General features: G+C 69.6%; 54 protein-coding genes, 1 tRNA gene, 1 pseudogene and 1 riboswitch (2 of these 57 running past the window's edge). Of the genes and pseudogenes, 23 read left to right on the top strand and 33 right to left on the bottom strand.

The window, feature by feature from the left end:
* From cyoE to coxB, 3 genes are all read right to left on the bottom strand, one after another.
* On the bottom strand, positions 1-681 hold the 5' portion of the coding sequence (gene cyoE, locus AC07NS_RS07205) for a heme o synthase (protein WP_494602458.1). 369 nt of this gene lie to the left of the window's left edge; only the first 681 of its 1,050 coding nucleotides appear in the window; it begins with the start codon at positions 679-681; the stop codon falls past the left edge of the window.
* A gap of 104 nt (positions 682-785) precedes the next feature.
* The gene (gene ctaD, locus AC07NS_RS07200; protein WP_494602456.1) at positions 786-2,447 is read right to left on the bottom strand and encodes a cytochrome c oxidase subunit I; all 1,662 of its coding nucleotides are present in this window, start codon (positions 2,445-2,447) and stop codon (positions 786-788) included.
* A gap of 23 nt (positions 2,448-2,470) precedes the next feature.
* Positions 2,471-3,433: a cytochrome c oxidase subunit II gene (gene coxB, locus AC07NS_RS07195; protein WP_494602454.1), complete on the bottom strand. Its 963-nt coding sequence runs from the start codon at positions 3,431-3,433 to the stop codon at positions 2,471-2,473.
* 374 nt (positions 3,434-3,807) lie between these two features.
* Here coxB and AC07NS_RS07190 point away from each other — a divergent pair, with 374 nt between their 5' ends.
* From AC07NS_RS07190 to tldD, 4 genes are all read left to right on the top strand, one after another.
* Positions 3,808-4,134 carry a PadR family transcriptional regulator gene (locus tag AC07NS_RS07190; RefSeq protein ID WP_110121359.1) on the top strand — a complete coding sequence of 109 codons (327 nt, stop codon included), beginning with the start codon at positions 3,808-3,810 and terminating at the stop codon, positions 4,132-4,134.
* Positions 4,131-4,697, top strand: coding sequence for a DUF1700 domain-containing protein (locus AC07NS_RS07185; protein WP_487290053.1), 567 nt, complete (start codon positions 4,131-4,133; stop codon positions 4,695-4,697). Before AC07NS_RS07190 ends, AC07NS_RS07185 begins: the two co-directional genes overlap by 4 nt.
* 9 nt (positions 4,698-4,706) lie before the next feature.
* The gene (locus AC07NS_RS07180; protein WP_494602452.1) at positions 4,707-5,510 is read left to right on the top strand and encodes a GIN domain-containing protein; all 804 of its coding nucleotides are present in this window, start codon (positions 4,707-4,709) and stop codon (positions 5,508-5,510) included.
* 79 nt (positions 5,511-5,589) lie between these two features.
* Entirely contained in the window at positions 5,590-7,020 is a 1,431-nt protein-coding gene (tldD, locus tag AC07NS_RS07175; protein WP_494602450.1) for a metalloprotease TldD, read from the top strand.
* Between the two features lie 378 nt (positions 7,021-7,398).
* On the opposite strand, the gene AC07NS_RS07170 is transcribed toward tldD, so the two are convergent.
* The 5 genes from AC07NS_RS07170 to AC07NS_RS07150 form a co-directional block, all read right to left on the bottom strand.
* Positions 7,399-8,499: a 3-deoxy-7-phosphoheptulonate synthase gene (locus AC07NS_RS07170; protein WP_494602448.1), complete on the bottom strand. Its 1,101-nt coding sequence runs from the start codon at positions 8,497-8,499 to the stop codon at positions 7,399-7,401.
* A gap of 110 nt (positions 8,500-8,609) precedes the next feature.
* Positions 8,610-8,693 (bottom strand): hypothetical protein, encoded by an 84-nt coding sequence (locus AC07NS_RS07165; RefSeq protein WP_101711352.1) that lies wholly within the window; start codon positions 8,691-8,693, stop codon positions 8,610-8,612.
* 62 nt (positions 8,694-8,755) lie between these two features.
* The gene (locus tag AC07NS_RS07160) at positions 8,756-9,520 is read right to left on the bottom strand and encodes a DUF4908 domain-containing protein (RefSeq protein WP_494602447.1); all 765 of its coding nucleotides are present in this window, start codon (positions 9,518-9,520) and stop codon (positions 8,756-8,758) included.
* A 230-nt stretch (positions 9,521-9,750) separates the two neighbouring features.
* Positions 9,751-10,473 carry a beta-ketoacyl-ACP reductase gene (locus tag AC07NS_RS07155; protein ID WP_101711310.1) on the bottom strand — a complete coding sequence of 241 codons (723 nt, stop codon included), beginning with the start codon at positions 10,471-10,473 and terminating at the stop codon, positions 9,751-9,753.
* Positions 10,474-10,569: 96 nt separating this feature from the next.
* Positions 10,570-11,745, bottom strand: a complete 1,176-nt coding sequence (locus AC07NS_RS07150) for an acetyl-CoA C-acetyltransferase (RefSeq protein ID WP_494602445.1) — start codon at positions 11,743-11,745, stop codon at positions 10,570-10,572.
* Positions 11,746-11,966: 221 nt separating this feature from the next.
* On the opposite strand from AC07NS_RS07150, the gene phaR reads away from it, so the two are divergent.
* Together phaR and AC07NS_RS07140 are read left to right on the top strand one after the other, a co-directional pair.
* Positions 11,967-12,641 (top strand): polyhydroxyalkanoate synthesis repressor PhaR, encoded by a 675-nt coding sequence (gene phaR / locus AC07NS_RS07145; protein WP_494602443.1) that lies wholly within the window; start codon positions 11,967-11,969, stop codon positions 12,639-12,641.
* A 68-nt stretch (positions 12,642-12,709) separates the two neighbouring features.
* Positions 12,710-13,039 carry a hypothetical protein gene (locus AC07NS_RS07140; RefSeq protein ID WP_494602441.1) on the top strand — a complete coding sequence of 110 codons (330 nt, stop codon included), beginning with the start codon at positions 12,710-12,712 and terminating at the stop codon, positions 13,037-13,039.
* On the opposite strand, the gene AC07NS_RS07135 is transcribed toward AC07NS_RS07140, so the two are convergent.
* The 5 genes from AC07NS_RS07135 to AC07NS_RS07115 all read right to left on the bottom strand — a co-directional run bounded on the left by AC07NS_RS07135 (position 13,036) and on the right by AC07NS_RS07115 (position 17,426).
* Complete coding sequence (locus AC07NS_RS07135; protein WP_494602440.1) at positions 13,036-13,347, bottom strand: DNA-binding protein; 312 nt, start codon at positions 13,345-13,347, stop codon at positions 13,036-13,038. The two genes, AC07NS_RS07140 and AC07NS_RS07135, sit on opposite strands and share 4 nt — an antisense overlap.
* A 548-nt stretch (positions 13,348-13,895) precedes the next feature.
* Complete coding sequence (locus tag AC07NS_RS07130) at positions 13,896-15,164, bottom strand: acetyl-CoA C-acyltransferase (RefSeq protein WP_494602439.1); 1,269 nt, start codon at positions 15,162-15,164, stop codon at positions 13,896-13,898.
* 77 nt (positions 15,165-15,241) lie between these two features.
* Positions 15,242-15,898: a sulfite oxidase-like oxidoreductase gene (locus AC07NS_RS07125; RefSeq protein ID WP_494602437.1), complete on the bottom strand. Its 657-nt coding sequence runs from the start codon at positions 15,896-15,898 to the stop codon at positions 15,242-15,244.
* 60 nt (positions 15,899-15,958) lie between these two features.
* Complete coding sequence (locus AC07NS_RS07120) at positions 15,959-16,381, bottom strand: hypothetical protein (protein WP_198576748.1); 423 nt, start codon at positions 16,379-16,381, stop codon at positions 15,959-15,961.
* A gap of 304 nt (positions 16,382-16,685) precedes the next feature.
* On the bottom strand, positions 16,686-17,426 hold the full coding sequence (locus AC07NS_RS07115; RefSeq protein WP_494602436.1) for a glycosyltransferase family 2 protein: 741 nt from the start codon (positions 17,424-17,426) through the stop codon (positions 16,686-16,688).
* Positions 17,427-17,517: 91 nt separating this feature from the next.
* On the opposite strand from AC07NS_RS07115, the gene AC07NS_RS07110 reads away from it, so the two are divergent.
* Complete coding sequence (locus AC07NS_RS07110; protein ID WP_494602435.1) at positions 17,518-19,245, top strand: ArnT family glycosyltransferase; 1,728 nt, start codon at positions 17,518-17,520, stop codon at positions 19,243-19,245.
* Positions 19,242-20,144, top strand: a complete 903-nt coding sequence (locus AC07NS_RS07105; protein WP_494602434.1) for a hydroxymethylglutaryl-CoA lyase — start codon at positions 19,242-19,244, stop codon at positions 20,142-20,144. Before AC07NS_RS07110 ends, AC07NS_RS07105 begins: the two co-directional genes overlap by 4 nt.
* Positions 20,145-20,312: 168 nt before the next feature.
* Here the strand turns inward: AC07NS_RS07105 and AC07NS_RS07100 are convergent, their stop codons facing one another.
* Together AC07NS_RS07100 and AC07NS_RS07095 are read right to left on the bottom strand one after the other, a co-directional pair.
* A complete protein-coding gene (locus AC07NS_RS07100) occupies positions 20,313-21,017 on the bottom strand; it encodes a glycosyltransferase family protein (protein WP_494602433.1) in 705 nt (234 codons plus the stop codon).
* A 70-nt stretch (positions 21,018-21,087) separates the two neighbouring features.
* The gene (locus AC07NS_RS07095) at positions 21,088-21,963 is read right to left on the bottom strand and encodes a bifunctional regulator KidO (protein ID WP_494602432.1); all 876 of its coding nucleotides are present in this window, start codon (positions 21,961-21,963) and stop codon (positions 21,088-21,090) included.
* Between the two features lie 99 nt (positions 21,964-22,062).
* Between AC07NS_RS07095 and AC07NS_RS07090 the strand changes: the two genes are divergently transcribed.
* Complete coding sequence (locus tag AC07NS_RS07090; RefSeq protein ID WP_494602431.1) at positions 22,063-23,067, top strand: XdhC family protein; 1,005 nt, start codon at positions 22,063-22,065, stop codon at positions 23,065-23,067.
* A 169-nt stretch (positions 23,068-23,236) separates the two neighbouring features.
* Here AC07NS_RS07090 and moaC read toward each other — a convergent pair whose 3' ends face one another.
* The 5 genes from moaC to moaA form a co-directional block, all read right to left on the bottom strand.
* Positions 23,237-23,704: a cyclic pyranopterin monophosphate synthase MoaC gene (moaC, locus tag AC07NS_RS07085; RefSeq protein WP_494602430.1), complete on the bottom strand. Its 468-nt coding sequence runs from the start codon at positions 23,702-23,704 to the stop codon at positions 23,237-23,239.
* Positions 23,705-23,717: 13 nt separating this feature from the next.
* Positions 23,718-24,266: a molybdenum cofactor biosynthesis protein B gene (gene moaB, locus AC07NS_RS07080; RefSeq protein WP_494602429.1), complete on the bottom strand. Its 549-nt coding sequence runs from the start codon at positions 24,264-24,266 to the stop codon at positions 23,718-23,720.
* A gap of 75 nt (positions 24,267-24,341) precedes the next feature.
* The gene (locus AC07NS_RS07075) at positions 24,342-24,782 is read right to left on the bottom strand and encodes a molybdenum cofactor biosynthesis protein MoaE (RefSeq protein WP_494602427.1); all 441 of its coding nucleotides are present in this window, start codon (positions 24,780-24,782) and stop codon (positions 24,342-24,344) included.
* Positions 24,779-25,018 carry a MoaD/ThiS family protein gene (locus AC07NS_RS07070; protein ID WP_494602425.1) on the bottom strand — a complete coding sequence of 80 codons (240 nt, stop codon included), beginning with the start codon at positions 25,016-25,018 and terminating at the stop codon, positions 24,779-24,781. The genes AC07NS_RS07075 and AC07NS_RS07070 overlap by 4 nt, the downstream gene beginning before the upstream one ends.
* A gap of 2 nt (positions 25,019-25,020) precedes the next feature.
* Positions 25,021-26,031: a GTP 3',8-cyclase MoaA gene (gene moaA, locus AC07NS_RS07065; protein ID WP_494602424.1), complete on the bottom strand. Its 1,011-nt coding sequence runs from the start codon at positions 26,029-26,031 to the stop codon at positions 25,021-25,023.
* A gap of 46 nt (positions 26,032-26,077) precedes the next feature.
* Here moaA and AC07NS_RS07060 point away from each other — a divergent pair, with 46 nt between their 5' ends.
* Positions 26,078-26,656 (top strand): nucleotidyltransferase family protein, encoded by a 579-nt coding sequence (locus AC07NS_RS07060; protein WP_494602423.1) that lies wholly within the window; start codon positions 26,078-26,080, stop codon positions 26,654-26,656.
* Positions 26,657-26,662: 6 nt separating this feature from the next.
* Here AC07NS_RS07060 and AC07NS_RS07055 read toward each other — a convergent pair whose 3' ends face one another.
* From AC07NS_RS07055 to AC07NS_RS07020, 8 genes and pseudogenes are all read right to left on the bottom strand, one after another.
* On the bottom strand, positions 26,663-27,082 hold the full coding sequence (locus AC07NS_RS07055; RefSeq protein WP_494602422.1) for a hypothetical protein: 420 nt from the start codon (positions 27,080-27,082) through the stop codon (positions 26,663-26,665).
* Positions 27,083-27,312: 230 nt separating this feature from the next.
* On the bottom strand, positions 27,313-27,528 hold the full coding sequence (locus AC07NS_RS07050; RefSeq protein ID WP_110120927.1) for a hypothetical protein: 216 nt from the start codon (positions 27,526-27,528) through the stop codon (positions 27,313-27,315).
* Between the two features lie 40 nt (positions 27,529-27,568).
* Entirely contained in the window at positions 27,569-27,922 is a 354-nt protein-coding gene (locus AC07NS_RS07045; protein ID WP_487290080.1) for a hypothetical protein, read from the bottom strand.
* A gap of 92 nt (positions 27,923-28,014) precedes the next feature.
* Positions 28,015-28,143: a hypothetical protein gene (locus AC07NS_RS07040; protein WP_255580246.1), complete on the bottom strand. Its 129-nt coding sequence runs from the start codon at positions 28,141-28,143 to the stop codon at positions 28,015-28,017.
* A gap of 14 nt (positions 28,144-28,157) precedes the next feature.
* Entirely contained in the window at positions 28,158-28,433 is a 276-nt protein-coding gene (locus AC07NS_RS07035) for a hypothetical protein (protein ID WP_110120925.1), read from the bottom strand.
* A 127-nt stretch (positions 28,434-28,560) separates the two neighbouring features.
* Positions 28,561-28,737 (bottom strand): annotated as a pseudogene (locus tag AC07NS_RS07030) (response regulator transcription factor); the annotation flags it as partial.
* Positions 28,738-28,829: 92 nt separating this feature from the next.
* Positions 28,830-31,013, bottom strand: coding sequence for a xanthine dehydrogenase family protein molybdopterin-binding subunit (locus AC07NS_RS07025; RefSeq protein ID WP_494602421.1), 2,184 nt, complete (start codon positions 31,011-31,013; stop codon positions 28,830-28,832).
* Positions 31,010-31,582 (bottom strand): (2Fe-2S)-binding protein, encoded by a 573-nt coding sequence (locus tag AC07NS_RS07020; RefSeq protein WP_494602420.1) that lies wholly within the window; start codon positions 31,580-31,582, stop codon positions 31,010-31,012. The genes AC07NS_RS07025 and AC07NS_RS07020 overlap by 4 nt, the downstream gene beginning before the upstream one ends.
* Before the next feature lie 180 nt (positions 31,583-31,762).
* Here AC07NS_RS07020 and AC07NS_RS07015 point away from each other — a divergent pair, with 180 nt between their 5' ends.
* The 4 genes from AC07NS_RS07015 (at position 31,763) to AC07NS_RS07000 (ending at position 35,510) form a co-directional block, all read left to right on the top strand.
* Positions 31,763-32,659 carry a precorrin-2 dehydrogenase/sirohydrochlorin ferrochelatase family protein gene (locus tag AC07NS_RS07015; RefSeq protein ID WP_494602419.1) on the top strand — a complete coding sequence of 299 codons (897 nt, stop codon included), beginning with the start codon at positions 31,763-31,765 and terminating at the stop codon, positions 32,657-32,659.
* Positions 32,660-32,675: 16 nt separating this feature from the next.
* Positions 32,676-32,936, top strand: a complete 261-nt coding sequence (locus AC07NS_RS07010) for a hypothetical protein (RefSeq protein ID WP_494602417.1) — start codon at positions 32,676-32,678, stop codon at positions 32,934-32,936.
* Between the two features lie 83 nt (positions 32,937-33,019).
* Positions 33,020-33,100, top strand: a riboswitch (ZMP/ZTP riboswitch).
* A 27-nt stretch (positions 33,101-33,127) separates the two neighbouring features.
* On the top strand, positions 33,128-34,720 hold the full coding sequence (gene purH, locus AC07NS_RS07005) for a bifunctional phosphoribosylaminoimidazolecarboxamide formyltransferase/IMP cyclohydrolase (RefSeq protein WP_494602416.1): 1,593 nt from the start codon (positions 33,128-33,130) through the stop codon (positions 34,718-34,720).
* A gap of 16 nt (positions 34,721-34,736) precedes the next feature.
* A complete protein-coding gene (locus AC07NS_RS07000) occupies positions 34,737-35,510 on the top strand; it encodes a dienelactone hydrolase family protein (RefSeq protein WP_494602414.1) in 774 nt (257 codons plus the stop codon).
* A gap of 869 nt (positions 35,511-36,379) precedes the next feature.
* Here AC07NS_RS07000 and AC07NS_RS06995 read toward each other — a convergent pair.
* Positions 36,380-38,701 (bottom strand): TonB-dependent receptor, encoded by a 2,322-nt coding sequence (locus AC07NS_RS06995; RefSeq protein WP_494602412.1) that lies wholly within the window; start codon positions 38,699-38,701, stop codon positions 36,380-36,382.
* Positions 38,702-38,796: 95 nt separating this feature from the next.
* On the opposite strand from AC07NS_RS06995, the gene AC07NS_RS06990 reads away from it, so the two are divergent.
* The 5 genes from AC07NS_RS06990 (at position 38,797) to AC07NS_RS06970 (ending at position 42,207) form a co-directional block, all read left to right on the top strand.
* Complete coding sequence (locus AC07NS_RS06990; RefSeq protein WP_494602411.1) at positions 38,797-39,813, top strand: RluA family pseudouridine synthase; 1,017 nt, start codon at positions 38,797-38,799, stop codon at positions 39,811-39,813.
* 89 nt (positions 39,814-39,902) lie between these two features.
* A complete protein-coding gene (locus AC07NS_RS06985; RefSeq protein ID WP_494602410.1) occupies positions 39,903-40,571 on the top strand; it encodes a hypothetical protein in 669 nt (222 codons plus the stop codon).
* A gap of 79 nt (positions 40,572-40,650) precedes the next feature.
* Complete coding sequence (locus AC07NS_RS06980; RefSeq protein WP_494602409.1) at positions 40,651-41,469, top strand: MBL fold metallo-hydrolase; 819 nt, start codon at positions 40,651-40,653, stop codon at positions 41,467-41,469.
* Positions 41,470-41,538: 69 nt separating this feature from the next.
* Positions 41,539-41,958: a PaaI family thioesterase gene (locus AC07NS_RS06975; RefSeq protein WP_494602408.1), complete on the top strand. Its 420-nt coding sequence runs from the start codon at positions 41,539-41,541 to the stop codon at positions 41,956-41,958.
* A 159-nt stretch (positions 41,959-42,117) separates the two neighbouring features.
* Positions 42,118-42,207: transfer RNA gene (locus AC07NS_RS06970), tRNA-Ser, on the top strand.
* Positions 42,208-42,604: 397 nt separating this feature from the next.
* On the opposite strand, the gene AC07NS_RS06965 is transcribed toward AC07NS_RS06970, so the two are convergent.
* On the bottom strand, positions 42,605-43,612 hold the full coding sequence (locus tag AC07NS_RS06965; RefSeq protein WP_494602407.1) for a LacI family DNA-binding transcriptional regulator: 1,008 nt from the start codon (positions 43,610-43,612) through the stop codon (positions 42,605-42,607).
* Positions 43,613-43,813: 201 nt separating this feature from the next.
* On the opposite strand from AC07NS_RS06965, the gene AC07NS_RS06960 reads away from it, so the two are divergent.
* Positions 43,814-45,022, top strand: a complete 1,209-nt coding sequence (locus tag AC07NS_RS06960) for an MFS transporter (protein ID WP_494602406.1) — start codon at positions 43,814-43,816, stop codon at positions 45,020-45,022.
* Between the two features lie 129 nt (positions 45,023-45,151).
* Here AC07NS_RS06960 and nagE read toward each other — a convergent pair whose 3' ends face one another.
* Both nagE and ptsP read right to left on the bottom strand, forming a co-directional pair.
* On the bottom strand, positions 45,152-46,888 hold the full coding sequence (gene nagE, locus AC07NS_RS06955) for an N-acetylglucosamine-specific PTS transporter subunit IIBC (protein WP_494602405.1): 1,737 nt from the start codon (positions 46,886-46,888) through the stop codon (positions 45,152-45,154).
* Positions 46,889-46,893: 5 nt separating this feature from the next.
* Complete coding sequence (gene ptsP, locus AC07NS_RS06950) at positions 46,894-49,410, bottom strand: phosphoenolpyruvate--protein phosphotransferase (RefSeq protein WP_494602403.1); 2,517 nt, start codon at positions 49,408-49,410, stop codon at positions 46,894-46,896.
* 271 nt (positions 49,411-49,681) lie between these two features.
* Here ptsP and AC07NS_RS06945 point away from each other — a divergent pair, with 271 nt between their 5' ends.
* The 3 genes from AC07NS_RS06945 to nagA all read left to right on the top strand — a co-directional run bounded on the left by AC07NS_RS06945 (position 49,682) and on the right by nagA (position 52,659).
* Positions 49,682-50,422, top strand: coding sequence for a GntR family transcriptional regulator (locus tag AC07NS_RS06945; RefSeq protein ID WP_110133439.1), 741 nt, complete (start codon positions 49,682-49,684; stop codon positions 50,420-50,422).
* A gap of 93 nt (positions 50,423-50,515) precedes the next feature.
* Complete coding sequence (locus tag AC07NS_RS06940) at positions 50,516-51,523, top strand: SIS domain-containing protein (protein WP_494602834.1); 1,008 nt, start codon at positions 50,516-50,518, stop codon at positions 51,521-51,523.
* The gene (gene nagA, locus AC07NS_RS06935) at positions 51,523-52,659 is read left to right on the top strand and encodes an N-acetylglucosamine-6-phosphate deacetylase (protein ID WP_494602401.1); all 1,137 of its coding nucleotides are present in this window, start codon (positions 51,523-51,525) and stop codon (positions 52,657-52,659) included. Before AC07NS_RS06940 ends, nagA begins: the two co-directional genes overlap by 1 nt.
* 78 nt (positions 52,660-52,737) lie before the next feature.
* On the opposite strand, the gene AC07NS_RS06930 is transcribed toward nagA, so the two are convergent.
* Positions 52,738-54,157, bottom strand: the 3' portion of a protein-coding gene (locus AC07NS_RS06930; protein ID WP_494602399.1) for a TonB-dependent receptor. It continues 1,430 nt past the right edge of the window; only the last 1,420 of its 2,850 coding nucleotides appear in the window; its start codon lies off the right edge, out of view; the stop codon is at positions 52,738-52,740.

The raw sequence follows: 54,157 nt of genomic DNA, 5'->3' as shown, positions 1-54,157 counted from the left end.
GATCTGCTGGCGGGTGGCCTTGGCGCCCTTGACCACCGGCAGCATCGGCACGCCGGCCTTGGCGTAGTCGGTGCTGATGTAGAGCGACAGCGCCCAGAAGTGCGGCGGGGTCCACAGGAAGATGATCAGCACCATCAGCCAGGCGTTCAGCGGGGCCGAACCGGTGGCCGCCGCCCAGCCGATCGCTGGCGGCAACGCGCCGGCCAGCCCGCCGATGACGATGTTCTGGGCCGTCCAGCGCTTCAGCCACATGGTGTAGACCACGGCGTAGAAGACGATGGTGAAGGCCAGCAGGCCCGCCGCCAGCCAGTTGATCGCCATGCCCAGCAGCATGACCGACAGCAGGCTCAGCACCACGCCCAGGGCGGCGGCTTCGGAGCCCTCGACCAGACCCGCCGGCACCGGGCGGCCGCGGGTGCGGCGCATCTTGGCGTCGATGTCGGCGTCGTACCACATGTTCAGCGCGCCCGAGGCGCCGGCCCCGACGGCGATGCACAGCACCGCCACCGCGCCCAGCAGCGGGTGGATGGGCGTGCGGGCGGCCACCAGGCCGGTCAGGCCCGTGAACACCACCAGCGACATCACGCGCGGCTTCATCAGCTGGAAATAGTCCTGCCAGCGCGCCGCGCGGACCGGCTCGGTCGCTGACGTGTCTGACGGGAGAACGGCGGGCTTGGCCATGGGATACGGTATCTTGGAAAGCTAGGTCTTGATGGGCGAAGGGCGCGGGCCCGGCTGTCGCCGGATCCGCGCCCCCCGCGCTTATACTGCTATCTTACCAGAGATCAGTGATGATCGTCGGCCTTGATGACCGGCGGCTCGCTGAACTGGTGGAACGGCGGCGGCGAGGACAGGGTCCATTCCAGCGTGGTGGCGCCTTCGCCCCACGGGTTGGCCTCGGCCTTGCGGCGGCGGATGGCGGCCTCGATGAGCACCAGCAGGAAGACGCCGACGCCCGCCACGGTGATCATGTAGCCGACCGACGAGACGTAGTTCCACTTCGCGAACGCGTCCGGATAGTCGACATAGCGGCGAGGCATGCCGTCCAGGCCCAGGAAGTGCTGCGGGAAGAACACCAGGTTCACGCCCACGAACATGATCCAGAAGTGCAGAGCGCCGAGGAACTCGTTGTACTTCACGCCCCACATCTTCTCGAACCAGTAGTAGAAGCCCGCGAAGATGGCGAAGACGGCGCCCAGCGACAGCACGTAGTGGAAGTGCGCCACCACGTAGTAGGTGTCGTGCAGGCTGTAGTCGATGCCGGCGTTCGACAGCACGACGCCGGTGACGCCGCCCACCGTGAACAGGAAGATGAAGCCGATCGCCCACAGCATGGGCGTCTTGAAGCTGATCGAACCGCCCCACATCGTGGCGATCCACGAGAAGATCTTCACGCCGGTCGGGACGGCGATGATCATCGTCGCGGCCACGAAGTAGGCGCGCAGGTTGATGCTCATGCCGACCGTGTACATGTGGTGGGCCCACACGATGAAGCCGACAAAGCCGATGGCGACCATGGCGTAGGCCATGGCCAGGTAGCCGAAGACCGGCTTCTTCGAGAAGGTCGAGACGATGTGGCTGATGATGCCGAACCCGGGCAGGATCAGGATGTACACTTCCGGGTGACCGAAGAACCAGAACAGGTGCTGGAACATCACCGGGTCACCGCCGGCGGCAGGGTCGAAGAAGTGGGTGCCGAAGTTGCGGTCGGTCAGCAGCATGGTGATGGCGCCGGCCAGGACGGGCAGCGACAGCAGCAGCAGGAAGGCGGTGATCAGCACCGACCAGGCGAACAGCGGCATGCGGTGCAGGGTCATGCCCGGCGCGCGCATGTTGAAGATCGTGGTGATGAAGTTGATAGCGCCGAGGATCGACGAGGCGCCGGCCAGGTGGAGCGACAGGATCGCCAGGTCCATGGCCGGGCCGGTGTGGCCGGTGGTCGACAGCGGCGGATAGATCGTCCAGCCGCCGCCGAAGCCGTGGCCCGGACCGCCGTCGACGAACATCGAGGTGCACAGCAGCACCCAGGCGGCGACCAGCAGCCAGAACGAGATGTTGTTCATCCGCGGGAAGGCCATGTCCGGCGCGCCGATCATGATCGGGACGAACCAGTTGCCGAAGCCGCCGATCATGGCGGGCATGACCATGAAGAAGATCATGATCAGGGCGTGGGCGGTGACCACGGCGTTGTAGCCGTGCTTGCCCTTGAACACGCCGAGCTGGGCCAGCAGGCCGTTGTCGGTGAAGACCTGGATGCCCGGGTGCATCAGCTCCCAGCGGATCAGGCCCGACAGGGCGCCGCCCACGATCCCGGCCATGATGGCGAACAGGATGTAGAGGGTGCCGATGTCCTTGTGGTTGGTGGAGAAGAACCAGCGAGCGAAGAAGGGCGGCTTTTCGTCGGCCCCGTGGTCGTCGTGATGATCGATGTCAGCGGCGTGAGCCATCGGACTGATATCCTAAAGCGTTCTTAGGCCGCCGGCGCGGCGGCGGGGGCCGCGGCCGGAGCGGAAGCGGGAGCGGCGGCCGGAGCGGCGGCGGCGGGCGTCGTGGTGGCCGGAGCGGCCGCGGGCGCGGCGGCTTCGGTCGCGGCCGGCGTGGCGGCGGGAGCCGCGGCCGGAGCCTTGGCCTTCACCCACGCGTCGAACTCGGCCTGGCTGACGACCTTGATCTCGATCGGCATGAAGGCGTGGTCGATGCCGCAAAGTTCCGAGCACTGGCCGTAATAGGTGCCCACCTTCTCGGCCTTGAACCAGGTCTCGTTCAGGCGGCCCGGGATGGCGTCGATCTTCAGGCCGAAGGCCGGCAGGGCGAAGGCGTGGATCACGTCGGCGCCGGTGACCTGCACGCGGACCACCTGGTTGACCGGCACCACCATCGCCTCGCTGGCGGCCAGGCGGTACAGGCTGTGCGGCAGGCCCTTGGCGGCCACCTGCTCTTCGGTGAGCACGTTGGAGATGATCTCGGGGATCTTCTGGTCGGGGTACTCGTAGCCCCAGTACCACTGATAGCCCGTGGCCTTCACGGTCATGTAGGGCTTGGGCATGTCGTTGTAGCGGAAGAGCAGCTTGAACGAGAAGATCGCGATGATCATCAGGATCAGCACGGGCACCAGCGTCCAGATGATCTCGATCGTGGTGTTGTGGCTGAACTTCGCGGGGACCGGATTGGCCTTGGCGTTGTAGCGCACGGCGATCCAGATGATCAGGCCCAGGACCAGCAGGGTGATGGCCGTGATGATCGGCAGCAGGATCCAGTTGTGGAACCAGATCGCGTCATGCTTCAGCACCGACGCGGCAGGCTGGAGGGCGATCCCCCCAGGCGTCGGCTGACCCAATAGATCGTCGGCGAAGGCTTGCCCTGCGAACGCCATCGTGGCGGCGGCGGCGCAAAGGCCAGCCCACTTCCGCCGCATCCCCTGGAATTGCTTCATTTCCCTCTCGGCCCGTTTCGGCGGCGTTCTAACGGGGTGACACTCCGTCTCCCGCCGCGCCGACTTGCACAATACGACCGGATACCGGGGTTCAAGCAATCGACTTTGCAACAAGTCGGAGCTCTCCCCATGGCGCCGATCGGTCGCAGGCGTGCATACGCGCATCAATCCCTGTTGCCAAGCACCCGAAACCACATGTGGAGCAGGGGAATCGCACCAGTTGCGAAGCATTCTCAATAACTTCGCCAAATCCATCCACACGACCGACAGGCGAATCACGCCGATCTCCGAACATTGATAACTTGTAATAACAGCTACCTTGCATCACACACTACCTGTCGGTACAAGGCTCCTACCAACAGGAAACGAGAGCCGTGCCTGAAGCCATCGAAACACAATTGAAGAAGGGCGTGCTGGCGCTGTGCGTGCTGGCCCTGCTGTCGAAGGCCGACAGCTACGCCTACGAGATCGCCAGCCAGCTGGCCCACGACATCGACATGGGAGAGGGGACCATCTACCCGCTGATGAGACGCCTGCAGTCCGACGGACTGGTCGAGACCTACCTGGTCGAGTCGACCAGCGGCCCGCCCCGCAAATACTACCGCCTGACCACCGCCGGCCGCGACAGCTTCGCCGCCCAGAAGGCCGAATGGGCCGCCTTCACCAAGGCCGTGGACGACATCCTGGGAGCCGCCGCATGACCCGCGCCGAATTCATCAGCCGCCTGAAGCGCGGCCTGGCCGGCCTGCCGGCCACCACCATCGCCGACGCGGTCGCCGACTACGACGCCCACTTCGACGACGCCGTCGCCGCCGGCCGCACCGAGGCCGAGACGGCCGCCGCCCTGGGCGACCCCGAACGCCTGGCCCGCGAACTGCGCGCCGAAGCCGGCCTCAAGCGCTGGGAAGAAACCAAGAACCCGTCGGCCGCCGCCGGCGCCGTGTTCGCGGTGCTGGGCCTGGGCGCGATCGACATCCTGATCCTGCTGCCCATCCTGATGGGCGTGATCGGGGCGCTGTTCGGCTTCTTCATGGCCGGGATCGGCGTCTTCATCGCCGGGGGCTTCGTGTTCTCGGCCGGTCCGTTCTTCAACCCGCCGGGCGGCCCCGCCGTCGCCATCCTGGGCGGCATCGGCCTGATGGCCGCGGCCACCGCCCTGACCGCCGTCACCGGCTTGGTCACGGTCGGCCTGGTCAACGTGCTGGTCTGGTACGGCCGCCTCCACTACCGGCTGCTGAAGCCGGCCATCGAACCGCAAGCCTGAGGTCGCGCCATGATCCGCAACCTGACCATCATCGCCGTCGCCAGCTTCGTCCTGGCCGTGGCGTGCCTTGGAACCGCCTTCGCCATCGGCGGCCGCCAGATGATCCAGCAAGGCGGCTGGACCATCCCCGCCAACATCCACTTCAACGTCGAGGACGACGACGGCCGCGTCTCCGTCCACCGCAACGGCGAAGTGACGATCGAGGACCACGGCCCCAACACCACCCGCCAGATCGCCTGGACCGGCGGCGAGGCCCTGCGCATCGACCTGCCCGCCCGGGTGATCTTCACCCAGAGCGACAAGGCCGGCGTCACCGTCGAAGGCCCGCAAGGCCTGGTCCGCCGCGTGGTGCTGTCGGGCGACCGCCTGCACCTCGACGGCGACGGCAACGGTCGCGGCTTCACGATCACCGGCGACGGGGTGCGGCTGCTGGCCCATTCCGACGACCTGATCATCCGCGTCTCGGCCCCGTCGGTGAAGAGCTTCGTGCTCAACGGCTCGGGCGACCTGGACATCCAGTCCTACGACCAGCCGAGCCTGGCCCTGGCGCTGAACGGCAGCGGCGAGGTCTACGCCTCGGGCAAGACCAAGGCCGTCGACCTGCACATCGCCGGCTCCGGCGAGGCCGAACTGAGCGCCCTGACCGTCTCCGACGCCAAGGTCGAGATCGCCGGCAGCGGCGAGGCCAAGCTTGGCCCGACGGGCGAGGCCGACGTCAGCATCGCCGGCAGCGGCGACGTCACCCTGACCGAGCGCCCGGCCCGCCTGTCCAAGTCGATCGCCGGCTCGGGCGAGGTCAACGAGGACTGGTGAGCCCCTGCCCTCCGCCCCGCGACAGGATCGCGGGGCGGAGGGAGATGACGCGGAGCCTTCGAGCGCCTAACTTGTAGGGATGACCGCTCCCCTCTCCGCCCCTTCCCTGCTGGACGCCGCCGGCGTCGACCCGCAACGCGCCCGCGCCATCCTGGGCGAGGCCCTGGCCGGGGCCGACGACGGCGAGCTCTTCCTCGAGCGGTCCGAGAGCGAGGCCTTCGTCTTCGACGACGGCCGGCTGAAGACCGCCTCCTATGACTCGGGCGAAGGCTTCGGCCTGCGCGTGGTGGCCGGCGAGACGGCCGGCTACGCCCACGCCTCGGAGATCTCCGAAGCCGCCATCGGCCGGGCCGCGGCCTCGGCCAGCCTCGCCAAGCGCGGCCATGCCGGGATCTCGGCCGAGGGCCCGCGCTCGACCAACGAAAAGCTCTATGGCGAGGAAGACCCGGTCTCCTCGCCCGCCTTCTCCGAGAAGGTGTCCCTGCTCCAGGAGATCGACGCCTTCGCCCGCCAGCGCGACCCGCGCGTGGTGCAGGTGATGGCCAGCCTGGCCGGCGAGCGCCGGGTGGTCGAGATCCTGCGCGCCGACGGCAAGCTGATCCGCGACGTGCGCCCGCTGGTGCGCCTCAACGTCCAGGTCACGGTCGAGAAGGACGGCAAGCGCGAAGCCGGCACGTCCGGCGCCGGCGGCCGCGCCGGCTTCTCGGCCTGGATCAGCCCCGACAAGTGGCAGGGCCAGGTCGACGAGGCCCTGCGCCAGGCGCTGGTGAACCTCGACGCCGTCGCCTGCCCGGCCGGCGAGATGGACGTGGTGCTCGGCCCCGGCTGGAACGGGGTGCTGCTGCACGAGGCCGTCGGCCACGGCCTGGAAGGCGACTTCAACCGCAAGGGCATCTCGGCCTTCTCCGGCCGCATCGGCGAGCGGGTGGCCGCCAAGGGCGTCACCGTCTTCGACGACGGCTCGATCCCCGGCCGCCGCGGCTCGCTGACCATCGACGACGAGGGCACGCCGACCGAGCGCACCATCCTGATCGAGGACGGGATTCTCGTGGGCTACATGCACGACCGCATGTCGGCCCGGCTGATGGGCATGCAGGCCACCGGCAACGGCCGCCGGCAGTCCTACGCCCACATGCCGATGCCGCGCATGACCAACACCGGCATGCTGGCGGGCGACCACGACCCGGCCGAGATGATCGCCTCGATGAAGAAGGGCCTCTACTGCGCCAATTTCGGCGGCGGCCAGGTCGACATCACCAACGGCAAGTTCGTCTTCCAGTGCACCGAGGCCTACCTCGTCGAGGACGGCAAGATCACCGCCCCGGTCAAGGGCGCGACCCTGATCGGCGACGGCCCCTCGGCCCTGACCCGCGTGACCATGATCGGCAACGACTTCGACTTCGATCCGGGCATCGGCGTCTGCGGCAAGGCCGGCCAGGGCGTGCCCGTGGGCGTGGGCCAGCCGTCCTTGAAGATCACTGGCCTGACGGTGGGCGGGACGAGCCTCTAAGACCTGATCCCTCTCCCCTTGCGGGAGAGGGCAGCCTCCCGGAGGGAGGTCGGGTGAGGGGTCGAAAATCCTGTCCGCCGCGACCAGTGGATCGACCAGCCCCAGCGTCGAAAGTTTGAGAGACCCCTCATCCGACGCCTTCGGCGCCACCTTCTCCCGCAAGGGGAGAAGGACGACCCTAGCCGACCCTGTCGGCGATTTAATCCACCTGTCGCGCTTGTAACTTCACCCGCGCCTCGTCCACGGCCCAGTCTGGGCGCGTCAACGAGGCCGCCGCCCGCGATTACCGGTCCCCAATCCCAAGCGGATCAGAAGCGGCCACTGCGAAGGACCCCGGCGGAGCATGCCGGGGTCCTTTTTCGTTGGCGGGTGAGCGTCTCAGCCCGCCTTGGCGGCGCGGCCGGCCCGCACGGCGGCGGCCAGGTCCTCGAGCACGCGCACCGACGTCTCCCAGTCGATGCAGGCGTCGGTGACCGACTGGCCGTAGGTCAGGGGCTTGCCCGGGACGATGTCCTGGCGGCCAGCGACGAGGTTGCTCTCGATCATCACGCCCATGATCGGCGAGGTCCCGGTCGCCACCTGGGCGGCGATGTCGGCGACGACGGCCGGCTGGTTCTCGTGGTTCTTGCCGCTGTTGGCGTGGCTGGCGTCGACCATGATCCTGGCCGGCAGGCCCGCCTTGACCAGGGCTTCTGCCACCGCTCCGACGCTGGCGGCGTCGTAGTTGGGCGTCTTGCCGCCGCGCAGCACCACGTGGCTGTCGGCGTTGCCGGTGGTGGTGGCGATGGCCGCGCGGCCTTCCTTGGTCACGGCCAGGAAATGGTGCGGCTGGGCCGCGGCGGTCACCGCGTCGATCGCCACCTTCACGTCGCCGTTGGTGCCGTTCTTGAAGCCGACCGGACACGACAGGCCCGACGCCATCTCGCGGTGGATCTGGCTTTCGGTGGTGCGGGCGCCGATCGCGCCCCAGGCCACCAGGTCGGCGATGTACTGCGGGGTGGTGACGTCCAGGAACTCGCAGGCGGTCGGCAGGCCCTGGGCGCTGACGTCCAGCAGCACCCGCCGCGCCAGCCGCAGGCCCTCGTTGATCCGGAAGCCGCCGTCGAGATCGGGATCGTTGATAAGCCCCTTCCAGCCGACCGTGGTGCGCGGCTTCTCGAAATAGACCCGCATGATCACTTCCAGCTCACCGGCGTGGCGTTCGCGCTCGGCCGCCAGGCGCTGGGCGTAGTCGAGGGCGGCCTTGGGATCGTGGATCGAGCACGGGCCGATCACCACCACCAGGCGGTCGTCGCGGCCGTGCAGCACCTCGTGCACCGCCTGGCGGGCGTCGCCGACGATCTCGGCGATCGACGAGGAGGCCGGCGCTTCGCCGATCACCTGGGCGGGCGGGCTGAGGGTCTGCAGGCGCGAGATGCGCAGGTCGTCGGTGGGGACGGGCAGCGAGACGAGACTGGCGGCGGTCGAAGAAGAAGGCATGGCGCGGTTCCTGGAAGAGCGAGAAGACATTCGCGAGGTCCGGCGGCCATTAAAAAAGCCGCCCGGGGGACCCCTGGCGGCTGGTGAAAGGCGTTTTTGGCGGCCTGGTCTCAGGCCAAACGATCCCCTCCCGGCGCCAGAGGCGTCGGATAGCTAAAGTACCAAAACAGCTGTTGGCTGGCGGCGAGGATCATCCAGTCACCCTAGAGCCAAGTTTTCCAGGAGTCCACAGGCCAGGCGGAGCAATAGGCTTGGCCTATTGGTCCACCACCTTGATGATCCGCTCCGACGACGGGCGGCCGGCCAGGCCCTTGCCCGAGGCGTAGGTGACGATCAGGGCGTCGTCCTTGATCGCCGCGCCGGGCTTGCGGCCCTCGGCCAGCAGCACGCGGCCGATGCGGTTCAGCAGGTTGCGGTCGCCGTTGCGGGCCATGCGCTCGAAGGCCTCGGCCGCGACATTGGCGCTTTCGGCCACCAGCACCGAGGTCTCGGGCCGGGCGTCCTGCACGGTCTCGAAGCTGACCTGGTGGCGCGCGGCGCGGCTGGCGCGATCGGCGGCCTGGGCCATGCGCAGGAAGAGCGCGCTGGGCTTGATGAAGGCCGGCGGCTGGATGGTCGTGGCTCGGCCCATCAGGGCCGCGGCGGCGCCGGCCGGGCGGTCGGGCGTGAACAGGATCATGCCGCCCAGCTTGGTGGCGCGCAGCACCGGCTCGCCCAGCTCGTTCTTGTAGATCACGTCGCCGCGCGGCCCGGCGTGGGGCGACAGCACCCACACCTCGCTGCTGTTCTCGAACTTCAGCAGGGCGGTCGGCGTGGCGCGGTCGAGCACGAAGGCCCCGCCGCCTTCCGAGACGTAGCGGGCCACGGGCGGCGGCGCGGGCTTGCGGGCCTCCGCCGTGGCGCGGTCGCCGAACAGGGCGTCGCGCAGGCTGTGCTTGGACTGGGCGGCGGCGGGCGAGGCGCAGAACCCTGCGCCGATCAGGGTGAGCGCCAGCGCGGCCGCGCAGCCTCTCGGCCCCATCGTTTCCACCGTCGGTCGTATCATGGCGACGGTGATGGTCCCCGACTGGGGCGATTCTTGGACGTGGAGGCGGCGCTTCCTGGCAAGCGTCGCCATGCGACTTTTCTGCAACGCTTCCCTGGCGCCCGGCAATCGCCACGCGCCCCCTGAACATCCCGGTCGGCGCCTACAGACGCCGACCGGGACCGCGTGGTCAAGCCACAAGCCTTCCGGCCCGGGCGGAACGACCGTCAGGCGAGGTACTGGCCGCCGTTCAACGACAGGGTGGCGCCGGTCACGAAGCCCGCCCGCTCGCCGGCCAGGAACGAGACCATGTCGGCGATCTCCTCGCCCTTGCCCAGGCGGCCGACGGGAATGCCGCCGATGATGCCGGCCAGCACCGTCTCGGGGACGGCGGCCACCATCTCGGTGTCGATATAGCCCGGGCAGATGACGTTGACGGTCACGCCCTTCTTGGCGTTCTCGAGCGCCAGGGCCTTGGTGAAGCCGATCAGGCCGGCCTTGGCGGCCGAATAGTTGGTCTGGCCGACCTGGCCCTTCTGGCCGTTGATCGAGCTGATGTTGACGATCCGGCCCCAGCCGCGCTCGCGCATGCCCTCGATCACCGGGCGGGTCATGTTGAAGGCCGAGTCCATGTTGACCCGGATCACTTCCGACCACTGCTCGTAGGTCATCTTGTGCAGGAAGCCGTCGCGGGTGATGCCGGCGTTGTTGACCAGCACGTCGACCGGGCCGAGCTCGGCGGTGACCTTGGCCACGGCCGCCTGGCAGTCTTCGAACGAGCCGACATTGCCCTTGACCACCATCACGCCCAGTTCCTTGGCGCAGGCCTCGGCGGCCGCCTCGTTGCCGGAATAACCGGCCGCGACCTTCAATCCGTCGGCCACCAGCCGCTCGCAGATCGCTCGACCGATGCCCCGCGTGCCGCCGGTCACGAACGCAACTCTAGCCATTCACCAGTCTCCTGCTGCCGTTACGTCATGGTTGCACGTGGTCGCGTCCGGAGCGCAAGCCCCGGACGCAGTTTGTCACGAAGACTTCTTCCGGGCTCAGACGGCTTCGACGCAGAGGGCCACGCCCATGCCGCCGCCGACGCACAGCGTGGCCAGGCCCTTCTTGCCGCCCGAGCGCTTCAGCTCGTGCACCAGGGTGGTGAGGATCCGCGCGCCCGAGGCGCCGATCGGGTGGCCGATGGCGATGGCGCCGCCGTTGACGTTGACCTTGGCCGGGTCGAGGCCCAGCTCCCGCACCACCGAGATCGACTGGGCGGCGAAGGCCTCGTTGCTCTCGACGAGGTCAAGGTCGCCGACGGTCCAGCCGGCCTTTTCCAGCGCCTTCTTGCTGGCCGGGATCGGGCCGGTGCCCATGATCTCGGGCTCGACGCCGGCGTTGGCCCACGAGACGATCCGGGCCAGCGGCTTGAGACCGCGCTTCTCGGCTTCCTCGGCCGTGGTCAGCACCAGGGCCGCGGCGCCGTCATTGAGGCCCGAGGCGTTGGCGGCGGTCACCGAGCCGTCCTTGGCGAAGGCCGGCTTCAGGCCCGAGATGCTCTCCAGGGTCACCCCATGGCGGATGTATTCGTCCTGGTCGACGACGGTGTCGCCCTTGCGGCCCTTGATGGTGACGCCGACGATCTCGTCGGCGAACTTGCCGGCCTTCTGGGCGGCCTCGGCCTTGTTCTGGCTGGCGACGGCGAACTTGTCCTGGTCCTCGCGGGTGATCTGCCAGCGGTTGGCGATGTTCTCGGCCGTCTGGCCCATGTGGTAGCCGTGGAAGGCGTCCCACAGGCCGTCCTTGATCATGGTGTCGACGAGGCCCAGGTCGCCCATCTTCTGGCCGGTGCGCAGGGCCTGGGCGTGCGGGGCCTGGCTCATGCTCTCCTGGCCTCCGACCACCACGATCTTGGCGTCGCCCGACAGGATCTGCTGGGCGCCCAGGGCCACCGCGCGCAGGCCCGAGCCGCACAGCTGGTTTAGGCTCCAGGCCGGGCTTTCCACCGGGACGCCGGCCTTGACCGAGGCCTGGCGGGCGGGGCCCTGGCCGGCGCCGGCCTGCAGCACCTGGCCCAGGATCACTTCATCGACGTCGGCCGGGGTCAGGCCCGCCCGCTCGACCGCGGCGACGATGGCGGTCTTGCCCAGCTCGGAGGCCGGCAGGCTGGACAGCGCGCCGAGGAAGGAGCCCACCGGCGTGCGAGCGGCGGAGACGATGACGATGTCGGTCATTGGCTTTCGTTTTCCCGTGACTGTTCGGTGACGCCTTCGCAGGTGCGGCGCCCACACTTTTGCAGTGCAACAGCACCATGCCGAAACGAACGGCGTTCGTCACGAATACATTTTCACGTCATGATGGCTATTCCAGCTATTCGCGGGACTGGCGCCATGCCTTTGCATTGGCGATAGTGCGATGCGAAAAGGCGGGCGACACCGCTGTCCCAGGGAACGAAATGTCCGAGAACCCCGAAAAAGGCGAAGCCGCCCCCGGCGCTGACAAAGCTGAAAAAGGGTCGGGCCAGCGCGTCGTCATCAAGAAGTACGCCAACCGCCGGCTCTACAACACCGCGTCCAGTTCCTACGTCACCCTCGAGCACCTGTCGGACATGGTGAAGGAGGGCGTCGACTTCGTCGTCTATGACGCCAAGTCCAATGACGACATCACCCGCTCGGTCCTGACCCAGATCATCTTCGAGGAAGAGAACCGCGGCGGCGGCCAGAACCTGCTGCCCATCCAGTTCCTGCGCCAGTTGATCGGCTTCTACGGCAACTCGATGCAGGCCTTCCTGCCCAGCTATCTGGAGATGTCGCTGGAAAGCTTCTCCAAGCAGCAGGAGCGCATGCGCCAGCAGTTCACCGGCCAGGGCCTGGCCGGCAAGGCCGCGGCGCCGGGCATGGCGATCTACGAAGAGCAGATCCGCCAGAACATGGCCCTGTTCGACCGGGCCATGAAGATGTTCTCGCCCTTCGCCTACAGCCGCCCGGAAGACGGCGCGGCCGCCGAGGCCCCGCCCGCCCCGCCGCCGCAGCCGGCCCCGTCCGCGCCCAGCGAGGACAGCCTGGCCGACCTCAAGCGCCAGCTGGAAGCGATGCAGGAGCAGATCGCCAAGCTGGCGACGAAGCCGTAAATCCTGAACGGGCGTCAACCATGCCGGCGCATTCGTTCTTAACGGACGCGCCGCTAGGGTTAGCTGTGATGAACGGTCCGATCGATCCCATCCGACGTGCGGCCAACGCACGCCGGGCGCTGCCGGCGCCCCGGGACTCCGACCGCCGCGAGGCGGACGGGGAAGACGTGACCTATGTCCGCGAGGAAGAGGAAACGCCGGCCCCGCCGCCGCCTCCGCGGCGCGGGGCCTTCGCGGCCTTCGCCGCCCACCTGATGGGCCAGCCCGGCCAGAAGCGCGGCCTGCGCGGTGGGCAGGAAGTGCTCGACAACGCCCGTTCGACCTATCTCGGCACGGAATATTCCGGCCCGGCCGACCGCCGTCCCAAGGCGGGCCTGATCAAGAAGACCGAGATCTAACCGCCTAGGGCGGCGAGCCTGGCTTCCAGCGCCGCCACCCTCGCTTCCAGTTCCGCGATGCGTCGCGCGGCCAGATCGGCGGGCGCGGCGTGGACCCCGATCCCGGCCCTTTGCGCAGCCTCCTCGCGCGAAACCCCCAGCATTTCGGCGAAAACGGCCACTTCGACGGGGCTCAGCTCGCGCTGGTCCTTGAACGCCAGGTCCAGCGCCTCCGCGCTCAGACCCGCCGCCGCGGCCAGGGCCGCCCGGTCGAGCCCGCGCTCGGCCAGCCGCGCGTCATACCACCCAGGGTCGAAAAACAACGTCATGTGGAATTGTTAGCGCCGAAGGCCGGCTTGGCGCCAGTCTTGCTAGGTCGAGCCCTGAATCTTTCCGCAGAGCGCGCCGACCTATGCTGACCATCCTGATCCGAGCCTTCGACGTCGCCGTCGTCACCCTGATCTTCACGGCCCTGACCTGACAACGTTTTCCTGACAACGCTTCCCTGCGACAAAAGCGCCGAGCGACGTTCATTCGCTTGATTGCCGGGGTCAGCGGGTTCAATTTCAGGACGTCGCGTTCACCCCCCACAACGCGACATGCGTACCGCCGGCCCGAGGTTGCCCCTAGTCCTCGGGCCGGTTCTACGTCCAGCCTCCAGCACATCGGCAGATTTTCGCTACCGCTCCACGGGAACGGCCGGCGGCTGAGCATTCGTCTTCAAGCCAATAAATGCCGCCTCCCTCGCCCTTGTGGCGAGGGTCCATGGCGGCCGCTGCTCAGACGGCGACTAAACTCGAAAGGTCTGAGCAGGCTGAACGATGGATCCTGGGCACAAGGCCCAGGAAAGCGATCGAGGGGCCGCGAGGGGCCGTGACTACGCCGCTTCCAGCAGCATCATCGTGCCCTGACCGCCGTCGGCGCAGATGCTGACGATCGCCTTCTCGCCCTTGCCGCGCGCGGCCAACTCCTTGGTCGCCTGGGACAGGATCCGCGCCCCGGTGGCCCCGAACGGGTGGCCGATCGCCAGGCTGCCGCCGGTGGGGTTCATCCGCTCGCGCGGGAAGGCCCCGAGGTCGGCGGTCACGCCCGCCTTCTCGGCCAGGAACTTTCTGCTCTCCCAGGCGGCGATGTGCGACAGCACCTGGGCCGCGAAGGCCTCGTGGATCTCCCACAGCCCGATGTCGCCCAGCGTCAGCCCGTTGCGCGCCAGCATGCGCGGCACGCCGTAGGCCGGGGCCATCAGCAGGCCCTCGTTCCTCAGGTCGATGGCGGTGACCTCGTAATCGAGGATCTTCACCCGCGGGGTGTGCTCAGGCAGACGGGCCAGGCCCGCCTCCGAGGCCACCCAGATGCTGGACGCGCCGTCGGTCAGGGGCGAGGAATTGCCGGCCGTCAGCGTGCCCTGGCCGCTTACCTTGTCGAAGGCCGGCTTCAGCTTGGCCAGCTTCTCCAGCGTGCTGTCCTTGCGCGGAATGGTGTCGCGCCGGGCCTCGCCGACGGGGATGACGAGATCGTCGAAGAAGCCGCTCTCCCAGGCGCGCACGGCGTTCTGGTGGCTGGCGAAGGCGATGGCGTCCTGGTCGGCGCGGGAGAGATTCCACTCCTTGGCGGTGATTTCGGTGTGCTCGCCCATGGACAGGCCCGTCGTGCGGTTGGCCACCTTGGGCACGTAGAGCCGCGCGTCGGCCGCCTTGAACGCCGACAGCACCGCCAGCCGCCCCTTCAGGTCGTGGGCCTGCTGGAAGCGGCGGATCCAATCCGACAGCCGCACCGAAAGCCCGATCTGCACCCGGCTCATCGCCTCGACCCCGCCGACCAGGGCCAGATCCCGGCCGCGCCCGTCGATCATGCCGGCCGCCTCGAGCACCCCGGCCATGCTGGTCGAGCAGGCCATGACGGTCGAGAAGGCCGGGATGGTCGGATCGGCCCCGGCGTCCAGCAGCACCTCGCGGGCGATGTTGCTCCAGGTCAGGTTGGGGATCACCGTGCCCCAGACGGCGAAGTCGGGCCGCGCGCCCTTCTCCAGCATGGCCTTCACCACGGGCACGGAGAGGTCGATGGCGTCATGGGCGGCCAGAGCCCCGTCCACCTTGGCGAAGGGGGTGCGCAGGCCGGCGGCGAGCCAGAGGTTGGAAGCGGTCATGAACGGCGTCCGTAAGAGGGTCTGTTACCGATAGATAGGCGCGCGCGGACCGCCGCGCTTGTCGAAATCCGCCGCCCTCACGAATAGCGCTCCTCGGCCCAGGGATCGCCGCGATTGTGGTAGCCGCGCTCCTCCCAGAAGCCCGGCCGGTCGGCGGCGACGAATTCGATCCGCTTCAGCCACTTGGCGCTTTTCCAGAAATAGAGATGCGGCGCGACCAGCCGCACCGGCCCGCCGTGCTCGGCCGCGATCGGCGCGCCCTCCCAGCCGTGGGCCAGCAGCACCCCGTCATGCAGGAAGTCTTCGAGGGTCAGGTTGGTGGTGTAGCCGTCATAGGAATGCAGCACCACGAACCGCGCCTCGTCCCGGGGCGCGACGGCCTCGGCCAGGTCGCGGGTCAGCACGCCCTGCCAGTGGTTGTCGTAGCGCGACCAGGTGGTGACGCAGTGGATGTCCGACACCGGCGCGCTCTGCGGCTGGGCCAGCAGAGCCTGGAAGTCCCAGGTGGCGGGGCGGGCCACCAGGCCGTCGATGCGCAGCCGCCAGTCGGCCGTCGGCAGGTCGGGCTTGAGGCCCAGGTCCAGCACCGGCCAGTCGCGGGTCAGGTGTTGGCCGGGCGGCAGGCGCTCGGCCTCGGGCCGCGCCGTATGGCCGGTCAGGAACTTGCCGGCCCTGGCCCAGGCTTCCTTGCTGCGGGTGAGCTTGCTGTCTTCCGGCGGCTGGTCGTCGTCCATCGGGGCCTCCTGGGCAAGGAGGCTAACGCGCGCGGCCGGCCCGCGGCTTGAAGAAACGCCTCAGCGGTCGCCAAAATCGACGTCGCGGCGGGCCGCCACGATGGTGACGATGAAGCCGGCCAGCACGTCCAGCAGCACCATCAGGGTGATCAGGAAGAACACCGAGGTGGCGAAGGCCGGCAGCAGCAGCAGTTGCACCAGGCAGACGATGAACAGCACCATCGACAGCGAGTGGTTGATGATCGCGATCTTGCGGCTGGTCGTCGACTTCAGAAGCTCGACGAACAGCACCACCAGCGAGGCGCCCAGCAGCAGGTCGCCCCAGCTGACGATCCAGTCGACCCGCGAGGCCATGTGGATACGGAACAGCTGCTCGCTGAAGCGGTAGCTGGCCGCGTCGGACGAAAAGCCGCCGCCGACGGTCAGGGCCAGCAGATTGTAGATCAGCACCGGCAGGGCCAGCAGCGGAAAGGCGGCGAACATTCGTGATCCCCTCGACGGTCGCCAGAGTTAACCGGTTTTCGGCCGCCGGTGAAGCTGGCGCCGCTTGGCGGGCGAGCGGCCCCTATGACCCCTCTTCCATAGGGAGAGGGAGGGGCCCGCCGCGAAGCGGTGGGAGGGTGAGGGGTTTCACCGTCGGCCGGCAAATCCCCTAAGCGTCCCGCCAAACCTATCAGAGTGTCGGCGCTCGCAAGGGCCGCGCCTCATCCGGTGAGATTGTAACCTCTCACCCTCCCACGCCTTTGGCGCGGGCCCCTCCCTCTCTCAAAGAGAGAGGGTTCATTCCCTACGCCTCGTCGACGCCCTGCGGATTGCGGGCCCGCGACTGCAGCCACATCACGCCGAAGAGGTCGCTGATCGAGGCCTTCAGGCGGCCGAAGTTGGTGTATTTCGACACCCCGGTCTCGCGGTGACGGTGGTTCACCGGCTGAAAGGCGATCTCGTAGCCCTCGCGCAGCATCAGCGCCGGGATGTAGCGGTGGATGTGATCGAAGTAGGGCAGGCGCAGGAAGGCCTCGCGGCGGAAGGCCTTCAGGCCGCAGCCGGTGTCGTTGGCGGTGTCCTTCAGCAGGCGCTTGCGCACGCCGTTGCCGAACTTGCTGGCGAAGCGCTTGGCGCTGCTGTCCTGGCGCTTGACCCGCTCGCCGCCCACCAGGGCCAGTTCGACCGGCGCGGCCTGCAGGGCCTTGGCCAGGCGCGGCGCGTCGGCCGGGTCGTTCTGGCCGTCGCCGTCCATGGTGACCACGATCGGGGCGCGGGCGGCCAGGATGCCGCTGCGGATCGAGCGGCTCTGGCCCGAGTTCTTGCGGTGGCCCAGCACGCGCAACTGCGGGATCTCGGCCTTCAGGGCGGTCAGCAGGGCCTTGGTGTCGTCGCGGCTGGCGTCGTCGACGAAGATCATCTCGTAGGACTCGCCGGCGAAGGCGGCCGCGATCTCGCGCGCCAGGGCCGGCGCCGCGCCGCCCTCGTCGAACACGGGCACGACGACGGAGAAATCAGGGATCGCGGCGGGATTGGAAGACGTCATGGCCGCTTTTACCGCAAAACTCGCGCCAGGAAAGGATCGTGCTATTCCATCGCTCATGAGCGCCAATACGAGCCCCAGCCCGACCGCCAGCATGAGCCTTGAATCCCGCCTCGACGCCTGGTCGCGCGGCTGGCGCGCGCCGGTCTTCGCCGCCCTGGTGGCCCTGATCGCCGGCCTGCCGGGCCTCTTCGCCATGCCGCCGCTGGATCGCGACGAGTCCCGCTTCACCCAGGCCACGGCCCAGATGCTGGAGACCGGCGACTATGTGAACATCCGGCTGCAGGACCAGCCCCGCAACAAGAAGCCGGTCGGCATCCACTGGCTGCAGGCCGCGGCGGTCTCGGCCGTCTCCGCGCCGGAAGATCGGGGGATCTGGGCCTACCGCATCCCCTCGCTGCTGGGCGCCATGCTGGCCGCCGCCGCCTGCGCCTGGGGCGCGGCCGCCTTCTTCGGCCCGCGCGAGAGCCTGCTGTCGGGCGCGATCCTGGGCGCGACCTTCCTGCTGTCGACCGAGGCCTTCATCGCCAAGACCGACGCCTCGCTGTGCGGCTTTACAACCTTGGCCATGGCTGGTCTGGCCAGGATCTACGCCGCGGGCCTGGCGGGCGAAAAGGCCGGCAAGGGTCCGAAACTGGCCTTCTGGATCGGCATGGCCATGGCCGCCCTGATCAAGGGTCCGGTCGGCCTGCTGGTCGTCATCTTCGCCATCCTCGCCCTGTGGGCTTGGGACCGGAAGGCCGGCTGGCTCAAGCAGCTGGGCTGGAGCTGGGGCCTGATCCTGTTCGCGGCCATCGTCCTGCCCTGGGCGACCATGATCACCGTCGCCACCGACGGCGCCTTCTGGGGCGCGGCGGTGGGCGGCGACCTCGCCCCCAAGCTGGCCGGCGGTCATGAGAGCCATAGCGGCAAGCCTGGCTACTACGCCCTGCTCTCGCCGCTGTTGCTGTTCCCGGTGACCCTGCTGCTGCCGGCGGCCCTCGTTCTGGGCTGGACCGGTCGCAAGGAGCCGGGCGTGCGCTTCGCCCTCTGCTGGCTGATCCCGACCTGGCTGATGTTCGAGATCCTGCCGACCAAGCTGGCGCACTACACCCTGCCCGCCTTCGGGGCCCTGGCCATGCTGATGGCCGCCGCCCTGCGCAAGCCGCTGGGTCTGGGCTCGCGGATCGTCGGCACCGTGCTGCTGGCCATCGCCGGCGTCGCCTTCGCCGCCGTCTGCATCGTGGCCTGGAAGCAGTACGCCGCGCCCTCGGCCCTGCCGCTGGCCATCCTCGCCGCCCTGCTGTTCGTCGCGGCCGCCGTCGCCGGCGGCTGGCTGATCCTGCGCGAGCGCAAGGCCGCCCTGGCCCTGGTCACGGCCGGGGCGCTGGGCATCCTGGCCCACGGCGCCATGGCCGGCCTGCTGGCCCCGCGCCTGGACTCGCTGTGGCTGTCGCAGCGCCTGGCCCGCGCCCTGGAGAAGGCGGATCTCGCCCCCCGCGCCGGCGCCCCCGGCCCGGTGGCGGTGACCGGCTATTCCGAGCCCAGCATGGTCTTCCAGCTGGGCACCACCACGCAGTTGACCGACGCCGAGGGCGCCGCAGACGCCGTCGACGAGGGCCGCCCGGCCGTGGTCGAGGGCCGCGAGGATGCGAAGTTCAAGGCCGCCCTGGCCGCGCTGGGCCACACCCCGCGCCCGGCCGGCGAGATCAAGGGTCTGAACTATTCCGACGGCGACGACGAGGTGCTGCGCATCTATCGCGGCGAGCCGCGTCGTCACGATGCGCCGGAAGACGCCGTGAGCGGCGCCGAAAGGGGTGTTGAAGTGGAGGCCCAGCCGTGAGCCGCTTCATCGAGATCGTCGAGGTCGGTCCCCGCGACGGCCTGCAGAACGAAAAGGCCATACTCTCGGTCGAGGAAAAGCTCGATCTGATCCGCCGCCTGGAAGCCGCCGGCGCCCGCCGCACCGAGGTGGTGTCGTTCGTCAACCCGAACCGCGTGCCGCAGATGGCCGGCGCCGAAGAGATCATGGACGCCATGGGCGGCCCCGATCCCAAGCGCTCGCGCATCGGCCTGGTGCTCAACATGCGCGGTTGGGAGCGCTGCGTCTCGACCGGCTGCGACGAGGCCAATGTCGTGGTCTGCGCCTCGGACGGCTTCGGCGTGAAGAACCAGGGCGCCACGGTCAACCAGCAGCTCGACACCCTGGCGGCGATCGTCGAGCGCCAGGCCATCGACGGCGGCCCGCCGATCACCGCCACCATCTCAGTGGCCTTCGGCTGCCCGTTCGATGGTGAAATCTCGGAAGACCAGGTCGTGGCCATCGCCCGCGAGGCGGCGGCCATGAACGTGCCCGAGATCGCCATCGCCGACACCATTGGCGTGGCGGATCCCTGGACCGTCCGCAGGCGCATCGAGGCCGTCCGCGCCGCGGCCCCCGACGCGCGCCTGCGCATGCACTTCCACGACACCCGCAACACGGGCCTGGCCAACGCCTTCGCCAGCGTCGAGGCCGGGATCGACGTGCTCGACGCCTCGGTCGGCGGCCTCGGCGGCTGCCCCTTCGCCCCGGCGGCGACGGGCAACATCGGCACCGAGGATCTGGTCTACATGCTGGAGCGGGCCGGGTTCGAGACGGGGTACGACCTTGGCGCCCTGATCGCCATCGGCCGCGACATCAGCGAACGCCTGGGCAAGGCGCCGGCCTCGTCGCTGGCAAGGGCGGGCGGGTTTCCCGCCTGATCCCTCTCCCCTTGCGGGAGAGGGTGGCCTCCCGAAGGGAGGTCGGGTGAGGGGTCGCACGTACAGAAACGCCGCGAAAGCCGATCAGCTGTCGCGGCGTCGGAGGTCTGAGAGACCCCTCATCCGTCGGCTATCGCCGACACCTTCTCCCGCAAGGGGAGAAGGACGTTAAGCCGCGAAGCGGCCCAGGTCCTGCTTGCTCTCGACCAGATCCAGCACGTCGCCCATGCGGAAACCCGGGTCCACCGGGTGCAGGGCGTCGTAGATCGAGCGGGCGAAGGCGAGGTCGGCCGGGGTCTTCACGCGCCAGTCGAGGCTGGACCAGTCGCGCACGGCCCGCAGGTGGGCCTGGCGGAAGCGGCCCGGCTGGTTGCGGATGGCGGCGGTCGGCGAGATGCGGGCCAGCGGGTCGCGCTCCTCGGCGGCGGCGGTGCGCAGGGTCTGGGCGGTGATGACCTCGACCTCCAGCCCGGCCGGATAGGTGCGGTGCACGCGGTTGGAGGCGTAGTCGGCGCCGGTGCTGAGGGCCAAGCGCACCGTCTGGTCGATCAGGCCCGGATCGACGAAGGGCGCGTCGCCCTTCAGCCGGACGATGTGGCTGACCGGGCCGGCGGCCTCGGCGCAGCGGGCGATGCGGTCGAGAATGTCGGCGCCCGCCCCGCGATGGACGGTGACGCCGCGCGACACCAGGAAACCGGCCAGCGCGTCGTCGGCGGCCTGGTCGCTGGTGGCGACGATGATCTTGGAAAGGGTGCGCGCCTCGCGGATCCGCTCCAGCTGGCGCAGGATCATCGGCTGTCCCTGGAGGGTAGCCATCGCCTTGCCGGGCAGACGGCTGGAGCCCATGCGGGCCTGCAGGACAGCGAGGATCATCGGCTTTGCCTCCCTTCGAGGCGTCTTCTCGGTTCTTTCTTGAACCTTGAGCTTCGAGTCGGGTCCGCCGCTAGGCGACCCAACGTCGCGGGTCGAGGGCCACCGGGTCGTCGATGGCCATCTCGTCCCAGTCGAGGTCCGGCGGCGGGCTGGAAGCAGCGGCGACGACGGCGGAAAGTTCGGCGGCCGAGGTCACGCCCACGATCACGGCCGAAGCCTCGGGGCGCGACAGGGCGAAACCCAGGGCGGCCTGCAGCGGGTCGGAACGGCCTTCGGCGATCATGCGGCGCACGCGCGACAGGCGGCCCGAGGCCCCCTTCAGCTGGGCCGGCACGCGGTCGGGCGGCAGGAACAGCAGGCCGTTGAGGAAGATCGAGCGCAGCTGCACCTCGATGCCCATGCCGGCGATGCGTTGCAGCGAGCCGTCGGCCAGCAGGCGCTGGTCGAGCAGGCTGGCCGGCGCCTGGATGATGTCGGGCTTGAAGCGGCGGGCCACGCCGACCGGATCGTCGGTGGCGTGGGCGGAAATGCCGATGTTGCGGAACAGGCCCTGCTCGCGCAGGCGGTGCAGGCGGTCCCACATGGCCGGGCCATGGGCGCCGAACAGTTCCGACGGCGATTGCACGATGATGGCGTCGGCGCGTTCCAGGCCCATGCGGCGCAGCGAGGCGCGGGCCTCGGCCTCGACGAAGTCGGGACCGCGGTCGGCGCGGGCGGCCGCCAGGGTGACGCGGCACGACACCGGACGCGGGATCAGGTCGCCGAGCACCGACTCCGAGCGGCCGTAGACGCCCGAGACGTCCAGCACCGACAGGCGAGCGCGCGCGGCGATGTTCAGGATGTCACGCGCCTCGACCTCGGGGGAACGCGAACGCGGCGACGCGTTCATGCCGTCCAGTCCGAACTGGGCGGCGGCGAGACCGAGCTTGGAGACGGTGAGCGACATGAAAATCCGCGTCGGGTGAGCACCAATGTCGGGCAGCGTACGCGCCAAGGTTTGAAGAAGGCGTTTCTGGAAACTTGCCGAGGGGTTAAGATCGGGCCGATGGACCTTACCGATCCCGCCGCCCTTTCCGGCTCCGAATGGCCCATGCACGGCCTGGCCGACGACATCCGGCCCGCCCTTGAAAAGGCCCTGGCGGAAGGTCCCGCGGTCCTGGCCACAATCATCGCCCTGGAGGGCGGCGGGCCGCGCCCGGTCGGCACGCAGATGCTTTTCGCGCAAGGTTTTGCGAGCGGCTTCCTGTCGGGCGGCTGCATCGAGGGCGACGTCGAGATCCACGCCCGCGCGGTGCTGGAAACCGGCGCGTCCCGGCGCCTGGTCTATGGCGAGGGCAGCCCCTGGCCGGACATCCGCCTGCTGTGCGGCGCCCGCATCGAAATCCTTGTCGAGCGGATCGACGTCGACGATGTCGCCGTGCGCGACCTTTTGACTCACGCAACCGAAAGGCGGCCGGCGGTCTGGTTCAGCGACGGGACGCGGCGCCTCTCTGCGCCAAAAGAGTCGGCGCCGGCCCCTTGGCCCGGCGCCTTCGGCCGGGGGTTCTATCCCGTGCCGAGACTGGTGGTGATGGGCGGTGATCCGACCGCCCTGGCCCTGGCGAGCCTCGGCGCCCAGGCCGGGTTCGAGACCACCCTGGTCCGTCCCAAGGGACCGCTGGAGCCCCCGCCCCTGGCCGGCGTCGCCTACAGCCGCGCCGCACCCGGCGAGGCCCTGGCCGCGATCGGCCTGGATCCCTGGACGGCGGTGGCGGTGTGCAGCCACGACATGGTCCTGGACCACGAGGCCCTGCTGGCCGCCCTGCCCTCGCCGGCGCCTTATGTCGGCCTGCTGGGCGCGCGACGGCGGCTGGCCGAACGGATCGCGGCGTTGCGGGCCGACGGTTTGACGGAGCGCGACCTGGCCAAGCTGCGCGCGCCGATCGGCCTCGATCTCGGCGGCAAGGCCCCGTTCGAGGTGGCGATCGCGGTGATCGGCGAGATCATCGCCTCGCGCCATGGCCAGCCGGCGCTGGAGCGGCGGGCGCACGCCGAAACGCTTTCAACATAGCCGTCATCCCGGCCGGAGCGCGCAGCGCGGAGAGCCGGGACCCAGGGGCGAGCGACGAAGCGCCGGCCGCCTCAAGGGCGCCAGCCTTGCCACCGAGCCCAGTCTCCTGGGTCCCGGCTCTACGCTTTGCTTCGGCCGGGATGACGAACTTTGGAGCCCGGGAGAAGGATCAACCCTTCCAATCCCCCGACTTCCCACCGGTCTTCTCGAGCAGCCGCACGGCTTCGATGACCATGCCCTTCTCGGCGGCCTTGAGCATGTCGTAGATCGTCAGGCAGGCCACCGACACCGCCGTCAGGGCCTCCATCTCGACCCCGGTCGGACCGGTGGTCTTGACGCGAGCGGTAACGGAAAGCCCGCCCTCGCCCGGCTCGACCTCGACCACCACCTTCGACAGCGCCAGCGGGTGGCACAGGGGGATCAGATCGGACGTCTTCTTGGCGGCCATCACCCCGGCCAGCTCCGCCACGGCGCGGACGTCGCCCTTGCGGCCGGTCCCGGAGACGGCCAGCGCAAGGGTCTCGGGGCTCATCCGCACGAAGCCCGTCGCCACCGCCTCGCGCGCGGTCGAGGCCTTGTCGGAGACGTCGACCATGCGGGCCCGGCCCTGGTCGTCGATGTGGGTCAGCTTGCTCACTTTTCCAAAAGCCCTAACGTTCCAGAAGCCGGGGCATCAGCTCGACCATGTTGCAGGGCTTGTGGCGGCTGTCGAGCTGCGGGCCGATGACCTTGTCCCAGCCGTCCTTCACCGCCCCGTTCGAGCCGGGCAGGCAGAACACGAACACCCCGTCGATCAGCCCGGCCGTGGCCCGCGACTGCAGGGTCGAGAGCCCCACCGTGGCGTAGGACACCAGGTGGAACACCACGGCGAACCCGTCGATGACCTTGTCGAACAGCGGCTGCAGCGCCTCGACCGTCACGTCACGGCCCGTCAGGCCCGTGCCGCCGGTGGAAACCACCGCATCGACCTGCCCGCTGGCGATCCAGCCGCGCACGGTGGCGCGGATCTTCTCGATGTCGTCGCGCACCACCGCCCGGCCGGCGAACTCGTGGCCGGCGGCCTTGACCCGCTCGATCAGGATGTCGCCCGAGGTGTCGGTGCTTTCGTCGCGGGTGTCGGAGACGGTGAGGATCGCCACCCGCACCGGCTTGAACGGCAGCTCCGGCTTGATCCCGCCGCCCGGGGTGAGGCCTGACATGCGATCTCTCCGCTTCTTTGCTTGCCGCGCGACGGGCGCCGAAACCGCTGACACTTTCGGCTGTCGCGCTTTGGCTTAATCCCAACGCTCGGCGTCGGTCCTATCCTGCGCCGTCGGCTCGATCCAGCGGGCGCCGCCTCGGCCATGCTCCTTCTTCCAGAACGGCGCCCGGCTCTTGAGCCAGTCCATCAGGAAGTCGCACGCCTCGAAGGCGGCCCGGCGATGCCGCGACGCCGTCGCCACGAACACCACCGCCTCGCCCGGCGCGATCCGGCCAACCCGGTGAACGATCCGCCAGTCCTGCAAATCGAACCGTCCGGCCGCCTCGACCGCGAAGGCCGCGATCGCGCTTTCGGTGAAGCCCGGATAGGCCTCCAGCTCCAGGATCGACGCGGCCCCGCCCTCGGCGCGGGCCAGACCGACGAAGCTGGCCACCGCGCCTGTCTCGTCGCGGCCCTTGCAGAATTCGGTCAGCAGCGCCCCGGGCTCGAACGGCGCCTCGGTGAGGGTGATCATCCGCCGCTCATCGGCGGCAGGAAGGCGACCTCGGTCGAAGCGGCCAGCGCCGCCTCGCCACGCACCAGGGCCTTGTCGACGGCTACCTGCACGCCGGGGCCGGCGAGAGCCTCGGCGAGACCCGCGTCATCATTGGCGATGGAGGAGCGCAAGGCGGAAAGGCTCGCCGCCTCGACCTCGCGCTCGCGCCAGCCGGCCTGGTCGGCCAGGCGCCCGAACAACAGCACGCGGGCCATCCCTAGCCTCCGGTCGTCGACATGTGGCGGGCCACGGCCGGCCTGGGCGCATCGACATGGAAGTCGTGGCCCTTGGGCTTGGAGCCGATCGCCGCGTGGATGGCCGCCACCAGTTCGCCGTCGGTGGCCCCGCCGCGCAGCACGGCCCGCAGGTCGCTGGCGTCGTCGCGGCCAAGGCAGGTGTGCAGGGTGCCGGTGCAGGTCAGGCGCACCCGATTGCAGGAGTCGCAGAAATTGTGGCTCAGCGGGGTGATGAAGCCCAGGCGACCGCCGGTCTCCTCGACCTTGGCGTAGCGGGCCGGACCGCCGGTCGCATAGGCCTGGTCGGTCAGGGTCCAGTAGGACGACAGCTCGCGCCGGACGTCCCGCAGCGACAGGAACTGGTCGGTGCGGTCCTCGTCGATCTCGCCCAGGGGCATGGTCTCGATCAGGGTCATGTCGCAGCCGCGCGCATGGGCCCACTGGATCAGGGCCGGCAGTTCGGCGGCGTTGTCGCGCTTCAGCGCCACGGCGTTGATCTTGACCTGGAGGCCGGCGGCCAGGGCCGCGTCGATCCCGCCGATCACCTTGGCCACGTCGCCGCCGCGCGTCAGGCGGCGAAAGAGGTCGGGCTTGAGCGTATCGAGCGAGACGTTGATCCGCTTCACCCCCGCCGACGCCAGACGCTCGGCGTGCTGGGCCAGCTGGGTGCCGTTGGTGGTCAGGGTCAGTTCGTCCAGCGCGCCGGTCTTCAGGTGGCGCGACAGGCTTTCGACCAGCTCCATGATCCCCTTGCGCACCAGCGGCTCGCCGCCGGTCAGCCGAACTTTACGCACGCCCAGGCCGACGAAGGTCGAGGCCAGGCGGTCCAGCTCCTCCAGCGTCAGAACCTCCGCCTTGGGCAGGAAGGTCATGTGCTCGGCCATGCAGTAGACGCAGCGCAGGTCGCAGCGATCGGTCACCGACACGCGCAGATAGCTCACCGCCCGGCCAAAGCCGTCGATCAGGCGAGGGGTGTCGTCAGGGGACGTCATATCCGCGATAGAATAGGCGTCTCAGAGCCTGGCGGAAAGGGAACTGATGCGGCTGGAGGCGATCGTGCTGGCGGCGGGGGCGGCGTCGCGGTTCGGCGGCGGCAAGCTGCTGGCCGATTATCGCGGCCGGCCGCTGCTGGATCACGCGCTGGACACGGCCCTGGCCGCGCCGGCGCGCGGGGTCACGGTCGTGCTGCGCCCCGGCGATGCGGCCGCCCTGGCTTTGGTCGAGACCCGGGCCGAGCCCCGCCTGCGACCCTTGGCCGCGCCCGAGGCTGACGAGGGCCTGGGCGCCTCGTTGCGCACGGCGATCCTGGCCCTTCCGGCCGACGCCGAGGCCGCGCTGGTGCTGCTGGGCGACATGCCGCGCGTACCACACGACCTGGCGGCCGACCTGGTTCAGGCCCTGACCGCCGGCGTCGGGATCGCCGCCCCCGTCCACACCGGTCGTCGCGGCCACCCGGTGCTGTTCGCCCGCCGCTGGTTCAAGGACCTGGCCGCCCTGGCCGGCGATCGCGGCGCGCAGGGGGTGCTGATCAAGGCAGGCGACGCCATCGCCCTGGTCGAGACCGACGATCCCGGCGTTCTGTTCGACGTCGATCGGCGCGAGGACCTGGAGCGGTAGAGGCTCCTACCCCTCCATCGCCTCGTACCGCCGCACCTCGCGCCAGTGCAGCCAGACGCCCAGCGCCAGGGTGAGCAGGATGGCGTAGCTCCAGAGCGCCAGGCTCATCATGTAGGTGTTGATGGTCACACGCAGGTCGATCAGCACCGCCACGTGCGAGGCCAGGGCGACCAGCTGGAACGCCGAGATCGCCACGGTCCACAGCAGGCGCGAGCGGATCGACTCCCAGATGAAGATCAGCGCCGCCACGGCGTCGACGATCATCACCCCGACGTCGGGATTGATGCGGTTGTGGCGGAACATCACCAGCGAGGCGGCCCAGCCGGCCAGCAGGGTGACGGCGATCCGCTTCTCCGACGGTCCGCCGCGCCAGAAGGCCAGGCCGCAGATCGCCAGGGTCAGGAAAAGATAGAGATAAGCCGACACCGTACGCCCCCCTTCACCGCTCCAGGTTGACGCAAGTCCGGCCCGGATCAAAGCGTGATCCGAGCCGGAGCTTTACGCCTTGGATATCGGCGACCGCCTGCTCGGCGGACGGAAGCCTAGAGCGCTCCAGGGTTAGGTGTAAGCGGCTAACCCGCCCGGGCGCGCTCCAAGTGTTTGATTCTAGAGCCTGCTGATCAGGTTTAGATGGTTCCATCTAAACCTGGCAGGCTCTAGTGCCGCGTCTTTTCGCCGTCGCAGAGGATCCTGCGGATCTCGTCGACGACGCGCACCGCGCCATCGGCGTCGTCCGCCGCCTCCATGTCGACGAGCCGCCGCAGCAGCACCGTCAGCACACGCTGCTGGGTCGGACACAGGGACCGAATACACCGCCCGAACTCGGCGGCCTCTTCGATGGCCGGATCCATAATCGCCAGGACCGCGCTCATGCCGCGCCCTCCATTAGAACTTCGCGCATACCAGTGACGATCAGGCGGCCCGACCGCCGTCGACGGCGCGCAGGCCCGAGGTGCGCGGCGTGTCGCCGCCCTCGACTTTGCCCAGGTCGCCCAGCGCCAGGGCGCCGCAGCCGATCTGCGAGCGGACTTCCGCCAGATCGCCGTGCGCCTTCACGATGGTGCGGCGGGCCGACAGGATGTGGGTCAGGGTGACGCCCAGGGTCTCCAGGGCTTCCTGGCCGATCACGGCCGACAGCTGTGCGTCCATCCGCAGCGTGGGCAGCAGGCCCATCAGCTCGGCGGTTTCACGCACGGCCGCGTCGATCGCGGCTTCGGCTTGTTTCAGTTTTTCGGCCCCGGCACGGGCTGCGTCGCTGCGCTTCATGCAAGACTCTCCCACTCGCGCGGGCGCCCCCCGCACGTTCAAAGGCTTGGATTGTTGGAAACTCGGTTTTTCGGCTGGCCCGAGAACGACGATCAGTTCGTCGGCGGGGCGCTCCAGCCCTCGCGGAACCGCTGGAGGGCGAAGAGGAATTCATGGGCTCCCATGGTCACCACGCTGAGCAGCACGCCGGCCGCCAGGGCTGAAACCAGGATCAGGCCCATCCATTGGGCTGGGCTCAGGTCATGGCGCCAACCTCCCCGCGTTCGGACCTGATCGGACTGTCGTCCGACAGGAACGCCGTGGCCGCGAGCACTCGCAGCAACAGCTTCGAAGGAGGATCGCCGGCCGCCTGGGCCTTGCGCAGAGCCGACACCGTTTCCGGCACCAGGCGCTCCCGCTCGGGGGTGGCCGCCATCAGGGTCAGGCCTTCCTCGAGAGACTTCCAGCTCGCGATGAAGAAGGCCGATCCCGGGGGCGAGCCAGTCTTGGTCTTGGGTGTGTTGTCGTTCATGGCCGCTCCCGCTGCTGTCGTCAGGAGAGACCGGCTCAGGTTCGTCGGCTAGGCCCGGCGATTGCCTACGGTAGTCATTACCGGGGTGCTGTTCCCACGCCACGAAGGCCAGGGCGGCGTCGCGGCGCGGCATGCCGGCCAGGCGCCGGCGCGCGCTGAGCACGTGCATCTCGACGGTCTTGGGCGACAGGCTGAGCAGGCGCGCGATTTCCTTCGAGCGCTGGTGCTGGGCGATCAGGCGCAGGATCTCGCGCTCACGAGGCGTGAGCTTCTCGAAACCAAGGCTGTCGGCAGGCTCGACCATGGCGCTAACATGGTCCCAGCACAGCCTCCCGTCCAGCCGGTGAGGCGTCAATTTCGGACGCGTCAGAGTTAACAATCAGACAGTTCGCCCGCTCAGGCGCCGCGAACGAACGGCAGGCTGACGGTCGGCTGGCCCGACAGCGCCAGCAGGGCGTTCGCCGTCGCCGGGCCGATCACCGGCGTCCCCGGCTCGCCCACCCCGCTGGGCGGGGCGGCCGACGGCACGATGTGGGTCTCGACGCTGGGCGCCTCGGCGAAGCGCAGCACGCGATAGGTGTCGAAATTGCTCTGGTCGACCACGCCCTCGGTCAGGGTCACCTGGCCGAAGAGCGCCGCCGAAAGCCCGTAGCAGGTCCCGCCTTCCATCTGGGCGGCGATCTGGTCGGGCGAGACGGCCACGCCGCAGTCGATGGCGGTGACCACCCGGCCGACGCGCGGCTCGCCGTCCACCAGCTTGACCTCGGCGACCTGGGCCACGACCGAGCCGAAACTCTCGTGCACCGCCACCCCGCGCGTCCAGCCGGCCGACGCCTTCGGTCCGGCCTTCTCCAGGGCGAGATTGAGGGCCGCCAGGTGCCGGTCGGCGCCGGCCTTGGCGTAGAGGGCGCGGCGATACTCGACCGGATCCTTGCCGGCCTTGCGGGCCAGCTGGTCGATGGTGTGCTCCATGACGAAGGCGGTGTGGGTCGCCCCCACCGAGCGCCACCACAGCACCGGCACGCCCACCTCGGGGAACGCCACCTGGGCGTCGACGACGGGCGCGGCCTTCAGATAGGGCGAATCCGACGCCCCCTCGACGGCGGTCTGGTCGACGCCCTTCGAGGGCATCGGCGAGTCCTTCATGATCGACTGGCTGACGATGCGGTGGCGCCAGGTGGCCGGCAGGCCGTCCTTGTCCAGCGTGATCCGCACGGCGTGGACCACCAGCGGCCGGTAGTAGCCGGCCTTCATGTCGTCCTCGCGGGTCCAGACCAGCTTCACCGGCTTGCCGCCCCCATCCTTACTAGAGGCGACCTTCTTGGCGACGTGAACGCACTCGGCCACGTAGTCGGAATTGAAGGTCGCCCGCCGCCCGAACGAGCCGCCCGCGAACAGGGTCTCGACCTCGACCGAGCCGGGCAGGGTCCCGACGATCTTGGCGGCGTTCAGCTGGTCGAGGGTCTGGCCCTGCGAGCCGTGCACCAGCTTGACCGAATTGCCCTCGACGATCGCCACGCAGTTCATCGGCTCCATGGTGGCGTGGGCGAGGTAGGGGAACTCGTAGACCGCCTCGAAGGCGTCGCTTCCCCCGGCCGCGGCCGCCGCGTCGCCCTTGGCTCCGAACGACTCCCACTTCTGCTCGGCCGGACCCTTGCCGGTGGCGAGATCCCGGAAGGCCGCCGTGATCTCTTTCGAGCCGCGCTTCTCGGCCTTGGCCTCGTCCCAGCGCACGACCAGCGCCTCGCGCCCCAGCCGCGCGGCCCAGGTGGACCTGGCCACCACCGCCACGCCGGTCGGGATCTCGTAGACGTCGACCACGCCCGCCACCTTCTTGGCGGCGTCGGCGTCGAAGCTCTCGACCTTGGCCCCGAAGCGCGGCGGATGGGCGACCATCGCCGTCAGCATGTCGGGCAGGTGGACGTCCTGGGTGTAGCGCGCCGTGCCGTCGACCTTGGCCTGCGCGTCCTTGCGGCGCACGCGATCGGTGCCGATCAGGGTGAAGGCCTTGGGGTCCTTCAGCGGCGGATTCTGCGGCGGCGTCACCTTGGCGGCGTCGGCCGACAGGTCGGCGAAGGCGGCGCTCTTGCCCGAGGCGTGGGTCAGCACCCCGTCCTTGACCACGATCTCGCCGGCCGGGACGTTCCAGCGGTTGGCGGCGGCCTCGACGAACATCGCCCGCGCCCCGGCGCCGGCCTTGCGCAGCTGCTCCCAGCTGTTGGAGATCGCCGAGCTACCGCCGGTCAGCTGCGCGCCCAGGGCGCCGTTGCCGTAGAGCTTGGCGTTGGCCGGCGACTGCTCGACCCGCACCTTGGCCCAGTCGGCGTCCAGCTCTTCCGCCACGATGGCCGCGAGGCCCGCATGGCTGCCCTGGCCGAACTCGATGTGCTTGGAGATCACGGTGACGAAGCCGTCGGGCTCGAAGCGGATGAACGGGCCGAACGCCCCGACCTCGACCTTGGAGCCGGCGCTCATCAGGTCGGCCGGCGAGCAGCCGACCACCAGGGCGCCGCCGACCACCGCGGCCCCGACCACCACCTCGCGGCGGCTGAAGCCTTCGGATTTCACGGGCGCGTTCATCGCACTTCTCCGCGCTGGATCCGCGAGGTCGCGCCGGAAGCGGCCGAGATCGCCTCGTCGATGTCGGCCTCCTTGGCCGGTTCGGCGACGACCGCCGGCGCGGCGGCGACCACCGGGATCGCCTGGCCGGTCGCGGCCTGCTTGATCGCCGCCCGGATCCGCTGATAGGCGCCGCAGCGACAGATGTTGCCGCCCATGGCCGCGTCGATGTCGTCGTCGGTCGGCTTCTTGTTGGCTTCGAGCAGGGCGGCGGCCGACATGATCTGGCCCGACTGGCAGTAGCCGCACTGCGGCACGTCCAGCTTCACCCAGGCCTGCTGCAGCGGATGGGCGCCGCCCAGGCCCTCGATGGTGGTGATCTTGGCGCCGGAGAGAGCAGCGATCGGGGTGACGCAGGACCGCACCGGGTCGCCGTTCACATGCACCGTGCAGGCTCCGCACTGGGCCAGGCCGCAGCCGAACTTCGTGCCCGTCAGGCCCAGCTCGTCGCGCAGCACCCACAGCAGCGGCGTGTCGGGATCGGCCTCGACCGACATCGTCTTGCCGTTGACGTCCAAGCTCGCCGCCATGCGCCTGTCTCCTGCCCTCGGGGGCAGCTAACACCGTTCTCCCGAGGCTTCGCCAGTGAAATTTAACGCCGTCAGGATCGTGCAAGACCCACATCCGCGACGCCTGTTGCGCGAAAGGCCTCACGTTCTTGGCCGACGCGCCCTAGCTTGAACGCACGACGCCCGCAGAGGACCCCCACCTTGGACTCCTTCCCCGCCTACTTCCCCCTCGCCGGCCGCAAGGTGGTGATCGCCGGAACCGGCGAAGGCGCCGAGGCCAAGGCCCGGCTGTTCGACGGCTCGCCCGCCACCCTGGTGCGGCTGGACGGCCATGCGGCCTTCCTGCCCGGCTCCTACACCGGCGCGGTGCTGGCCTTCATCTCCAGCGCCGACGAGGTGTTCGCCCAGGCCGCCGCCCGCGCCGCAAGGGCCGCCGGGGTGCTGGTCAATGTCGTCGACAAGCCCGACATGTGCGACTTCAACACCCCCGCCGTCATCGACCGCGGCGAGGTGGTGGCGGCCGTCGGCACCGGCGGCGCGGCGCCCGTGCTGGCCACCATGCTGCGCTCCGACATCGAGGCCCAGGTGCCCGAGGGCGCCGGCCGGGTCGCGGCCCTGATGCGCAACTTCCAGAGCGAGGTGCGCGGCGCCCTGCCCACCCTGCACGAACGCCGCGCCTTCCTGCGCGAGGCGCTGTCGGGCGAGGCCGCCCAGGCGGCCATGACCGGCGACATGGAAAAGGCCGGCGCCCTGTTCCGCGACGCCCTGGCCAGGAGCGTCAAGAAGGAAGGCAAGGTCCGCTTCGTGGCCGGCAAGGGTCCGGCCGACCTGCTGACCCTGCGCGCCGTGCGGGCCCTGTCGGCCGCCGACGTGCTGGTCATCGACGAGGCCGCCGATCCCGAGGTCGTCACCATGGCCCGCCGCGACGCCCACCGCCTGTCGGCCGCCGAGGCCACGCCGGATCACCTGATCGAACTGGCCAAGAGCGGTCGCCAGGTCGTGCGCCTGGTCGCGGCACCGGTCGAGGCGGCCGATATCCAGGCGCTTGCGGCGGCGGGCGTGGCGGTCGAGGTGCTGCTGACGGCGCCGGCGGGCTGACAAGGGGGCTGCGTCCGTGCGGATCGTCGAGACTTTCGAGATAGCGGGGCGCGGGCTCGTCGTGGTTCCGCAACTTCCCGCCGGCCTACCCGCGCAGGGACGCCTGATCGCCGTCGTCACATGTCCCGACGGCCGCGTTGTGCGTGCGGAGGCCTCACTTGAATGGATGCTCAAACGCGGGGAGGAGCCTGTCGAAAGTCCGGTCTTCCTCCTCAAAGGATTCTCGATCCCCGATATTCCAATCGCGAGTTCGCTGGCCTTCGAATTCGAGGATTGAGCCGGCGCGCCCCTACCGCTCGAAAACGTCTGAACGGGGCTTCGACGCCGCATTGACTCCCCGTCCCCCCTCCGTATGTTCCGCGCCGTTCGAGTGACTGGCGTTGAAGGTGGGTGACCACCGGGGAGCTCGAGACGCATATGCCGCGCGCCTGGGCTCCTTTCTGACCGCAACCAGACCCGGAGTCCCCCGTGCCCGCCGCCCCCGACTATCCGTCCGCCCCCGATCTCGTCGCCCCCAAGCGCGCCCTGCTGTCGGTCTCCGACAAGACCGGCCTGGTCGAAGCGGCCAAGGTCCTGCACGAGGCGGGCGTCGAGCTGGTCTCGACCGGCGGCACCAAGGCGGCCATCGCCGCGGCCGGCCTGCCGGTGAAGGACGTGTCGGACCTGACCGGCTTCCCCGAGATGATGGACGGCCGGGTCAAGACCCTGCACCCCATCGTCCACGGCGGGCTGCTGGGCGTGCGCGACGCGCCCGAGCACGCCAAGGCCATGGCCGACCACGGCATCGGCGGCATCGATATCCTGTACGTGAACCTCTACCCGTTCGAGGCCACCGTCGCTAAGGGCGGCTCGTACGAAGAGTGCGTCGAGAACATCGACATCGGCGGCCCGGCCATGATCCGCTCGGCGGCCAAGAACCACGGCTACGTGTCGGTCTGCACCGACCCGGCCGATCTGGCCGAAGTGCTGGACGCCCTGAAGGCCGATGGCGGCACGTCGCTCTCGCTGCGCAAGACCCTGGCGGCCCGCGCCTACGCCCGCACGGCGGCCTATGACGCCGCCATCTCGGCCTGGTTCGCCGGCCAGCTGGGCCAGGACTTCCCGGCCCGCAAGAGCATCGCCGGCGAGCTGCGCCAGACGATGCGCTATGGCGAGAACCCGCACCAGAAGGCGGCTTTCTACACCTTCCCCAGCCCCCGCGTCGGCGTGGCCACGGCCCGCCAGCTGCAGGGCAAGGAACTCAGCTACAACAACATCAACGACACCGACGCGGCCTTCGAGCTGATCGCCGAGTTCGACCCGGCCCAGGGTCCGGCCGTCGCCATCATCAAGCACGCCAACCCCTGCGGCGTGGCCCTCGGCGCCACCCAGCGCGAGGCCTATGAGCGGGCTCTCGCCTGCGACCCCACCTCGGCCTTCGGCGGCATCGTCGCCACCAACACCCGCCTGACCCGCGAGGCCGCCGAGGCCATGGTCGAGATCTTCACCGAGGTGGTGATCGCCCCGGAAGCCGACGACGACGCCGTCGCCGTGTTCGCCGCCAAGAAGAACCTGCGCCTGCTGGTCACCGGCGGCCTGCCGGATCCGCTGTCGACCGGCGACACCTTCAAGAGCGTGGCCGGCGGCTTCCTCGTGCAATCGCGCGACGACGCCCGCATCAAGGCTTCGGACCTGAAGATCGTCACCAAGCGCCAGCCCACCGAGGAAGAGATCCGCGACATGCTGTTCGCCTTCCAGATCGGCAAGCACGTCAAGTCCAACGCCATCGTCTACGCCCGCGCCGGCCAGACCCTGGGCGTCGGCGCCGGCCAGATGAACCGCAAGGACAGCGCCCGCATCGCGGCGCTTCGCGCCGCTGATTTTGGCCTGGATCTGGCGGGCTGCGCCTGCGCCTCGGAAGCCTTCTTCCCGTTCGCCGACGGCCTGATCCAGGCGGCCGAGGCCGGCGCCACGGCGATCATCCAGCCGGGCGGCTCCATGCGCGACCCCGAGGTCATCGAGGCCGCCGACAAGCTTGGCCTCACAATGGCCTTCACCGGCGTGCGAGTGTTCCGCCACTAGAAGTGGAGTGAACGCGATGGACAGCGTCAGCTGGGGAGCCAAGGTCGTTTCGCGCTCGCGGGTGTTCAAGCCCGCGGGCCTGGGCCCCTTTCCGGTGGCGCTGATCCTGCACGGCTGCGGCGGCAAGACCCCGTTCCTGGAGACCTATGCCGAGGTCGCCGTGAAGGCCGGCTACGCCGCCATCGTGCTCGACTCCTTCGCGCCGCGCGGCATGAGCACGCTCGACGGCAAGCTCTTCGTCTGCACCCTGATGACCCTGCACGGGGCCAAGCGGGCCGCCGACGTGTTCGGGACCCTGGCCTGGCTCAAGACCCAGAGCTGGGCGCGGGCCGACCAGGTGTTCCTGGCCGGCTGGAGCCACGGCGCCTGGACGATCATGGACGCCTACGCCGCCGGAACCTCGGCCCCGTCGGCCACCGGCTTGGCCGACGCCGACGCGGTCGCCCTGCGCAAGCAGGTCAAGGGCGCGCTGCTGGTCTATCCGTACGCGGCCTACCCCTCGATGACCAGCCGCCGGGGCTGGGGACCCGGCGCGCCGCCGGTGTGGTCGGTGCTGGGCCAGAAGGACGGCGTCGTCGGCTGGCGCTACCCCAAGAAGGCCCTGGAACGGCTCAGCGCCGACGGCGTCAAGGTCGACCTCAAGCTCTACCCCGACGCCACCCACGCCTTCGACGACGACAAGGCCAACGACCCGCGGGCGATCTACCGCCCGGACCTGTTCCAGGAGGTCCAGGACTATTTCGCGGCGGCGCTGCGGGCTGTCGCGCCGAAGCCGGGGCTGTTCGCTTAAGATCCTCCCCCTCTGGGGGAGGTGTCGCGGAGCGACGGAGGGGGGCCGTTTTCAGCTTCCGAACCGCCAGCCATCCCTCCCCCGTAAAATCCCCGCGAAAGCGGGGACCCAGGCTTTTTGAGCCCTTCCCCCTCGATGGGGGAAGGGTTGGGATGGGGGTGACGCCGCGGTTCCGCTCGCAAAATCCTTTCAAGCCTGACCGCCGCAGCCACCCCCAACCCCGGCCCTTCCCCCATCAAGGGGGAAGGGAGAAGAGGCCCCAACGGGGATAGACGAAGCTGGATCCCCGCTGAGCGCGAACTAAACCCCAACCAATACAACCCCTTACAACTTTCTCACCGCTCTGGATCAGACGCACTCAGAACCCCCGCATAATCACTGGGTCTCGCCGCACCGAAGGGGCGCGCGGCCAGCGACCATGCGGCGGCGGGATGCGATCGAGCGGGACTGGGGCGGATTGGGAAGATCCGTCGCGTCCGGGGACCTGGCGCTGGCTAGGCCCGCCCGCCGTCGGCTTGGACGAGGATTACAGAGCGCCCCTCTCCTCGTCGCCGCCTGGAAGGGAAACCTCGAAGGCGGTCCCGGTAAGGCGTTAAGAGCGCCGCCGCCCGGGAAGCCGGCAGCCAAACGACCGCGCGGAGCGAACGGGCTTCGTCGAAACGGTATCTGTCTACACACCTCCGGGCGTGGCCCGGGCGCTCCGCTCTCCTTCGATCAGCTCGCAGCCAAAGCGCGAGGACGAAGCCGCGTGCTTACCCCCTCCGGCCCTCCGGGCCACCTCCCCCAGAGGGGGAGGATCTTGAGCGCCCAGATGCTCCCCCTCTGGGGGGAGCTGTCGCGGAGCGACCGAGGGGGCCGCCGCAGGCGGACTAGTGCTTGAACGACACCGAAACCCCCATGAACCGGGGTTCGCCGGCGATGAAGGTGGGGATGCCGAAGGCGTCGCCGGTGTTGCCGGCGTCCTTGATGTAGTCCTGGTCCAGCGCGTTGGTGACGAAGGCGCCGAAGGTCACCGGGCTGTCCTTGGGCTGGTAGGTCAGGCGCAGGTTCAGCAGGCCGAAGGCCTTCTGGACCTCGTCCTGCACGGTGTCCTTGATTACGCCCGTCGTGCTCTGCAGAGCGGCGATGTCGTTGTTGTTGTCGAAGAACTGCTCGGACTGCCAGGTCCAGGTCGGCAGGAAGGTGAACTTGCCGATCCCAGTGTCGCGCGAGGCCTTCACGCCCAGCGAGAACGAGTGGTCGGGCGACAGGCGGAAGTGGTTGCCCTCGTAGCGGCCGTTGCCGAACCGGGCGTGGCTGTAGCCGTAGGTGGCGAACACCAGCAGGTCGGACGTGGCCTGGAAGTTGGCCTGGCCCTCGAAGCCGTAGGCCTTGGCCTCGCCGGCGTTGATGGTGATGGCCGTGCCGGTGCTGGTCACGCCGCTGGTCTGGAAGTTCTCATAGTCGTAGCGGTAGATCGCGCCGTCCACGGTCAGGCGACGATCCAGCAGGGCGGCCTTGGCGCCGACCTCGTAGGAAGTGACCTCTTCGGCCGGCACTTCGCTGAGGCTGGCCCCGGTCAACACCTTGGGACGACGGCCGGTCGAGACCGAGCCGTAAACGTTGACGTCGTCGGCCAGTTCGTAGCGGCCCACCAGGCGCCAGGTGACGCCGCTGTCGGTGAAGTCCTTGTAGTAGGTCGCCACCGGCTGGACGATCAGGCCGCGGGTGACGGTGGCGGTGCTGCCGCCGATGATCGACGGGCTGCTGATCCAGGCGCCGTAGCCGCTGGTCTTGTCGTCGTAGGTGTAGCGCAGGCCGGCAGTCAGCTCGAGGCGGTCGGTGGCCTTGAAGGTGACGTCGGCGAAGGCGTCGTACGAGTTGGTCTTACCGTAGTTGGTGTATTCCTCGGTGCGGCCCGACGACAGCGCCGACAGGGCCGGGATGGCGTTGATCACGGTCGTCGACAGGCCGCCCGGGATCGGCAACTGGCCGGTCAGGAAGAGGTAGGCGATCTTCTCGTTGATCCGCAGCGGCACGCGCTGGCTGCCGTCTTCCCAGAACATGCTGACGCCGCCGAAGGCGGTGACGCGGCCGCCGGCGTCGTAGTTGAGGCGGAACTCCTGGCTGGCCGACTTGCCCTGGGCGTCCTCGGCGAACACGAAGAGCGGCAGCGAGAAACCGTCCGGATCGAACACTTCCTCGCCGCTGAAGTAGCGGTAGGCCGAGGTCGAGTTGAGGGTCAGGTTGTCGTTGAGCTTGTAGCTGGCCAGGGCCGTCAGGCTCCACAGGCGGCGGTCCAGGCCCAGGGGCTGGCCGTTCTCGAAGCCGTCGACGGTCGACAGGGCCGCGCCGGAGTTACGGCCCAGGTCGCCGATCACCTTGCCGGTGGTCGGGTCGGTCGGAGCGTAGGTCAGCGACTTGAACGAGGTGCCCGACGGATTGTCCTGCTGGTAGTTGTAGAGCACGTCCAGCTTGAAGCGGTCGTTGGGCGTGTAGTTGACGGCCAGGCGCGCGGCCACGGTGTCGGTCGAGTTGAAGTCCTCGCCGCCCAGCAGGTTCTCAACATAGCCGTCGCGCTTCTTGACCCGCGTCGACAGCCTGACCGCCAGAGCGTCGGTGATTGGGGCGTTCAGCATCCCCTCGGCCATGAAGTACCCGTAGTCGCCGCCCTCGACCTTGAGGCTGGCGTCGAAGTCAGGCTTGGCCTTGGCCTGGATGATGTTGACCGCGCCGATCAGGGCGCCGCGACCATAGAGGGTCGACTGCGGCCCCTTGGCGATCTCGACCCGCTCCAGGTCGAAGAGCTCGACGTAGCTGCCGCGCGACTTCGAGATCGAGACGCCGTCCTGGTAGACCGAGACGCGGGGCTCGTTGGTGGCCTCGCCGCTGTCCGAGGTGATGCCGCGCATCACGAAGCCCGGGTTGTTGGGCGACTGGTTCTGCACGTCGAAGCCGGGCACGAACTGGCCCAGCTCCTCGAACTCCTGCAGGCCCAGCTCATCGAGCTTCTCGCCGGAATAGGCCGTCAGGGCCATCGGCACGTCGAGCACCTTCTGCTCGCGCTTCTGGACGGTGACGATCAACTCGTCGACCTGGGTCGGCGCCGCGGCGGTCTCGGCTTCCGGAGCCGGCGCGGCCATGGCCGAACCGGCGATCGCCAGGGCCAGCAGGCTGACGCCGGCGAGCGTAGTGGTGCGGATGGCGCGCATGGACTATTCCCCTCAAAACAACTGTACGAGGCCCCGCCCGTAGGGAGCGGCGGTGTCGCTTACGCGACGGGGTTGTGAAGGAGCCGTGAAACAGCGTGGCTGAAGCCGAGGACGACGTCGAAGACCTGCTGGATGCGCCCGCTGGAGGCGAACGGCGCCTGACGGCTGAACTGTCGGGCGACCTGGTCGGCCAGCGGCTGGACAAGGCCCTGGCGGCGTTGTTCGACGAGCTCTCGCGCGCCCGGCTGCAGGCCCTGATGGCCGAGGGCCGGGTCTTCCGCGCCGGCGTGGCGGTGACCAACGGCTCGGCCAAGGCGCAGGCCGGCGACTACCTGGTGGTCGAACCGCCGCCGGCCCCCGCGATCCCGCAGCCCGAGGCGATCCCGCTCAGCGTGCTCTACGAGGACGCCCACCTGATCGTGGTCGACAAGCCTGCCGGCATGGCCGTGCACCCGGCCCCGGGCAGCGAGACCGGCACCCTGGTCAACGCCCTGCTGGCCCACTGCGGCGACAGCCTGTCGGGCGTCGGCGGCGTGGCCCGGCCCGGCATCGTCCACCGGCTCGACAAGGAGACCTCCGGCGTCATGGTCGCGGCCAAGAGCGACGCGGCCCATCGCGGCCTGTCGGCCCTGTTCGCGACGCACGACATCGACCGCATGTACGTGGCCCTGGTGCGCGGCGCGCCCTCTCCTTCGTCCGGCACGATCGAGACGCGCCTTGGCCGTTCTCCCCACGACCGCAAGAAGATGGCGGTGCTGAAGAGCGGCGGCCGCGAGGCCACCACCCACTACCGGGTCGAGCGCACGTTCGGCGGCGACGGCGCAAAGCCCCTGGCCGCGCGGGTGTCCTGCCGGCTGGAGACCGGCCGCACCCACCAGATCCGCGTGCACATGGCCAGCAAGGGCTCGCCGTGCCTCGGCGATCCCGTCTACGGCGCCGGCGCCCCGGCCGCGCCGGTCAAGGCGGTGCTGACCGAAACCGCCTTCGCCCGCCAGGCCCTGCACGCGGCCCTGCTCGGCTTCGTCCACCCGGTGACGGGGCAGACCCTGCGCTTCGAAACGCCCCTGCCGCCCGACATGGCCGCCGTCGAGGCCGGGCTGGAGGCGCTGTAGCCGCCCCGGAGAGCTTGCGTCCGAGCAACATTCGCGCCCTAATTCGGCTTGACCGCCCGCTTATCGGTAAAGGGCTGGAGATCTGTCCCATGTCCCTCGCCGCCCGCCTCGTTCCCGCACTCGCCCTGCTCGCCGCACCCGTGATGGCTTTCGCCGCCGGCGCCGACGACGAGGTGGTGGCCACCGCCAAGGCGACGACCAGCCCGGTCCAGGCCGAAGCCACGCCCGCTCCGGTCGCGCCCGCCGCGACCCGTCCGCTCACCACCCAGGAGCAGGTCGACGCCTGGCTGAAGGCCTCGCCGGTCAAGACGGTCGACGACAGCAGCGGCCCGCTGAACCTGACGCGCGCCGACGAGGACGGCCCGACCAAGCGCAAGATCCACGGCAGCGTCGAGGTCGGCGTCGGCACCGGCGGCTATCGCCACATGGGCGTCACCGCCTTCTATCCCGTCGGCGAGAACGGCACCCTGGGCGTGGCCGTCAGCCAGACCGACTACGGCAAGAACGGCCGCTGGGGCTATGGCTACGACGGTTACGGCTATGGCGGCGGCCTTGGCTATGGCTACGGCCCCTACGGCTATGGCCGCGGCGGCAAGAGCCAATCGATCGCCCTGTCGCTCGACATGACCGGTCGCGGCTCGGCCGCCGAGCGCTGCGCCAGCGGCCTGCGCGCCGACGACGGCCGCTACATCGAACCAATGTGGGCCACCGAGATGCGCGGCGCCCAGCGCCCCTGCGACATCGACGACCGTCGCTAACAGTCCCGTTCCGGCGTTCGCCGAAGCTTAACGGCTTGCCGTCATGGTGCCGGGCAATCGGGGACCTTCAGGCGTAAGCATGCAGCCGGACATCACTGCGTATCACCATGCCGCCACGGGGCGGGTGACCTATCTCGTGGCCGATCCGGCCACTCTGCTGTGCGCCATCGTCGATCCGGTGCTCGATTTCGACCCGGCCACCGGCGTGACCTCCACCGCCTTCGTCGACGGCATCATCGCCGACATTCGCGCCAAGGACCTGGGCCCGACCTGGATCCTCGAGACCGGCGTCCACACCGGCCACCTGTCGGCCGCCGGCCACCTGAAGTACGAGACCGGCGCCTCGGTCGCCATCGGCGCCCACGTGCTGGAAAGCCTGCAGCGCCTGGTTCCGGCCCTCGGCGCCGAGGGCGTCGACCTGGAAGGCTGGGACTTCGACAAGCTGGCCCGCGAGGACGACGAGCCGCTGATCATGGGCGGGATCGAGTTCCACCCCATCGCCCTCTCCGGCCGCCTGCCTGGCGCCGTGGCCTACAGGGCCGGTGACGTGGTCTTCGTCGGCGACGCCATTCTTCCGACCGGCCTGCCCGACAGCGACGCCCCCGGCGCCGATGCGGCCGGCCTGTTCGCCGACGCCCGCAAGCTGCTCTCACTGCCCGACGACACCCGCCTGCTGACGAGCCAAGGCGAAACGACCGTGGCCGCCACGAGGGCCGGCAATCCCGACGCCGGCGACGCCGTCTCCGAGGCCGAGTTCGTCGCCCGCCGGACCGGCGACAAGCCCGCGCCCTCGGCCCTGACGATCGCGGCCCTCGACGTCGCCGTCCGCTCGGGCAAGCTGCCCTATCCCGACGAGAACGGCGTGCGCTTTCCGCCGCGGAACATCAGTTCGCTTTAAAAACGGACTTGCCATCAGCGCTTCCGGCGCGCCTAATACTTCGCACGTGAAGCATTAGGAGGCCTCGCCATGGCCGACGACCAGAGCGCCAACCTCACCGCCGTCCAGGCCGGCAGCCTGCCCGACCATCTGGGCCTGGAGTGGCTCGAGGCCAAGCCGGGCTTGGTGCGTGGCCGCTTCGACGTGAAACGCCATCACATGGCCCCCAACGGCTTCCTGCACGCCGCCGCCGTCATCGCCCTGGCCGACTCCGCCAGCGGTTACGGCTGCGTCGTCTCCCTGCCCGAGGGCGCGACCGGCTTCACCACCATCGAGCTGAAGTCGAACTTCCTGGGCACGGCCCGCGACGGCGGCGTGGCCTGCGAGGCCAGACTGATCCACGGCGGCCGCAACACCCAGGTCTGGGACGCCGTCGTCACGGCCGAAGGCACGGGAAAGACCATCGCGCTTTTCCGCTGCACCCAGATGGTTCTCTACCCGAAAGCCTGAACCGCCACGGTCCGGACCCGGATCAAGCCGCCGCCCGACGCAGGAAATTTCGCCCTGAGACAGAAAAGCGCATCACAGCCTCTTGCGCTCTTTCGGCGGCGCGGATAGGTATCCCGCCCTCACTCAAGGCCGGCCCCAAGCCAGCCACGAAGACCCCCTGGAGAGGTGGCAGAGTGGTCGAATGTACCGCACTCGAAATGCGGCGTGCCTGGAAGGGCACCGTGGGTTCGAATCCCACCCTCTCCGCCATTACCCCCTGAAAATCGACCACATTTAAGAAGAGTGCCATCGGCCTCTTTGCGCGCCCACACACCAGCTTAGTCCGTAGTTGTGCGCCTCACCTTCAGCGATCACTCTACCGTCTGCAACTAAGCAGTTAGAGAGAGGCCGCCAAGGTGGGATTTGTTATGTTTCTTAGTGCAGACGGATATCAGCGCCCGATCTTGATCAATCCCGCGCTAGTGGCCGCCGTCGCAGAATCCGCCAGCCTGCCAGGAGCGGTTGAGATTTATGTCGGGGGCTCTGAGCCTCTCGTCGTCGGCAGCACACTCGATCACGTTTTCGCCCAGCTCGGCATTGAGCTCTGAGTCTACCTTTCAGCGCGGCGCCGGACTCGCACAACGAGCCCAGCCTGCGCCCTCTGGCTTTATATGTCCGCTCGTCGCGTGCTCTCGCGCTCGATCAGCCGCGACGGCGCGACGCGGGCCACGCATTCGGCGCCCGCTTCCAGGTCGAGCAGCTCCATCACCGTGGCCACCTGGCCCTCGAGGTCCTGGTCGAACGAGGTGAGGCGGTAAGGCGACCACGCGGCCATGTCGAGATTGTCGTAGCCGACGACCAACACGTCGTTCGGAACCCTCAGACCGAAAGCGTCGCGCAGGGTGTCGATCACGCCAAAGGCCGCCAGGTCGTTGGCGCAGAACAGGGCGTCGGGGCGCTCGGCCGCCGCGAACAGGGTCCGCGCCGCCTCGGCGCCGCTGGCGTAGTCGTAGCCGCCGCCCGCCCGCACGGCCGGCGGCAGGCCAAGGCTCGCAAGGCCATGGGCGAAACCGGCTTCGCGGGCGACCTGGGCCGGGCTGTCGGCCGGGCCGGCGACGAAGCCGAACCGGCGCCCGCCCCGCTCGTGCAGCAGCCGCGCCGCGGCCTCGCCGGCGGCGAAGTTGTCGGACGACACCGAACGGATCCAGTCGCCGGTGAGATCCGAGTTCAGGGTGACGATCGGAATGCGCAGCTTCGACAGCTGGTCGGCGGCCTCCCGCGAAGTCAGGGCCAGGGCCGAGACCACGGCGTCGACGCGATAGCCCGCCAGCTGGCCGACCACGCCGTCCAGGGTGCGGTCGCTCTCGACCCGCACCAGCAGCATCTGCCGCCCGGCCGCCGTCAGGGCCTGGGAGAAGGCCTCCAGGGTCATGGCGAAGAACGGATTGTAGAACCCGCCCACGACCACGGCGACGATGCCCGAGCGGTTGGTCTGCAGGATCTTGGGCAAGAGGTTGGGCCGATAGCCCAGGGCCTCGGCGGCCGCCATCACCTTGGCGCGCGTGGCCTCTGCGATCCGGGCGCCCGGCGTGAAGGCGCGCGACACGGCCGACTGCGACACGCCCGCCGCCTTGGCCACGTCGATCGACGACGGCGGCCGCCAGTTCCCGCTCATGCGGCGATCCTTCGCACCCTTTTCCCCACGCCGCCCTGTTTAGAGGGTTGCGCGTCGGCTGGCGAGTGAATAGCTATGCACACATTCGACCAAACCGCAGCGCGGCCCTAACCGCGCGCCACGTCCGCCGGGATCCGCCCGGGCGGGCGATAGGCGCGTGCGTGACCGGCTGAGCCGCCCTTCGTTCCGACAAGGCCCGCCATGAGCGTCCCCTCCGCGACCGCCAACGCCCGCAGCGCCCCCTCCGCCGCGCTCGTCCAACTGGCCCTGGCGCTGGGCGGCTTCGCCATCGGCACCACCGAGTTCGCCTCGATGAGCCTGCTGCCCGACTTCGCCCGCACCCTGGGCGTCGACGAGCCGACCGCCGGCCACGCCATCAGCGCCTATGCCCTGGGCGTGGTGGTCGGCGCGCCGATCATCGCCGTGCTGGCCGCCAGGATCGCCCGCCGCACCCTGCTGGTCGGGCTGATGGTGCTGTTCGCGGTCGGCAACGGCCTGTCGGCCCTGTCGCCGAACTTCGAGACCATGGTCTTGTTCCGCTTCCTCAGCGGCCTGCCGCACGGCGCCTATTTCGGCGTCGCGGCGCTGGTCGCCGCCTCGCTGGCGGCACCCGACAAGCGCGCCTCGGCCGTGGCGCGGGTGATGATCGGCCTGACCGTGGCCACCATCGTCGGCGTGCCGCTGGCCAACGCCGTCGGCCAATGGATCGGCTGGCGCTGGGGCTTCGTCATCGTCGCGGCCCTGGCGGCCCTGACCGCAGCGTCGGTCTATCTGCTGGCCCCGCGCGAGCCCGCGCCGAAGAACGCCAGCCCCCTGCGCGAACTGTCGGCCCTGGCCAGCCGCCGCGTCTGGCTGACGCTGGGCATCGGCGCCATCGGCTTTGGCGGCATGTTCGCGGTCTACACCTATCTGGCCTCGACCCTGGTCGAGGTCACCCACGCCTCGCCGGCCGCCCTGCCGCTGGTGCTGATGGTGTTCGGCCTGGGCATGACCGCCGGCACCCTGGTCTGCGCCTGGGCCGCCGACCGCGCCCTGATGCCGGCCGTCGGCGTCATCCTGCTGTGGAGCGCCGCCTCGCTGGCCCTCTACCCGCTGGCCGTCGGCAGCCTGTGGACCCTGGTCCCGGTGGTGTTCCTGATCGGCTGCGGCGGCGGGCTCGGCGCGGCGCTGCAGACCCGCCTGATGGACGTGGCGGGCGAGGCCCAGACCCTGGCCGCCGCCCTCAACCACTCGGCCTTCAACACCGCCAACGCGCTTGGCCCCTGGCTGGCCGGCCTGGCCGTCGCCAGCGGCTTCGGCTGGCGCTCGACCGGCTGGGTCGGCTGCGCCCTGGCCCTGGGCGGCTTCGTGGTCTGGGCCATCGCCGTCTGGGACGACCGCCGCCAGACCGAGGCGCCGGCTGCCGCCTGATAGGCAGCCCCCTCCCCCGTAAAACCCCCGCGAAAGCGGGGGCCCAGGTGTTTTATCGTCGAGCGCGGTGGATACAGAAACAGCCTGGGTCCCCGCTTTCGCGGGGATTTGACGGAAGAGGTGAGCGCGCTAGACGGCCCCCGCCTCCCCCAGCGCGGTCGCCACGGCCTCGGCGTTTGGCCCCAGCACCAGGTGCACGACCGGCCCGTCGAGCCGCACCAGCGCTCGCACCCCAGCGGCCTTCAGCGCGGCTTCGTCGAGCTTGGACGGATCGGCCAGTTCCAGGCGCAGGCGGCTGGAGCAGGCGCTGACGGCGGCGAGGTTGGCCGCTCCGCCGAGGCCGGGCAGCAGGGCCTGGGCCGTGGCCGGGTCGGAAGCGGCCTTGGCCGGCGTAGCGACGGGAGCCGCAACCACCCCCGCCCCGACGGCGTCGCGGATCTCGCCGGCGACGGTGTCGGCGATGGGGCCGAGCACCACCTGCAGGGCCTTGTCGGAGGGACGCACGATCCCGCGCGCGCCCAGGGCCTTGAGCCTCGGCTCGTCGACGGCCTTCTGGTCGGCCACGATCAGCCGCAGGCGGGTGGTGCAGGCGTCGACGCTGACGAGGTTGGCCGAGCCGCCCAGGGCGACGACGAAGTCCGCGCCACGGCCGCCGGCGCTGGGGGCCGGAGCCGCGTTGAGCAGGGCGGCCTCCTCCTCCGGCTCGCGGCCGGGGGTCTTGAGGTCGAAGCGGAGGATGAAGAACCGGAAGAGGCCGTAATAGACGGCGAAATAGACCGCCCCGATCGGCAGCAGGAAGAGCGGGTGCGTGGCCTTGCCGAAGTTGAGGACGTAGTCGAACAGGCCCGCCGAGAAGGTGAAGCCAAGCTTCACGTCCAGCAGGTTCATCAGCGCCATGGAGACCCCGGTCAGCACCGCGTGCACGGCGTAGAGGGCCGGGGCCAGGAACATGAAGCTGAATTCGATCGGCTCGGTCACCCCGGTCAGGAACGAGGTCAGGGCCAGGGAGGCCAGCATGCCGGCCACGGCCTTGCGGCGCTCGGGGCGTGCGGTGTGCAGCATGGCCAGGCACGCGGCCGGCAGACCGAACATCATCACCGGGAAGAAGCCGCTCATGAAGCCGCCGGCGGTCGGATCGTCGGCGAAGAACCGTCGCAGGTCGCCCGTCGCGCCATGGAAGTCGCCGATCACGAACCAGGCGATGTTGTTGAGGATGTGGTGCAGGCCGGTGACGATCAGGATGCGGTTCAGGAATCCATAGACCAGCAAACCCCACTGCCCCGAGCCGACGATGGCCCGGCTGGCCGCATCCACCCCGCCGTTGATGGCGTCGTAGCCAAGGCCCACCAGCCCGGCCATCAGGAGGCCCGCAAGGCCGGCCACGATCGGCACGAAGCGCCGGCCGCTGAAGAAGGCCAGGTACTCCGGCAGCTTGAAGCCCGAGAAGCGGTTGTAGAACAGCCCGCCGATGACGCCGGAGAGAATGCCGATCGGCACGCTGAGCTTGGACAGGGCCTTGGCCTTGTAGGCCGCCCCGGCCAGGGCCGCGTGGGCTTCGGCCAGACCCGCCGTGGTGTCGGCCGGCACGTGCAGCAGGGCCTTGCCGCCCTCGGTGGCGATCAGGAAGCAGACGACGCCGGCCAGCCCGGCCGCGCCGTTGTTCTCCTTGGCCAGGCCGACGGCGACGCCGATGGCGAACAGCAGGCCCAGATTGGCGAAGATCGCATCGCCGGCGGCGGCGATGAAGGGGATGTTCAGCAGATCCGGCTGGCCAAGGCGTAGCAAGAGGCCCGCCACCGGCAGCACCGCGATCGGCAGCATCAGGGCCCGGCCGAGCGGCTGGAGGATTTCGAGCGGCGATTTCATCGGCGTCAGGCTCCAGCTTGCTGGAAGGATTTAGCGAGATCACGGACCGCCTCGGGCGAGGTCTGGTCCAGGGCCTGGACGGCCAGGGTCTGGCAGGCGGCAAGCTCGAGGGTGCGCACCAGGGCCTTCACCTCCGGCACGATCGACGCCGTCGCGGAGAGTTCCGTGACGCCCAGGCCCAGCAGCACGGGTACGGCGGCAAGGTCCGAGGCGAGCCCCCCACAGACGCCGACCCAGCGGCCGTGTCTGGCGGCGCCTTTGCAGGTCTGGTCGATCATCCGCAGCACCGCCGGGTGCAGGGCGTCGATGCGGGCGGCCAGTTCGGGGTTACCCCGGTCCATGGCCAGGACGTATTGGGTGAGATCATTGGTGCCGATCGAGAGGAAGTCAGCCTCGGCGGCGATCAGGTCGGCGGTGACCGCGGCGGCCGGGGTCTCGATCATCACGCCGAGTTCGATGCGCTCGGTGATCCCCAGCTCCTTCCTGGCCTCCTCCAGCACGGCGCGGACGGCGCGCAGTTCCGAGAGGCTGCCCACCATCGGGACCATGATCTTGCATTGGCCGAGCGGCTGAACACGCAGGATGGCGCGCAGCTGGGTCTTCAGCAGGTGCGGCCGCCACAGGGAAACCCGCACGCCGCGAAGGCCCAGCGCCGGGTTCTCCTCGGCCGGGATGGGCAGATAGGGGGCGGCCTTGTCGCCGCCGACGTCCAGCGTGCGCACGATCAGCGGCTTACCTTCGAGCGCCGTGGCGACGGCCTGGTACTGGGCGGCCTGCTCGTCCTCGCTGGGCGGGGTCTCGCGGTCGAGGAACAGGAACTCGGTGCGCAGCAGGCCGCAGCCTTCGGCGCCGTTGGCCGTAGCGGCCAGCGCGTCCTTCTCCGAGCCGACATTGGCGAACACCTCGATCCGGGTCCCGCAAGCCATGGTGCTGGCTTCATGGGCGGCGGCCTTGGCGGCGGCGCGGCGCTCGTGGCGGGCGGCGATGGCGCTCTGGGCCTGGGCCAGGGCGTCGGCGTCGGGAGCCACGCGCAGCTTGCCCCCTTCGGCGTCGAGGATCAGGGCCGTGCCGTCGGCGATCTCCAGCGCGCCGGGACCGACCGCGACCAGGGCCGGCAGGCCCATGGCGGCGGCGAGGATGGCCACGTGCGAGGTGGGGCCGCCGCGGGCGGTGGCGAAGCCGGCCACCCGGGCCGGATCCACGCCCATCAGTTGCGAGGGCAGAAGCTCGTCGGCCAGCAGGATCGCCCCGGCCGGCAGGGCCCGCACACCCTCCTCCTCCAGGCCCAGCAGCACCCGCAGCACCTGGCGCTCCAGATCGATCAAATCATCGACCCGCTCGGCCAGGCGGCGGTCGCCCAGGCCTTTCAGCGCCTCGACATAGCCGCCGACGGCGCGCCGCCAGCCAAAGCCGGCGCTCTTGCCCTCGCCGATCAGCTTGCGGGCGGCGGCGGTCAGTTCGGGGTCTTCGAGGAAGGCCAGGTGCGCGGCCAGGATCGCCTTGCGCGCCGCCTCGCCGGTCTCGGCGGCCGAGGCGATGCGAGCGCGGACGGTGTCCAGGGCCGTATCCAGGGCGGCCAGTTCGGCGGCGACGCCGGCTCCGGCTTCGGCCACGGCGATCTCTTCCACCGCCAGCCGCACGGCCTGGCCGATCGCCAGGCCCGGCGCGGCCATCACCCCGCGCAGCACGCCCGGCTCGGCCGGATCCGAAGGGGCGGCGAGAATAACGGGGGGCTCTTCGATCTTGGCCGGAACCTCGCCGGCCTTCTCGCCCATGCCGCTTTCGATCAGGGCGGCGATCGCCTCGACGGCGGCGGCGGCATCAGCCCCGGAGGCGACGATGGAGACGTGGTCGCCCAGCTTCACGGCCAGGGCCATAACCCCGACCGGGCTGCGCGCGCCGGCCCGGCGGCCGGCGGCCACGATCGCGATCTCGGCGGTAAAACCCCGCGCCCTCTCGGCGATCCGCGCCGCCGGCCGGGCGTGAATGCCATGCGCCAGCGGCACGACGATCTCGCGGGAGATCTCGGCCTCGGCCGTGGTTTCGACCACCGCCGCGCCGCCGACCGGCACCAGCTCCATCAGGAAGCCGCCCGCCTGGGTCTCGACGTCCTGCGTCCGCCGGACGATCTCGAAGGCCTCCGGATTGGTAATGACCACCGGCGTGATCAGGCTCTTGGCCCGCTGCGCCAGTAGATCGAGATCAAAGCCGATCAGCGCATCGCCGGCCTTCACCATCTGCCCCTCGGCGACGTGGACGCTAAAGCCCTCCCCGCCAAGCACCACCGTCTCCAGGCCGACATGCATCAGCACCTCGGCCCCGTTCCCCGCCCGGATCGTCACCGCATGACCCGACCGGTGCACGCTCAACACCGTTCCGTCGCAAGGCGAAACCAGCACCGACCCCACCGGATCGATCGCCACCCCGTCCCCCAGCATCCGCTCCGCGAACACCGCGTCCGGAACCTCCTCCAACGGTCCCGTCCACCCCGCCAAAGGCGATTGAAGCACCAGACCCGACATCGACGACTCCCCCGAAACCTGTCGCAGCGCGGCCTGTCCCGGCGCGCTTGCTTCTCTTGATCGAAGGCTGAGCATAGATGCCATTTTAATACCACTCAAAAAACGAACACCGACACCGGAAGCCGAAAATCGTTTGACACAAAAGCGATTTATCGCCCTGGTGCGATTTATCGGATCGAAGCGGCGGACAAAAAGGACTTAGATTGGTATGTGCGCAGTGAGATGCCCCGAAACGCGGCGCCTGGCTCCACTGGAGATGGAAATCTAACCCATGCTGCTCTCCGAACGCATCGGCCCGATCGAGACCACCGCCTCCGCGCCGCTCTATCTGCAGCTCCAGCGCGCCCTGCGCGAGGCGATCCAGCACAAGATCCTGACGCCGGAAGACGCCCTGCCGCCCGAGCGCGACATGGCCGAGGACTTCAACGTCTCGCGCATCACCGTGCGCAAGGCGCTGGAGGGCCTGGTCAGCGAGGGCCTGCTCACCCGTCGCCAGGGCGCGGGCACCTTCGTCGCCTCGCGGGTCGAGAAGAACTTCTCCAAGCTGACCTGCTTCACCGAGGACATGATCTCGCGCGGCCGCAGCCCGCACAGCGAGTGGCTGGCCAAGATGGAGGGCTCGGTGACGCCCGAGGAGTCGCTGACGCTCGGCCTGTCGCCCAGCACGCCGGTCTACCGCTTCCACCGCATCCGCTATGCCGACGGCGCGCCGATGGCCGTCGAATATTCGACCATCGCCGCCTTCGCCCTGCCCTCGGTCGAGGTGGTCGAGCACTCGCTGTACGAAGCCATGGCCGACGCCGGCTACCGGCCGGTGCGGGCGCTGCAGCGCCTGCGCGCGGTGCTGATCACCCCGCAGCACGCCACCCTGCTGGGCGTGAAGGCCAAGGACGCCGGCCTGCTGGTCGAGCGGCGCGGCTTCCTCAGGGACGGCCGGGCCGTCGAGATCACCCAGTCCTACTATCGCGGCGACACCTACGACTTCGTGGCCGAACTCAACGACCCCGCCTGACCCCTCCCCCTCTCTGTTTTTGTGTCTGGAGTACGGCCCGTGACCGCGCAGCCCCTTTCCCATTTCCAAGCCCTGACCGCCGAAGCGACACGCATGTTCCAGGAGGCCGGCGAGGCCTCGGTAGTGGTCGCCCGGCAGCTGGCGGCCAATGCGGACGCGGCGGCGGCGATCGCTGAACGCCTGCGGGCGAGCCCGCCCCGGGCCGTGGTCACCTGCGCGCGCGGATCGAGCGACCATGCGGCGACCTTCGCCAAGTACCTGATCGAGACCCGCGCGGGCGTGCTGACCTCGTCGGCGGCGCTGTCGGTGTCGTCGGTCTACGCCGCGCCGCAGGACCTGGAGGGGGTGCTCTATCTCGCCATCTCGCAGTCGGGTAAGAGCCCCGACCTGCTGGCCGCCGTCGAGGCGGCCAAGGCCGGCGGCGCCTTCACCGTGGCCCTGGTCAATGACCAGAGCTCGCCGCTGGCGGCGCTGGCCGACGCGGTATTGCCGCTGCATGCGGGGCCGGAGCTGAGCGTCGCGGCGACGAAGTCCTACATCGCCGCCCTCGTGGCTATCGCCCAACTGGTGGCGGCCTGGACCCAGGACGAGGAACTGACGGCGGCGCTCGAAGCGCTTCCGACCGGCCTGGCTGCGGCCTGGGAGCAGGACTGGAGCGCCGGGATCGCGGCGCTGTCGGGCGCGACCAACCTCTATGTGCTGGGGCGCGGCGTCGGCTTCGGCGTCGCCCAGGAAGCGGCCCTGAAGTTCAAGGAGACCTGCGGCCTGCACGCCGAGGCCTTCAGCGCCGCCGAGGTGCTGCACGGCCCCATGGCCCTGGTGAAGGACGGCTTCCCGGCTCTGGTTTTGGCCCAGGAGGACGAGACTTACGACAGCACGCTGAAGATGGCCCAGGGCCTGGCCGAGCGCGGCGCGACCGTGCTGCTGGCCGGCGGCGAGGTTTCAGGCGCGACCGCCCTGCCGAGCCAGTCCGGCCATCCGCTGCTGGAGCCGATCCTGCTGGTGCAGAGCTTCTACCGCATGGCCGCCGGCCTGTCGGTGGCGCGCGGCTACGATCCCGACAGCCCGCCCCACCTCAACAAGGTGACCCAGACCGTCTGATGCCCGTCACCGCGCTCGTAAATGCTCAGATCCTGACGCCGGCCGGCGTCGTCAGCGGCCAGGCCCTGCTGGTGCGCGACGGCGTGATCGCCGACCTGATGGCCCGCGCCGACGTCCCGACCGACGCCGTCGTGGAAGATCTGGCCGGCGGCCTGCTGGTCCCCGGCTTCATCGACACCCAGGTCAACGGCGGCGGCGGGGTGCTGTTCAACGACGCCCCGACGGTGGAGACCATCGCCGCCATCGGCGCGGCCCATCGGCCCTATGGCACGACCGGCTTCCTGCCGACCCTGATCAGCGACGACCTGCACGTCGTCGATGCGGCCATGCGGGCGACGGAAGTCGCCATCGAGCAGGGCGTGCCCGGCGTGCTGGGCGTGCATATCGAGGGCCCGTTCCTCAACGAACAGCGCAAGGGCATCCATGACGCCGGCAAGTTCCGCGTCCTCGACGAGGCGGCGATCGCCCTGCTGTCGTCGCTGAAGCGTGGCAGGACCCTGGTGACCCTGGCCCCGGAGATGACCACCCCGGACATGGTCGGCCGCCTGGCCGAGGCCGGCGTCGTGGTGGCCGCCGGCCACACCAACGCAGCTTACGAGACCGTCCGCGCCGCGCTCGGCGCCGGCCTGACCGGCTTCACCCACCTCTTCAACGCCATGTCGCCGCTGACCAGCCGCGCCCCCGGCGCGGTCGGCGCGGCGCTGGAGAGCCAGTCGGCCTGGTGCGGGATCATCGTCGACGGCCGCCACGTCGATCCGGCAACGCTGCGGATCGCCCTGCGCACCCGGCCGCTGGACCGCTTCATGCTGGTCACCGACGCCATGCCCACCGTCGGCATGAGCGACAAGCGCTTCGTCCTCCAGGGCCAGGCGATCACCGTCGAGGACGGCGTCTGCGTCGGCCCCGGCGGCACCCTGGCCGGCTCCGACCTCGACATGATCGGCGCCGTCCGCAACGCGGTGGACATGCTGGGCCTTGGCCTGGAAGACGCGGTGATGATGGCCGCCGCCGCCCCGGCCGCGTTCCTGGGCCTATCGGCTGCGCGCGGCTCCATCGCGCCGGGCCAGGCCGCCGACCTCGTGTTGCTCGACGGCGAGCGCAACGTCGTGCGCACCTGGATCGACGGGCGGGAATAAGAAAAGGGCGCTGGTCTCCCGACCAGCGCCCCTTCCCTGCCGCCCTCCCCCAAGGGCGGCGCGCGAAAGTCCCAAGCCCTAGAACTTGTAGCGGACGCCCAGCAGCACCTCACGACCGGTGTGGTGATAGACCACCGGCATGTTCTGCTCGCCGCTGAACTGGTCCTGGTACTCGTCGGTCAGGTTCACCCCTTCCAGGGTGATCTTGAACTGGTCGTTCAGGGTGTATTGCAGCGAGGCGTCGACGTTGAAGGTCTCGTTGGTGCCGTCATAGAGCACCGGCGCGGCCGTGGTGTTCTCCTGGCCCAGCACGCGGGTCAGGTACTTGTCGCGGTACGAGGCCGAGACGCGGCCGCTGAACTTGGCGTCCTCGTAGTAGAGGGTGGCGTTGTAGCCGTTGCGCGACAGGCCGGTCAGGTCGCCGGTGGCGACCACGGCGCCGGCCGAGTTGACGTACTTCACGTCCGACTTGACGTAGGTGTAGTTCAGCAGGACGCCGGTGTTGGCCAGCGGGCCCGGCAGGAACTTGAACGGCTGCTGGTAATTGATCTCGAAGCCCTTGACCTTGCCGCCGTCGGTGTTGACCGGGGTCGAGAAGTTCCATTGCGCCGAGGGGCTGCAGCCGGTGGTCGTGCCGCAGGCGGCGATGGCCACGCTGTCGGGAATGCCGAACGGGTTGCCGGTGAAGGTGGTCGAGGTGGTGACCGTCTGCACCAGGCTGCCGATGTCCTTCTGGAACAGGGCCAGCGACAGCAGGGCCTGGCTCTGGAAGTACCATTCGAAGGCGATGTCGTAGGTCTTGGCGCGGAACGGATCCAGGTTCGGGTTGCCGGCGGTGACACTGCGGGCGGTGCCCGAGACGCTGACCGTCGAGCCCGGGGTCAGGCTGCCGAGGTCCGGACGCGACATCACCTTGGCCGCGCCGAAGCGGATCAGGAAGTTGTCGGTCGGCTCGACCACCAGGTTCAGGGCCGGCAGGGTGTCGTCATACTCGCGGCTGGCGGTGATGCCGACGGGCGAGCCGCCGACATAGGTGAAGCCGCGGGCGTACTGCTTGGTCTTCACGTAGCGGACGCCGAGATTGCCGCGCACGCCGACGCCGCCGATCTCAGTGCGCAGGTCGCCCTGCAGATAGGCGCCGCGATCCTCTTCGGCGACGCCGCGGTTGTTGCCCAGCGACGGCTCGGCGCCGAGCTTGAAGGCGCCGCCATAGGCCGACTGGTCGTAGAGGCTCAGCGCGCTGGCGGCCTTGGCCAGATCCGGGATGATGGTCTGGACGCCGTTAAAGGTGGCCAGTCGGCTGAAGCTGGCCAGCGACATCGCGGCGATCGCCGCCGGGATCACCGTTTCCTGGTTGGTCGTGGTGCCGACCGTGCGGCGCAGTTCGGTGGTCTCGAACTCGTACTGCTTGAAGTTCAGGCCGCCGCTCAGGCTGAGCGCGTCGTTGAGCTTGTACTCCGCCCAGGCCTGGGCCGTGTCGTAGGTGTTGACCGCCGAC

The sequence above is a fragment of the Caulobacter sp. GW821-FHT10A10 genome (assembly GCF_059415745.1).
The sequence above is the reverse complement of the archived record's forward strand: the minus strand, read 5'-3'. Positions and strand labels throughout refer to the sequence as shown.

What these genes read in the sequence shown, in the direction of transcription:
- ctaD (WP_494602456.1), bottom strand. Translation starts at nt 2,447, where the DNA reads ATGGCTCACGCCGCTGACATCGATCATCACGACGACCACGGGGCCGAC.
- coxB (WP_494602454.1), bottom strand. Translation starts at nt 3,433, where the DNA reads ATGAAGCAATTCCAGGGGATGCGGCGGAAGTGGGCTGGCCTTTGCGCC.
- AC07NS_RS07185 (WP_487290053.1), top strand. Translation starts at nt 4,131, where the DNA reads ATGACCCGCGCCGAATTCATCAGCCGCCTGAAGCGCGGCCTGGCCGGC.
- AC07NS_RS07180 (WP_494602452.1), top strand. Translation starts at nt 4,707, where the DNA reads ATGATCCGCAACCTGACCATCATCGCCGTCGCCAGCTTCGTCCTGGCC.
- tldD (WP_494602450.1), top strand. Translation starts at nt 5,590, where the DNA reads ATGACCGCTCCCCTCTCCGCCCCTTCCCTGCTGGACGCCGCCGGCGTC.
- AC07NS_RS07170 (WP_494602448.1), bottom strand. Translation starts at nt 8,499, where the DNA reads ATGCCTTCTTCTTCGACCGCCGCCAGTCTCGTCTCGCTGCCCGTCCCC.
- AC07NS_RS07165 (WP_101711352.1), bottom strand. Translation starts at nt 8,693, where the DNA reads ATGATCCTCGCCGCCAGCCAACAGCTGTTTTGGTACTTTAGCTATCCG.
- AC07NS_RS07160 (WP_494602447.1), bottom strand. Translation starts at nt 9,520, where the DNA reads ATGGGGCCGAGAGGCTGCGCGGCCGCGCTGGCGCTCACCCTGATCGGC.
- AC07NS_RS07155 (WP_101711310.1), bottom strand. Translation starts at nt 10,473, where the DNA reads ATGGCTAGAGTTGCGTTCGTGACCGGCGGCACGCGGGGCATCGGTCGA.
- AC07NS_RS07150 (WP_494602445.1), bottom strand. Translation starts at nt 11,745, where the DNA reads ATGACCGACATCGTCATCGTCTCCGCCGCTCGCACGCCGGTGGGCTCC.
- phaR (WP_494602443.1), top strand. Translation starts at nt 11,967, where the DNA reads ATGTCCGAGAACCCCGAAAAAGGCGAAGCCGCCCCCGGCGCTGACAAA.
- AC07NS_RS07140 (WP_494602441.1), top strand. Translation starts at nt 12,710, where the DNA reads ATGAACGGTCCGATCGATCCCATCCGACGTGCGGCCAACGCACGCCGG.
- AC07NS_RS07135 (WP_494602440.1), bottom strand. Translation starts at nt 13,347, where the DNA reads ATGACGTTGTTTTTCGACCCTGGGTGGTATGACGCGCGGCTGGCCGAG.
- AC07NS_RS07130 (WP_494602439.1), bottom strand. Translation starts at nt 15,164, where the DNA reads ATGACCGCTTCCAACCTCTGGCTCGCCGCCGGCCTGCGCACCCCCTTC.
- AC07NS_RS07125 (WP_494602437.1), bottom strand. Translation starts at nt 15,898, where the DNA reads ATGGACGACGACCAGCCGCCGGAAGACAGCAAGCTCACCCGCAGCAAG.
- AC07NS_RS07120 (WP_198576748.1), bottom strand. Translation starts at nt 16,381, where the DNA reads ATGTTCGCCGCCTTTCCGCTGCTGGCCCTGCCGGTGCTGATCTACAAT.
- AC07NS_RS07115 (WP_494602436.1), bottom strand. Translation starts at nt 17,426, where the DNA reads ATGACGTCTTCCAATCCCGCCGCGATCCCTGATTTCTCCGTCGTCGTG.
- AC07NS_RS07110 (WP_494602435.1), top strand. Translation starts at nt 17,518, where the DNA reads ATGAGCCTTGAATCCCGCCTCGACGCCTGGTCGCGCGGCTGGCGCGCG.
- AC07NS_RS07100 (WP_494602433.1), bottom strand. Translation starts at nt 21,017, where the DNA reads ATGATCCTCGCTGTCCTGCAGGCCCGCATGGGCTCCAGCCGTCTGCCC.
- AC07NS_RS07095 (WP_494602432.1), bottom strand. Translation starts at nt 21,963, where the DNA reads ATGTCGCTCACCGTCTCCAAGCTCGGTCTCGCCGCCGCCCAGTTCGGA.
- AC07NS_RS07090 (WP_494602431.1), top strand. Translation starts at nt 22,063, where the DNA reads ATGGACCTTACCGATCCCGCCGCCCTTTCCGGCTCCGAATGGCCCATG.
- moaB (WP_494602429.1), bottom strand. Translation starts at nt 24,266, where the DNA reads ATGTCAGGCCTCACCCCGGGCGGCGGGATCAAGCCGGAGCTGCCGTTC.
- AC07NS_RS07075 (WP_494602427.1), bottom strand. Translation starts at nt 24,782, where the DNA reads ATGATCACCCTCACCGAGGCGCCGTTCGAGCCCGGGGCGCTGCTGACC.
- AC07NS_RS07070 (WP_494602425.1), bottom strand. Translation starts at nt 25,018, where the DNA reads ATGGCCCGCGTGCTGTTGTTCGGGCGCCTGGCCGACCAGGCCGGCTGG.
- moaA (WP_494602424.1), bottom strand. Translation starts at nt 26,031, where the DNA reads ATGACGTCCCCTGACGACACCCCTCGCCTGATCGACGGCTTTGGCCGG.
- AC07NS_RS07060 (WP_494602423.1), top strand. Translation starts at nt 26,078, where the DNA reads ATGCGGCTGGAGGCGATCGTGCTGGCGGCGGGGGCGGCGTCGCGGTTC.
- AC07NS_RS07050 (WP_110120927.1), bottom strand. Translation starts at nt 27,528, where the DNA reads ATGAGCGCGGTCCTGGCGATTATGGATCCGGCCATCGAAGAGGCCGCC.
- AC07NS_RS07045 (WP_487290080.1), bottom strand. Translation starts at nt 27,922, where the DNA reads ATGAAGCGCAGCGACGCAGCCCGTGCCGGGGCCGAAAAACTGAAACAA.
- AC07NS_RS07040 (WP_255580246.1), bottom strand. Translation starts at nt 28,143, where the DNA reads ATGGGCCTGATCCTGGTTTCAGCCCTGGCGGCCGGCGTGCTGCTCAGC.
- AC07NS_RS07035 (WP_110120925.1), bottom strand. Translation starts at nt 28,433, where the DNA reads ATGAACGACAACACACCCAAGACCAAGACTGGCTCGCCCCCGGGATCG.
- AC07NS_RS07025 (WP_494602421.1), bottom strand. Translation starts at nt 31,013, where the DNA reads ATGAACGCGCCCGTGAAATCCGAAGGCTTCAGCCGCCGCGAGGTGGTG.
- AC07NS_RS07020 (WP_494602420.1), bottom strand. Translation starts at nt 31,582, where the DNA reads ATGGCGGCGAGCTTGGACGTCAACGGCAAGACGATGTCGGTCGAGGCC.
- AC07NS_RS07000 (WP_494602414.1), top strand. Translation starts at nt 34,737, where the DNA reads ATGGACAGCGTCAGCTGGGGAGCCAAGGTCGTTTCGCGCTCGCGGGTG.
- AC07NS_RS06995 (WP_494602412.1), bottom strand. Translation starts at nt 38,701, where the DNA reads ATGCGCGCCATCCGCACCACTACGCTCGCCGGCGTCAGCCTGCTGGCC.
- AC07NS_RS06985 (WP_494602410.1), top strand. Translation starts at nt 39,903, where the DNA reads ATGTCCCTCGCCGCCCGCCTCGTTCCCGCACTCGCCCTGCTCGCCGCA.
- AC07NS_RS06980 (WP_494602409.1), top strand. Translation starts at nt 40,651, where the DNA reads ATGCAGCCGGACATCACTGCGTATCACCATGCCGCCACGGGGCGGGTG.
- AC07NS_RS06975 (WP_494602408.1), top strand. Translation starts at nt 41,539, where the DNA reads ATGGCCGACGACCAGAGCGCCAACCTCACCGCCGTCCAGGCCGGCAGC.
- AC07NS_RS06965 (WP_494602407.1), bottom strand. Translation starts at nt 43,612, where the DNA reads ATGAGCGGGAACTGGCGGCCGCCGTCGTCGATCGACGTGGCCAAGGCG.
- AC07NS_RS06960 (WP_494602406.1), top strand. Translation starts at nt 43,814, where the DNA reads ATGAGCGTCCCCTCCGCGACCGCCAACGCCCGCAGCGCCCCCTCCGCC.
- nagE (WP_494602405.1), bottom strand. Translation starts at nt 46,888, where the DNA reads ATGAAATCGCCGCTCGAAATCCTCCAGCCGCTCGGCCGGGCCCTGATG.
- ptsP (WP_494602403.1), bottom strand. Translation starts at nt 49,410, where the DNA reads ATGTCGGGTCTGGTGCTTCAATCGCCTTTGGCGGGGTGGACGGGACCG.
- AC07NS_RS06945 (WP_110133439.1), top strand. Translation starts at nt 49,682, where the DNA reads ATGCTGCTCTCCGAACGCATCGGCCCGATCGAGACCACCGCCTCCGCG.
- AC07NS_RS06940 (WP_494602834.1), top strand. Translation starts at nt 50,516, where the DNA reads ATGTTCCAGGAGGCCGGCGAGGCCTCGGTAGTGGTCGCCCGGCAGCTG.
- nagA (WP_494602401.1), top strand. Translation starts at nt 51,523, where the DNA reads ATGCCCGTCACCGCGCTCGTAAATGCTCAGATCCTGACGCCGGCCGGC.